The 56,635-nt window shown below is 65.5% G+C and carries 54 protein-coding genes and 1 pseudogene (1 of these 55 only partly in view); 22 read left to right on the top strand and 33 right to left on the bottom strand.

The window, feature by feature from the left end; all coding sequences use genetic code 11:
* From HCU76_RS25610 to HCU76_RS25560, 11 genes are all read left to right on the top strand, one after another.
* Positions 1-1,499, top strand: the end of a protein-coding gene (locus tag HCU76_RS25610) for a type VI secretion system Vgr family protein (RefSeq protein ID WP_218510984.1). The gene continues 1,792 nt to the left of window position 1, outside the view; only the last 1,499 of its 3,291 coding nucleotides appear in the window; its start codon lies beyond the left edge, outside the window; its stop codon occupies positions 1,497-1,499.
* A gap of 7 nt (positions 1,500-1,506) precedes the next feature.
* Positions 1,507-3,321: a phosphatidylserine/phosphatidylglycerophosphate/cardiolipin synthase family protein gene (locus HCU76_RS25605; protein ID WP_218511014.1), complete on the top strand. Its 1,815-nt coding sequence runs from the start codon at positions 1,507-1,509 to the stop codon at positions 3,319-3,321.
* 87 nt (positions 3,322-3,408) lie between these two features.
* The gene (locus HCU76_RS25600; RefSeq protein WP_218510983.1) at positions 3,409-4,239 is read left to right on the top strand and encodes a sel1 repeat family protein; all 831 of its coding nucleotides are present in this window, start codon (positions 3,409-3,411) and stop codon (positions 4,237-4,239) included.
* A gap of 166 nt (positions 4,240-4,405) precedes the next feature.
* On the top strand, positions 4,406-5,344 hold the full coding sequence (locus HCU76_RS25595) for an alpha/beta hydrolase (protein ID WP_218510982.1): 939 nt from the start codon (positions 4,406-4,408) through the stop codon (positions 5,342-5,344).
* 164 nt (positions 5,345-5,508) lie between these two features.
* Positions 5,509-6,327, top strand: a complete 819-nt coding sequence (locus HCU76_RS25590; protein ID WP_256354437.1) for a helix-turn-helix domain-containing protein — start codon at positions 5,509-5,511, stop codon at positions 6,325-6,327.
* A 19-nt stretch (positions 6,328-6,346) separates the two neighbouring features.
* Entirely contained in the window at positions 6,347-7,222 is an 876-nt protein-coding gene (locus HCU76_RS25585; protein WP_213953281.1) for a branched-chain amino acid ABC transporter permease, read from the top strand.
* Positions 7,222-8,298, top strand: a complete 1,077-nt coding sequence (locus HCU76_RS25580; RefSeq protein WP_213952753.1) for a branched-chain amino acid ABC transporter permease — start codon at positions 7,222-7,224, stop codon at positions 8,296-8,298. The genes HCU76_RS25585 and HCU76_RS25580 overlap by 1 nt, the downstream gene beginning before the upstream one ends.
* Positions 8,295-9,107, top strand: a complete 813-nt coding sequence (locus HCU76_RS25575; RefSeq protein ID WP_213952754.1) for an ABC transporter ATP-binding protein — start codon at positions 8,295-8,297, stop codon at positions 9,105-9,107. The genes HCU76_RS25580 and HCU76_RS25575 overlap by 4 nt, the downstream gene beginning before the upstream one ends.
* Positions 9,108-9,759: 652 nt before the next feature.
* Entirely contained in the window at positions 9,760-10,539 is a 780-nt protein-coding gene (locus HCU76_RS25570; RefSeq protein WP_218510981.1) for an ABC transporter ATP-binding protein, read from the top strand.
* A 4-nt stretch (positions 10,540-10,543) separates the two neighbouring features.
* Entirely contained in the window at positions 10,544-12,400 is a 1,857-nt protein-coding gene (locus HCU76_RS25565) for a long-chain fatty acid--CoA ligase (RefSeq protein ID WP_218510980.1), read from the top strand.
* 73 nt (positions 12,401-12,473) lie between these two features.
* Complete coding sequence (locus HCU76_RS25560; RefSeq protein ID WP_213952757.1) at positions 12,474-13,640, top strand: ABC transporter substrate-binding protein; 1,167 nt, start codon at positions 12,474-12,476, stop codon at positions 13,638-13,640.
* Between the two features lie 223 nt (positions 13,641-13,863).
* Here the strand turns inward: HCU76_RS25560 and HCU76_RS25555 are convergent, their stop codons facing one another.
* The 8 genes from HCU76_RS25555 to HCU76_RS25520 all read right to left on the bottom strand — a co-directional run bounded on the left by HCU76_RS25555 (position 13,864) and on the right by HCU76_RS25520 (position 22,605).
* Positions 13,864-15,315, bottom strand: coding sequence for an NAD-dependent succinate-semialdehyde dehydrogenase (locus HCU76_RS25555; protein WP_213952758.1), 1,452 nt, complete (start codon positions 15,313-15,315; stop codon positions 13,864-13,866).
* Positions 15,316-15,405: 90 nt separating this feature from the next.
* On the bottom strand, positions 15,406-16,056 hold the full coding sequence (locus tag HCU76_RS25550; protein ID WP_213952759.1) for a TetR/AcrR family transcriptional regulator: 651 nt from the start codon (positions 16,054-16,056) through the stop codon (positions 15,406-15,408).
* 106 nt (positions 16,057-16,162) lie between these two features.
* Complete coding sequence (locus HCU76_RS25545; protein WP_218510979.1) at positions 16,163-17,104, bottom strand: ABC transporter permease; 942 nt, start codon at positions 17,102-17,104, stop codon at positions 16,163-16,165.
* Positions 17,105-17,113: 9 nt separating this feature from the next.
* Positions 17,114-18,616: a sugar ABC transporter ATP-binding protein gene (locus tag HCU76_RS25540; RefSeq protein WP_218510978.1), complete on the bottom strand. Its 1,503-nt coding sequence runs from the start codon at positions 18,614-18,616 to the stop codon at positions 17,114-17,116.
* Positions 18,617-18,623: 7 nt separating this feature from the next.
* Positions 18,624-19,664, bottom strand: a complete 1,041-nt coding sequence (locus HCU76_RS25535) for an ABC transporter permease (RefSeq protein ID WP_371319900.1) — start codon at positions 19,662-19,664, stop codon at positions 18,624-18,626.
* Complete coding sequence (locus HCU76_RS25530) at positions 19,661-20,773, bottom strand: sugar ABC transporter substrate-binding protein (RefSeq protein WP_218510977.1); 1,113 nt, start codon at positions 20,771-20,773, stop codon at positions 19,661-19,663. Before HCU76_RS25530 ends, HCU76_RS25535 begins: the two co-directional genes overlap by 4 nt.
* A 358-nt stretch (positions 20,774-21,131) precedes the next feature.
* On the bottom strand, positions 21,132-21,866 hold the full coding sequence (locus HCU76_RS25525; RefSeq protein WP_213952763.1) for an NlpC/P60 family protein: 735 nt from the start codon (positions 21,864-21,866) through the stop codon (positions 21,132-21,134).
* 67 nt (positions 21,867-21,933) lie between these two features.
* Positions 21,934-22,605, bottom strand: coding sequence for a hypothetical protein (locus HCU76_RS25520; RefSeq protein WP_213952764.1), 672 nt, complete (start codon positions 22,603-22,605; stop codon positions 21,934-21,936).
* 152 nt (positions 22,606-22,757) lie between these two features.
* Between HCU76_RS25520 and HCU76_RS25515 the strand changes: the two genes are divergently transcribed.
* Complete coding sequence (locus tag HCU76_RS25515) at positions 22,758-22,931, top strand: hypothetical protein (protein ID WP_213952765.1); 174 nt, start codon at positions 22,758-22,760, stop codon at positions 22,929-22,931.
* A 15-nt stretch (positions 22,932-22,946) separates the two neighbouring features.
* Here HCU76_RS25515 and HCU76_RS25510 read toward each other — a convergent pair whose 3' ends face one another.
* The 7 genes from HCU76_RS25510 to HCU76_RS25480 form a co-directional block, all read right to left on the bottom strand.
* Complete coding sequence (locus HCU76_RS25510; RefSeq protein WP_213952766.1) at positions 22,947-24,149, bottom strand: ammonium transporter; 1,203 nt, start codon at positions 24,147-24,149, stop codon at positions 22,947-22,949.
* A 396-nt stretch (positions 24,150-24,545) separates the two neighbouring features.
* The gene (locus tag HCU76_RS25505) at positions 24,546-26,207 is read right to left on the bottom strand and encodes a GMC family oxidoreductase (RefSeq protein WP_213952767.1); all 1,662 of its coding nucleotides are present in this window, start codon (positions 26,205-26,207) and stop codon (positions 24,546-24,548) included.
* On the bottom strand, positions 26,197-27,720 hold the full coding sequence (locus HCU76_RS25500; protein WP_256354434.1) for an aldehyde dehydrogenase family protein: 1,524 nt from the start codon (positions 27,718-27,720) through the stop codon (positions 26,197-26,199). The genes HCU76_RS25505 and HCU76_RS25500 overlap by 11 nt, the downstream gene beginning before the upstream one ends.
* 21 nt (positions 27,721-27,741) lie before the next feature.
* Positions 27,742-28,497: an enoyl-CoA hydratase/isomerase family protein gene (locus tag HCU76_RS25495; RefSeq protein WP_213952768.1), complete on the bottom strand. Its 756-nt coding sequence runs from the start codon at positions 28,495-28,497 to the stop codon at positions 27,742-27,744.
* A 13-nt stretch (positions 28,498-28,510) separates the two neighbouring features.
* Positions 28,511-29,674, bottom strand: a complete 1,164-nt coding sequence (locus tag HCU76_RS25490) for a dihydrodipicolinate synthase family protein (RefSeq protein WP_218510976.1) — start codon at positions 29,672-29,674, stop codon at positions 28,511-28,513.
* 34 nt (positions 29,675-29,708) lie between these two features.
* A complete protein-coding gene (locus tag HCU76_RS25485) occupies positions 29,709-30,476 on the bottom strand; it encodes a 3-ketoacyl-ACP reductase (protein WP_218510975.1) in 768 nt (255 codons plus the stop codon).
* A 4-nt stretch (positions 30,477-30,480) separates the two neighbouring features.
* Entirely contained in the window at positions 30,481-31,614 is a 1,134-nt protein-coding gene (locus HCU76_RS25480; RefSeq protein WP_218510974.1) for an acyl-CoA dehydrogenase family protein, read from the bottom strand.
* Positions 31,615-31,722: 108 nt separating this feature from the next.
* Between HCU76_RS25480 and HCU76_RS25475 the strand changes: the two genes are divergently transcribed.
* Entirely contained in the window at positions 31,723-33,261 is a 1,539-nt protein-coding gene (locus tag HCU76_RS25475) for an acyl CoA:acetate/3-ketoacid CoA transferase (RefSeq protein ID WP_218510973.1), read from the top strand.
* A gap of 46 nt (positions 33,262-33,307) precedes the next feature.
* On the opposite strand, the gene HCU76_RS37280 is transcribed toward HCU76_RS25475, so the two are convergent.
* From HCU76_RS37280 to HCU76_RS25440, 7 genes and pseudogenes are all read right to left on the bottom strand, one after another.
* Positions 33,308-33,649 carry a 4a-hydroxytetrahydrobiopterin dehydratase gene (locus HCU76_RS37280; protein ID WP_218510972.1) on the bottom strand — a complete coding sequence of 114 codons (342 nt, stop codon included), beginning with the start codon at positions 33,647-33,649 and terminating at the stop codon, positions 33,308-33,310.
* A gap of 16 nt (positions 33,650-33,665) precedes the next feature.
* Positions 33,666-34,094, bottom strand: a pseudogene (locus HCU76_RS37275) (toll/interleukin-1 receptor domain-containing protein); the annotation flags it as partial.
* A gap of 27 nt (positions 34,095-34,121) precedes the next feature.
* Positions 34,122-34,991, bottom strand: coding sequence for a toll/interleukin-1 receptor domain-containing protein (locus tag HCU76_RS25460; RefSeq protein WP_218510971.1), 870 nt, complete (start codon positions 34,989-34,991; stop codon positions 34,122-34,124).
* Positions 34,992-35,265: 274 nt separating this feature from the next.
* Positions 35,266-36,777 (bottom strand): tripartite tricarboxylate transporter permease, encoded by a 1,512-nt coding sequence (locus HCU76_RS25455; protein ID WP_218510970.1) that lies wholly within the window; start codon positions 36,775-36,777, stop codon positions 35,266-35,268.
* 13 nt (positions 36,778-36,790) lie between these two features.
* Positions 36,791-37,279 (bottom strand): tripartite tricarboxylate transporter TctB family protein, encoded by a 489-nt coding sequence (locus tag HCU76_RS25450; protein WP_213952775.1) that lies wholly within the window; start codon positions 37,277-37,279, stop codon positions 36,791-36,793.
* A 136-nt stretch (positions 37,280-37,415) separates the two neighbouring features.
* Positions 37,416-37,817 carry a phage holin family protein gene (locus HCU76_RS25445; protein ID WP_213952776.1) on the bottom strand — a complete coding sequence of 134 codons (402 nt, stop codon included), beginning with the start codon at positions 37,815-37,817 and terminating at the stop codon, positions 37,416-37,418.
* Between the two features lie 38 nt (positions 37,818-37,855).
* Positions 37,856-38,911, bottom strand: a complete 1,056-nt coding sequence (locus HCU76_RS25440; RefSeq protein ID WP_218510969.1) for a sugar phosphate isomerase/epimerase — start codon at positions 38,909-38,911, stop codon at positions 37,856-37,858.
* A 136-nt stretch (positions 38,912-39,047) separates the two neighbouring features.
* Here HCU76_RS25440 and HCU76_RS25435 point away from each other — a divergent pair, with 136 nt between their 5' ends.
* The 4 genes from HCU76_RS25435 (at position 39,048) to HCU76_RS25420 (ending at position 41,351) form a co-directional block, all read left to right on the top strand.
* Positions 39,048-39,548 (top strand): VOC family protein, encoded by a 501-nt coding sequence (locus tag HCU76_RS25435; RefSeq protein WP_218510968.1) that lies wholly within the window; start codon positions 39,048-39,050, stop codon positions 39,546-39,548.
* Between the two features lie 69 nt (positions 39,549-39,617).
* Positions 39,618-40,586, top strand: coding sequence for a S1C family serine protease (locus tag HCU76_RS25430; protein WP_213952779.1), 969 nt, complete (start codon positions 39,618-39,620; stop codon positions 40,584-40,586).
* A 262-nt stretch (positions 40,587-40,848) separates the two neighbouring features.
* A complete protein-coding gene (locus tag HCU76_RS25425) occupies positions 40,849-41,100 on the top strand; it encodes a type II toxin-antitoxin system Phd/YefM family antitoxin (protein WP_213952780.1) in 252 nt (83 codons plus the stop codon).
* A complete protein-coding gene (locus HCU76_RS25420; RefSeq protein WP_213952781.1) occupies positions 41,097-41,351 on the top strand; it encodes a Txe/YoeB family addiction module toxin in 255 nt (84 codons plus the stop codon). The genes HCU76_RS25425 and HCU76_RS25420 overlap by 4 nt, the downstream gene beginning before the upstream one ends.
* Positions 41,352-41,860: 509 nt before the next feature.
* Here the strand turns inward: HCU76_RS25420 and HCU76_RS25415 are convergent.
* Both HCU76_RS25415 and HCU76_RS25410 read right to left on the bottom strand, forming a co-directional pair.
* Positions 41,861-43,018, bottom strand: a complete 1,158-nt coding sequence (locus tag HCU76_RS25415; RefSeq protein ID WP_218510967.1) for an acyl-CoA dehydrogenase family protein — start codon at positions 43,016-43,018, stop codon at positions 41,861-41,863.
* A 72-nt stretch (positions 43,019-43,090) separates the two neighbouring features.
* Positions 43,091-43,891 (bottom strand): CPBP family intramembrane glutamic endopeptidase, encoded by an 801-nt coding sequence (locus HCU76_RS25410; RefSeq protein ID WP_218510966.1) that lies wholly within the window; start codon positions 43,889-43,891, stop codon positions 43,091-43,093.
* 128 nt (positions 43,892-44,019) lie between these two features.
* Between HCU76_RS25410 and HCU76_RS25405 the strand changes: the two genes are divergently transcribed.
* Positions 44,020-45,540 carry a CYTH and CHAD domain-containing protein gene (locus HCU76_RS25405; protein WP_218510965.1) on the top strand — a complete coding sequence of 507 codons (1,521 nt, stop codon included), beginning with the start codon at positions 44,020-44,022 and terminating at the stop codon, positions 45,538-45,540.
* A 124-nt stretch (positions 45,541-45,664) separates the two neighbouring features.
* On the opposite strand, the gene gntK is transcribed toward HCU76_RS25405, so the two are convergent.
* Positions 45,665-47,200: a gluconokinase gene (gntK, locus tag HCU76_RS25400; RefSeq protein ID WP_213952785.1), complete on the bottom strand. Its 1,536-nt coding sequence runs from the start codon at positions 47,198-47,200 to the stop codon at positions 45,665-45,667.
* 74 nt (positions 47,201-47,274) lie between these two features.
* Entirely contained in the window at positions 47,275-48,627 is a 1,353-nt protein-coding gene (locus tag HCU76_RS25395; RefSeq protein ID WP_213952786.1) for a GntP family permease, read from the bottom strand.
* 303 nt (positions 48,628-48,930) lie between these two features.
* On the opposite strand from HCU76_RS25395, the gene HCU76_RS25390 reads away from it, so the two are divergent.
* Positions 48,931-49,140 carry a hypothetical protein gene (locus HCU76_RS25390; protein WP_256354431.1) on the top strand — a complete coding sequence of 70 codons (210 nt, stop codon included), beginning with the start codon at positions 48,931-48,933 and terminating at the stop codon, positions 49,138-49,140.
* 205 nt (positions 49,141-49,345) lie between these two features.
* Here the strand turns inward: HCU76_RS25390 and HCU76_RS25385 are convergent, their stop codons facing one another.
* On the bottom strand, positions 49,346-50,053 hold the full coding sequence (locus HCU76_RS25385) for a glutathione S-transferase N-terminal domain-containing protein (protein WP_218510964.1): 708 nt from the start codon (positions 50,051-50,053) through the stop codon (positions 49,346-49,348).
* Between the two features lie 126 nt (positions 50,054-50,179).
* Here HCU76_RS25385 and HCU76_RS25380 point away from each other — a divergent pair, with 126 nt between their 5' ends.
* Positions 50,180-50,554: a hypothetical protein gene (locus HCU76_RS25380; protein WP_218510963.1), complete on the top strand. Its 375-nt coding sequence runs from the start codon at positions 50,180-50,182 to the stop codon at positions 50,552-50,554.
* 4 nt (positions 50,555-50,558) lie between these two features.
* A complete protein-coding gene (locus tag HCU76_RS25375; RefSeq protein WP_218510962.1) occupies positions 50,559-51,218 on the top strand; it encodes a plastocyanin in 660 nt (219 codons plus the stop codon).
* Positions 51,219-51,405: 187 nt separating this feature from the next.
* On the opposite strand, the gene HCU76_RS25370 is transcribed toward HCU76_RS25375, so the two are convergent.
* From HCU76_RS25370 to HCU76_RS25345, 6 genes are all read right to left on the bottom strand, one after another.
* Positions 51,406-51,753 carry a type II toxin-antitoxin system ChpB family toxin gene (locus HCU76_RS25370; protein WP_218510961.1) on the bottom strand — a complete coding sequence of 116 codons (348 nt, stop codon included), beginning with the start codon at positions 51,751-51,753 and terminating at the stop codon, positions 51,406-51,408.
* Entirely contained in the window at positions 51,747-51,998 is a 252-nt protein-coding gene (locus tag HCU76_RS25365; protein WP_213952792.1) for an AbrB/MazE/SpoVT family DNA-binding domain-containing protein, read from the bottom strand. Before HCU76_RS25365 ends, HCU76_RS25370 begins: the two co-directional genes overlap by 7 nt.
* Positions 51,999-52,122: 124 nt before the next feature.
* Positions 52,123-52,836 carry an aspartate/glutamate racemase family protein gene (locus tag HCU76_RS25360; protein WP_218510960.1) on the bottom strand — a complete coding sequence of 238 codons (714 nt, stop codon included), beginning with the start codon at positions 52,834-52,836 and terminating at the stop codon, positions 52,123-52,125.
* 19 nt (positions 52,837-52,855) lie between these two features.
* Complete coding sequence (locus HCU76_RS25355; protein ID WP_256354441.1) at positions 52,856-53,623, bottom strand: ABC transporter permease; 768 nt, start codon at positions 53,621-53,623, stop codon at positions 52,856-52,858.
* Positions 53,624-53,660: 37 nt separating this feature from the next.
* A complete protein-coding gene (locus tag HCU76_RS25350; protein ID WP_213952795.1) occupies positions 53,661-54,605 on the bottom strand; it encodes an ATP-binding cassette domain-containing protein in 945 nt (314 codons plus the stop codon).
* 33 nt (positions 54,606-54,638) lie between these two features.
* Entirely contained in the window at positions 54,639-55,535 is an 897-nt protein-coding gene (locus HCU76_RS25345; protein ID WP_213952796.1) for a LysR family transcriptional regulator, read from the bottom strand.
* On the opposite strand from HCU76_RS25345, the gene HCU76_RS25340 reads away from it, so the two are divergent.
* On the top strand, positions 55,516-56,598 hold the full coding sequence (locus tag HCU76_RS25340) for a pyridoxamine 5'-phosphate oxidase family protein (RefSeq protein ID WP_256354430.1): 1,083 nt from the start codon (positions 55,516-55,518) through the stop codon (positions 56,596-56,598). The genes HCU76_RS25345 and HCU76_RS25340 overlap by 20 nt on opposite strands.
* The last annotated feature ends 37 nt before the right edge of the window (positions 56,599-56,635 follow it).

The following is a 56,635-nucleotide window of genomic DNA, read 5'->3' as shown; positions in this document are numbered from 1 at the left end:
CCAGCGCCCAGGCCAACCTCGCCAATGGCGAATCCAGCGGCAACGCCCCCGCGTGGCACGGCGCCAGCGCCGACCCCAGGGGCCACCGCAACGCTGCGGCCTTGACCGGCTTCAAGACCAAGGAGTTCGGTGGTGCGGGCTACAGCCAACTCGTCTTCGACGACTCGGACAGCCAGTTGCGAATCCAGCTTCATGCCAGCACCGGGCATAGCCAGTTGAACCTGGGCCACCTGATCCACCAGAAGGACAACTACCGCGGCAGCTTCCGGGGGCAGGGGCTGGAACTCAGGACCGATGCGTACGCATCACTGCGAGGCGGCAAGGGCGTCCTCCTGAGCACGTACCACGGGCAGGGCGGTAGCAGGCTCGAACCCACGGGCGACTTCGCTGCGGGCATGGCGTTGATGAAGCAGGTGCAACAGTTGGGACAAGCCTTGAGCGGCGCAGCAAAGACGCATCTCACGGTTCAGATGGCGGGCCATGTCGGCGCGACCAAGCCGAACGAATCGATCCTGGACAAGGACAAGGCGCCCTACGCAGCGATGCAGCACGCAGTCAGCGGCATGGTGGACGGGCGCGATCTGCAAGACGCCTACTCGGACGCCGCAGACAAGGCCATCGCAGCCGGCAAGGACAAGGTCCCGCACGCCACCGATGCGGTGATCGCCATGGCGGCCAAGGGCGGACTCGCGATGGTGGCTGGCCAGCATGTGCAGGTAGTGGCCGGAGAGACCGCCACGCTTGCCACCGCAGGCGACCTGAACTTCGCATTGGCGGACGCGCTGCGCATCCACAGCGGCCAGGCCATCGGCGTCCTCGCGGGTGCGCAGAAGGCTGATGCGGAAGCGGGCCTGAGCGTCATCGCCAGCAAGGACGACCTGGACTTCCAGGCGCAGCACGACGAACTGAAGATCCAGGCCAAGGACAAGCTGAAGATCGCCAGCACAAGCAAGACCGTCGAGCTTGCGGCCAAGAAGAAGATCAAGGTCGCCACAGCCCAAGGCGCCTCCATCGTAGTGGAGAACGGGGACATCACGTTCCAGTGTCCGGGGACGATCACTTACTACACGATGCAGAGGACGTTGGCAGGGCCAACGCGAGGGAACTTCAAGCTGCCCGAGTTCCCGGACTCGACCACCAGCCCCCTCAAGTCAAGGGCCATGTTCAGCCTTGGAGCCATGCCCGGCCTCATGCAGAACTACGGTGGGGAGCCGTATACCCTCTACGCCGATGGTGCGGTCCTTCAGAAAGGCGTGACCGAGGATGACGGCTCCGTGATGTGGGACCACAAAGAGAGCACCCAGCAATACAAGGTGGAACTTGTCACCGGGCAAGTTTTCGAGGTTGATGCGCTTGAGACGTTCGGCTCCGATGCCGCGCGAAAGTTGGCCAATCAAGGCTACCGCGGCTTTGAGCACGAAGCGGGTGACAAGGCTGACTACGGAGCCGAAGGCGACGAATTTCGCAAACGCGCGTGGCGTGGCAAGAACCAAGATTGAAATTTCGATGACCACATTCACACCTCCCGTCGAAAAGACGGCCATTGCGCTGGACGTTAAGCGTGACGTGAATCTGACTCAGCCATGGTTCACTCAAAAAAGCAAGTACCCGCCGCGTGCCGCAAACTTCGTCGAGCCGCTTACTAATGGCGAACAGGCATTCGGCGCAGTGCATGCCGCAGTCTCTGGAGCAACCAAGAGCATCGACATCATCACGTGGGGCTTCGACCCGAGCATGCGCTTACGTCGCCCTGATGGTCTGCGCTACGGAGAACTGCTTCTGCAAAAAGCCAAGGCCGGCCTCCAAGTCCGAGTGCTTGTCTGGAGCGGTGCTTTTCCAGGGACCGAACCCACAGCAGGAGACGGCTTGTTCGGGAGCGGTGGAGGGGCAGCGGGTTTGGGTTCGGGCGTTGGAGCGACCTCCGCCGGCAATGCCAGTGGAGACCGCGACAAAGAAAACAAGTACGGAATCCTGACCAGCAGCGGGGCCATGCTGAAAAATGACCCTGAAGCCATGGCATTCAATCGCCGCTGGTTTGCAGAGAAGAACGGAAACATGTCCTTTCGAAGGCGTGGTTTCGACAGTTCGGACAGTTCGCACATCTGGAATCGGGAGATCGCGAAACACGGCCGGAGCACGATGACAACTGCGCTGGCAACAACCGCTTCGCATCATCAAAAGATGCTGCTCGTGGATTACGAGTTGCCTGATGCAGCGGTTGGCTTCGTCATGGGCCACAACTCGATGAATGACTACTGGGATTCCGACAGCCACGACTACGACAGCGCCCTGCGACTTGGCTTCGGGCCTTGGCAAGATCTTTCGTCCCGCGTTTTCGGCCCAGTGCTGTTCGACTTGAACGAAAACTTCTCGACTGCGTGGACTAAGGCGCAGCCCTGGTTTTGGGGTGATATGCCTATTCCCGAATCAAGAAAAACGCTGAAACCTAGTGCGTTCGAAGCGTCGGCGGCCAAGCGTGGCAAACCACAAATGGCACAAATTTGCCGAACTCAGCCGCAGGAGGGGGATCAGTCCATCCTGGATGTCTACAAGATTGCGCTGAGCAATGCGCGCAGCTACGTGTATTTTGAGAACCAGTACTTTCGCAATCTCGAATTGGCGATGCATCTTCGCGAAGTGCGCAGGAAGCTCAAGGCAGGCGGTTGGAAGCGCGACTTCTACATTTTTGTGGTCACAAACGTTCCGGAGCTGACTGGACGCGTGAGCACCTACGACATGCTCAATGCGCTGGGGAAATCCAATCATTTGCCGAGGATCGAGAAACAGGAGGAAGGCAGAAAATCCGAGTCTGAGGACAGTCGTGCATTGCGAAAGAGGGATCTTGAGGGCGTGAATATTCATGTATGCACCCTGTGCGCGAGTGGGTTCAAGCAAGATTTACCGCAAGCACTTCCCGTGGGTGGCGCAAGCTCGACGGGCTTTCCCAACATCAGCATTTATCAACCGCCGGCTGTTGCCGACTACAAGAACATCTACGTGCACTCTAAATTGCTGTTAGTCGACGACGTGTTCTTCACAGTCGGATCGGCCAACGTGAATGTGCGCAGCATGGAGTCGGACTCGGAACTCAATATTGCGGTGCCTGCGCCTGACATAGCTAGGGAATGGCGTCAGCGATTGTGGGAGATACATACAAAGCGCAAGCCAGGAAATGATTTGAAAGAGGAGTTTCGCGCGTGGCAGACGATCACTGCAAGGAATGGCGAGGCAAAAGCCAATGGAAGCGCACTGTCGTCGGCGCTTATCGAGTTCTATGATGACTCTCCTTCTGGATTCTTTGCCAACCGGCGCCCGGATTGACCTGTGGATTCGCACCGTTGCGTCGCCGTTTTATTGTCTGTTGCAGCCGTTCTCTTCGGTTGCGACACCCGCTCCGGGAGCAAGCCTATGACCACTCTCAGCATCGACTGGAAAGCGCTCACATTCCAATGCGCCCATGAAAAGGACACTTGGCCAAAAGTCGCGGGCGAGCCTGATGCCGAAGTCTGGTTCCAGCGAGGCAGCGGCCTGCATCGAGCGGGCACGGCCAAAGACGATGAGGCGCTCCTGAAAGAGGCCTTTGCACTGACAAAGAGAGCCGCCGAGCACGGGCATGTGCTCGCCATGAATAACCTTGTGGTGATGTATCTCGATGGCGATGGCGTGAAGCCCAGCGACGCGAATGCGGTCGAGTGGGCCGAGAAGCTGATAGCGATGAACATTGGCATGGGGTACTACCACATGGGCACGTTCCTGCAACAAGGCATCGGTGTGACAGAAGACCGCAAAGCAGCGCTTTCGTATTTCCGAAGGGCGGCGGACTTAGGGAACGCACAGGGGCAGCTTTCTGCGGGCGAGACCATACGAAAGGCTGTCGCACAGCTCGGTCCCGATGAGAAGGAGCGAGGCTTCGCCGTTGCTCGCGCCATGTTCCAGTGCGCGCTCGATCAAGGACTTGGCGAAGCAGGCTACGCGCTCGCAAGGCAATACGTGGGCTATGAAAGCAAGCCCAAGGAGGCGTTGATGGCCTATCAGGCAGCTGCAAAGCTTGGTCATGTTCAGAGCCTATTTGATCTATGGGTATTGTTCAGAGACGGTGAGTATGGGTTTGAGAAGGACGTCATTCGCAGCGGGTGCTATGAGCGACTTTGGCGAGAGCGTGAAGACGACAGGACGAAGAAATTCCCAGACATCGACCGCATCTGCCCCTTGCCTCCAAAGCGCATGCCGCGCAACTGACCCGCCTCAGGTGGCGCCAGCGCACGGACGGCAAGCTCGACTACTGACGCGGACCCATGCGGTCAACAGAGCCCCGCGTATCGAGCGGACATCCGGGTGCCTGCTGATACCGCCATCCCGTCATTCGTTCGAAACTGGTCCCTTCCTCAGCCTTTCAAGGGACCCCATGCTCCACCCCCAAGCCCGCGGCCTGCTCGACTTCATCGCATCGCGCAACGTGCCGCCGACGCACACGTTGCCCGCCGTCGAAGCCCGCGCCTTCTACCGCGACCGCCGCGCCGTCACGCAGCCCGAGCCCTCCGCCGTCGCCGAAGTGCGCGAGCTCAGCGCTCCCGGCCCCGCAGGCGCAATCCCGCTACGCCTCTACCGCCCGATGGGCAGCCAGCCCGGCGAGGTGTTGCCCGTGCTCGTCTACTACCACGGCGGCGGCTGGGTCATCGGCGACCTCGACACGCATGACGTGCTGTGCCGCGAGCTGTGCAACGGCTCCGGCTGCGCGGTGGTCGCGGTGGACTACCGGCTTGCGCCCGAGCACCGCTTCCCCGCGGCCGTCGACGACTCGTGGGCGGCCACGCGCTGGATCCGCCAGGAGGCGGCCTCGCTCGGCATCGATGCCAACCGCCTGGCCGTCGGCGGCGACAGCGCAGGCGGCAACCTCGCTGCCGTGATGTCGATCATGGCGCGCGATGCCGGCGATCTGCCGATCGCATTCCAGCTTCTGATCTACCCCGGCACCGACATGCGCCGCGGCCATGCCTCGCACACCACCAACGGCAAGGGCTACCTGCTCGAGGCCGACACCATCACCTACTTCCACGACCACTACATCACCGACGTGGCGCAGGACCTCGACTGGCGCGCGTCGCCGCTGCTGCACAAGGACTTGTCGAAGCTGCCACCCGCGCTCGTGATCACCGCCGGCTTCGATCCGCTGCGCGACGAAGGCCTTGAATATGCCGACACGCTGGCCGCCGCCGGCAACCGCGCGACCTACGTCTGCTTCGAGCGCCAGATCCACGGCTTCATCACGATGGGCAAGGTGCTCGACGAAGCGAATGCGGCCGTCGGCCTTTGCGCGGCCGAACTGCGGCGCGCATTGCGGTGAACCCCAACTAGGGAAAGTCCCGGCGCAAATGGGCCTCTCGCGTCGATTTGCGCCGCTACGATGCCCCGATCGCGAAACGGATGGCGCAGCGAGAGCAGCAACTGCAATCATTACAACAAAAGCGGCAGCCAACCGATTCCACACACACAGGAGGCAACAAGGGCATGCAGGACTCAACCGGCAGCGCACGACCTGTGAAGAGGGGCGAGCGACTCATGTGGATCACGACGCAGCGCGTTTTCTATGCAGGCCTGCTCGGCGCCGCGGGCGAGCGGACGCTTGGCGGGCACGGCGTGTATGTGACGCCGGCCGGCGCGCCACCCAACCGCATCCGCATCGGCGGCGGCGCGTGGCAAAGCGGTGAGTTGCTGGTGGTGCCGGCGCAGGTGCCGCACCAGGTGCAGAGCGAGAGTCCGCTCATCCTCAACCTGCTCATCGAAGCCGACTCCGTGGACGCCGGTGCATTGCCTTCGTTCATGCACCACTGCGGCCCGGTCGACGACGCGCCGGCCTTCGTGCAGCGTGTGCGCGACGGCCATGCCCGGCTGCTTGCGGCGTCGGGCCGCGAATGCTTCAACAGCTTCGACTTCGACACCTTGTTCTTCGGCGCGGCGCTGAAGCCGCGCACCTTCGACGCGCGCATTCGCGAGGTCGTCGACCGCATCAATATCGACCCGGCCGGCACCGCGTCGGCCGAGTCCTGTGCAGCCCTGGTGCATCTTTCCTTCTCGCGCTTCCTGCACCTGTTCAAGCAGGAGATCGGCGTGCCCTTCCGCGCCTTCCGCGCCTGGAAGCGCGCGCGCAGCCTGCTGCGCTACGTGCGCGAGCCGTCCACGCTGACCGACATCGCCCTCGACGCGGGCTATCCCGATTCCACACATTTCAGCCATTCGATCCGGCAGGTGTACGGCCTGCGTCCGAGCGACATTCTTGCCGGCTCGCGCCGCCTTGCGTTGCACGACGCAGGGCGGGTGGTGTTGTGAATTCGGGAGGCCTTTCTTGCTGCAAGTCTTACAGCTGCTGATTTCCGGCATTGCGCAGGGCTGCATCTACGGCCTGATCGCGCTTGGCTTCGTGCTGATCTACAAGGCCACCGAGACGGTGAGCTTTGCGCAGGGCGAACTGATGATGCTCGGCGCCTTCGCGGCCTTCGTCGGCATCTCGATGATGGGCATGCCGTTCTGGATGGCGGCTCTACTGGCGATCGTCGCGATGGCCGCTTTCGGCGTGCTGCTGGAGTTGCTCGTGATCCGCCCGATCCTCGGCCAGCCTCAGTTCTCGATCGTGATGCTGACCATCGGCATCGCCTATGTCGCGCGCGGCGTCATCACGATGCTGCCGGGCATCGGCACCGAGACCAATACGCTGCCCGTGCCTTACAAGGACCAGATCTGGAAGCTCGGCGCGCTGGTGCTCAACGTCGAGCAGATGGTGATCATCGTGGCGACGGCGGTGTTGTGCGGGCTGCTGTTCGCGATGTTCCGCTACAGCAAGCTCGGCATCGCGATGCAGGCCTCCTCGCAGAACCAGCTCGCGGCTTACTACATGGGCATTCCGGTGAAGCGTCTCAACGGGCTGGTGTGGGGGCTGGCGGCGGCGGTGGCGGCGATCGCGGGCATGCTGCTCGCACCCATCACTTTCGTGCACGCGAACATGGGCTTCATCGGGCTCAAGGCCTTTCCGGCGGCGGTGGTGGGCGGCTTCGGCAGCCTGCCCGGCGCGATCGTCGGCGGGCTGGTGATCGGCGTGGTGGAGTCGTTCTCGGGCTTCTACCTGCCGGACGGCTTCAAGGACACGGCGCCGTACATCGTGGTGCTGCTGATGCTGATGTTCAAGCCCAACGGATTGTTCGGCGAGAAGCTGCGCAAGAAGGTCTGATGCGATTCCTCTTCAAGACTTCCTACGCGCAGGACATTGCGTTGGCCAAGCACGGCGGCCATACGTTCTGGTATGGACTGCTGTGCGTCGCGTTGCTGGTGGCTCCCTGGGTGGTGCCCGAGTACTGGATGGCGCAGCTCACCTTCGTGTTGATCTACGGCATCGTCGGTCTGGGGCTGATGCTGCTCGCGGGCTTCACCGGACAGTTCTCGATCGGCCATGCCGCCTTCCTCGGCACGGGCGCGTACACGCAGGCGGTGCTGAGCAACATGGGCGTGCCCGTTCCGATCGCGCTGCTGGGGGCCGCAGCGCTGTCGGCTGCGGTGGGCGTGGTGGTGGCGATGCCGGCGCTGCGCGTGAAGGGCATCTATCTCGGCATCGCGACCTTGTCCTTCGGCTTCATCGTCGAGGAAGTGTTCGCGCGGTGGGAGAGCGTGACGGGCGGCAACTCGGGCTTGCATGTAAAGACGGCGACCCTGTTCGGCCTGGATCTGGGCGCTGGCAATGGCTTCTATTACCTGTGCCTGGTGATCGCGGTGCTGGCCACGCTGGGCATCCTGAACCTGCTGCGCTCGCCGACGGGGCGGGCCTTCGTGGCGATCCGCGACTCCGAGATCTCGGCGCAGAGCATGGGCATTCACCTGGCGCGGTACAAGACGATGTCCTTCGCCATCTCAGCCGCGCTCGCCGGCGTGGGCGGCGGGTTGTATGCGCACAAGCTGAGCTTCATCTCGCCGGACCAGTTCAACATCATCCAGTCGATCGACTTGTTGCTGATGGTGGTGATCGGCGGGCTGGGATCGGTGCACGGCGCCTTCCTCGGCGCGATCTTCCTGATCGCGATGCCGCAGTTGATCTCGATGGGCAAGGATTACCTGCCGGCGGTGGTGGGGCAGGCGCCGGGCTTGCAAGGGCTGGTCTACGGGCTGGTGCTGATCGCATTCGTGATGTTCGAGCCGCTGGGCCTGTACGGCCGCTGGCTGAAGGTGCGGACCTGGCTGCAGCTCTTCCCTTTCTATAGGCGCGGGCTGTTCAAGCGGCAGAAATCCTTCACCAAGTCGGACCGCCTCAGATGAGCAGCGACATCCTTCTCTCCGCCAGGGACCTGAGCGTGCGCTTCGGCGGCGTGCTCGCAGTCAACAAGGTGAGCTTCGACGTGCGGCGCGGCGAGGTGTTCACCTTGATCGGCCCGAATGGCGCGGGCAAGACGACGGTGTTCAACCTGATCAGCCGCATCTACACGCCGACCTCCGGCGAGATCACCTGGCATGGCGAGGGCACGCCGCTCGCGTTGACGCAGCAGGCGCCGCATGCGATTGCCGCGCTGGGCATTGCGCGCACTTTCCAGAACATCGAGTTGTTCGAGTACGCGACGGTGTTGCAGAACCTGCTGATCGGCCGGCACACGCATCGCCAGACGGGCTTCTGGAATGAAGTGTTCTTCACGCCGGCCACGCGCCGCGCGGAAGTCGCGGCGCGCGAGAAGGCGGAGCAGGTGATCGACCTGCTCGACCTGCAGCACCATCGGGACTCGATGGTGGCGGGCTTGCCGTATGGCGTGCGCAAGGTGGTGGAGCTGGCGCGTGCGTTGTGCACGGAACCGAAGTTGCTGTTGCTCGATGAGCCATCCTCGGGGTTGAACGTCGAGGAGACGGCCGACATGGCGTTCTGGATCCAGGACATCCAGCAGGAGCTGGGCGTGTCGGTGCTGATGGTGGAGCACGACATGTCGCTGGTGTCCAAGGTGTCCGATCGCGTGCTGGCGATGAACCAGGGCGAGGAGATCGCGACGGGGACGCCGCGCGAGGTTCAGTCGGATGCGAAAGTGGTCGAGGCGTATCTGGGGACGGTGGATGACGTGAGCAGTTTGCGGAGGGTGGCGTGAGCGGTTTGTTGTCCTTGTCGTCGCGGAGAGCGCCCGGCATGCGATGCGCGCCGGTCGCCTTCACTGTGCCGGTCGCTTCGCGACTTCCCTGCGCTGCTCGCCTTTCGCGGGGTCTGGCTCAAACTCGCTTCGCTCAGACAATCGCCAGCCCTCATCCGCGAAAGGCTGCGCTGCTCGGCGGCACAGAGGCGGCGCCCGTCGCGCATCGCATGCCGGGCTTGGGGGTGATCGATCTTCACGTCCCTTGGGGAGGCGGCGGCCCTCACCCCAGCCCTCTCCCAGAGGGAGAGGGAGCAAGACCGGCCGAGGGCGAAGAATCAGCAGAGGTCGTGATACCGGCGCCGCGTGTCCACGTCGGCGGGTGGCATGCGGTGCGGGGTGGGCGAGCCCTTCTGCGCCGCCGAGCAGCGGAGCGTTTGGCGGATCAGGGCCACATGCTGTTTGAGCGAAGCGAGTTCATGTGGACCCCGCCAAACGTGAGCAGCGCAGGGGAGTCGCGAAGCGACCGGCGCAGTAGGGTCGCACGCGCCGTGCCGCATGCCGCCCGACGACGCACCCCGAACCTGACCTCGACTGCAAGTGCAAGTGCAATCGCGCGCGCCATGGCTACTGCATTCGCGATTGCATTCGCAACAGCGCAAGAAGGACATGCATGAGCGAAGACCAGCCCGTCCTCCAGTTGCTCAACGTCGAAAGCGCTTATGGCCCCATCAAGGCCATCCGTGGCGTCAGTCTCAAGGTGCGCCCCGGTGAAATCGCAACCGTCCTCGGCTCCAACGGCGCCGGCAAGACCACCATCCTCAAGACCATCTCCGGCATCATCGACCCGCGCAAGGGCAGCATCGAGTTCAAGGGCCAGAACATCACCGCGAAAGACCCGGCCTTCATCGTCCAGCAGGGCCTGAGCCACGTGCCCGAGGGGCGCGAAGTGTTCCCGCTGCTGTCGGTCAAGGACAACCTGCTCATGGGCGCCTACACCCGCAAGGACCGCGACGGCGTGGGGCGCGACATGGAGACGGTGTTCAACTACTTCCCGATCCTGCGCGAGCGCGCCACGCAGGACGCCGGCCTGCTCTCCGGTGGCCAGCAGCAGATGCTCGCCATCTCGCGCGCCATCATGGCCGCGCCCGCCTTGATCCTGCTCGACGAACCGAGCCTCGGCCTGTCGCCCAAGCTCACCAAGGAAATCTTCGAGATCGTCGTGCGCATCAACCGCGAGCGCGGCACCACCATCTTGCTGGTCGAGCAGAACGCCAACATGGCGCTCAATGCATCCGACTACGGCTACGTGCTGGAAAACGGCCGCATCGTCATGGAAGACACTTGCGAGCGATTGCGCGAGAAGGACGACATCAAGGAGTTCTATCTCGGCCTCAAGGACGACGGCGTGCGCGGCGAGCGGCGCTGGAAGAAAAAGAAGACCTGGAGATAAGCGCATGCAAGGACTCTGGGACACCGCCGCCATCCAGCCGAAGTTCGACATCGTCGTGCCCGGCGACACCATTCCCGCGGTGTTCTGGAATGCGGTGCGGCAGCGCGGCGACACCGTGTGGATGCGGCAGAAGCAACTGGGCATCTGGCGCAGCTGGAGCTGGAACCAGACCGCCGTGGCGGTCAAGGAGATCGCGGGCGGGCTCATGGCCATCGGCTTCGGCGCGGGCCAGTGCGCGTCGATCCTTTCCAACACCGTCATCGAGTGGGTGCTGTGCGACCTGGCCGTGCTGAGCTGCGGCGGCGTCGCCAACGGCATCTATCCGACCGATGCCGCGTCGCAGGTGCACTACCTCTGCGAAGACTCAAGCACCACCGTGCTCTTCGTCGAGGACGACGAGCAGCTCGACAAGGCGCTCGAAGTGCGCGCCGGCCTGCCGTTGCTGCGCAAGATCATCGTGGCCGACATGGAAGGCCTGCGCGACCTTCATGACCCCGACGTCATGAGCCTCGACGCCTTGCGTGCGCTGGGCCGCGAGTACCTGCAGGCGCACCCCAGCGCAGTCGAGTCGGCGGTGGCCGCGTGCCGGCCCGAGGACCTCGCCATCCTGGTCTACACCTCCGGCACCACCGGCAAGCCGAAGGGCGCGATGCACAGCCATGGCGGACTCGTCTTCACCGCGCGCGGCTACAACACGCTGATCGCGCAGGACGAGCGCGACGAGCGCATGTGCTTCCTGCCGCTGTGCCACATCGCCGAGCGCATGGGCGGCGAGTACTTCGCGATGTACACCGGCTCGATCCTCAACTTCGTCGAGAACCCCGAGACCGTGCCCGAGAACGTGCGCGAGATCGCGCCGACCGTGTTCACCGCGGTTCCGCGCGTGTGGGAGAAGTTCTACTCCGGCGTGATGATCGCGCTGAAGGAAGCGAGCCCGCTCCAGCAGGCCGCGTACAAGTGGAGCATCGGCATCGGCGAGGCCATCGCGGCCAAGGTGCTGGCCGGCGAGGAGGTCAGCGGCGCGCTCAAGCTCAAGTTCCGCATCGCGCGTGTGCTGGCGCTCGACAATGCGCGCAAGCTGATCGGCATCCACCGGGCGCGCTTCCTTGTGACCGGCGCCGCGCCGATCTCGCCGGAACTGGTCAAGTGGTATCTCGCACTCGGCGTGCCGATGCTGGAGGTCTGGGGCATGACGGAGTCCTGCGGCGCATCGACGGCGGTGCCGGCCACGCGCATCAAGCCCGGGTCGATCGGCCCGGCAACGGTCTACAACGAAGTGCGCATCGATCCCCGCAACGGCGAGATCCTGGTGCGCGGGCAGAACGTGTTCATGGGCTACCTCAACCAGCCCGAGAAAACGGCCGAGACCATCGATGCCGAAGGCTGGCTGCACACCGGCGACGTGGGCACGATGGACCAGGACGGCTACTTCCGCATCACCGACCGGATGAAGGACATCATCATCACGGCCGGCGGCAAGAACGTGACGCCGAGCGAGCTGGAGAACGAACTCAAGTTCAGTCCCTACGTCACCGATGCAGTGGTGATCGGCGACAAGCGGCCCTACCTCACCGTGATCATCATGATCGACCAGGAGAACGTCGAGAAGTTCGCGCAGGACAACGACGTGCCCTTCAGCAACTACCAGAGCCTGACGCGCGCCAAGGAAGTGCTGGACCTGATCCAGTCGGAGCTGGAGCGCGTCAACACCAAGTTCGCGCGCGTGGAGCAGATCAAGAAGTTCTTCCTGCTGGAGACGCAGCTCAGCGCGGAAGACGAAGAACTCACGCCGACGATGAAGCTCAAGCGCAAGCTGGTGCAGACCAAGTACGCCGAGCGCATCGAAGCCATGTATTCATGACTCGCCCAGGCGCCGCTGCATCGGCAGCGGCCCTGGCGAGTGATCGCAGTTTTATTGACCAGAGGAGTTCGTGATGAAGACTTTGACAGCAATCGCTCTCGCCGCTTCGCTCGCGCTGGGCGCGGGTTCGGCGCTGGCGCAATCGCAGGGCGTGAGCAAGGACGAGATCCTGATCGGCACGATCCAGGACTTGTCGGGCCCGCTGGCAGCCTTCGGCAAGCAGTCGCGCAACGGCATGCAACTGCGCGTGGACGAGATCAACGAGCAGGGCGGCGTGAACGGGCGCAAGCTCAAGCTGCTGGTCGAGGACTCGGGCTACGACCCGAAGAAGGCCGTCCTCGCGGCGCAGAAGCTGGTCAACCAGGAGAAGATCTTCATCATGGCCGGCCACATCGGCACGGCGCAGAACATGGCGGCGATGCCGGTGCAGTTCGAGAAGAACGTGATCAACTTCATGCCGATCACGGCGGCGCGCGAGATGTACGAGCCCTTCCACAAACTCAAGTATTCATTCGCGGCGACCTATTACGACCAGATCCGCATGGCTTTACCGAAGCTGGTCAAGGACAAGGGCGCGAAGAAGGTCTGCACGATCTACCAGGACGATGAGTTCGGGCTGGAGGTGCAGCGCGGCGCCGAGGCCGGCTTGAAGACGATGGGCATGGAAGTGGCCGAGAAGACCTCGTTCAAGCGCGGCGCCACCGACTTCAGTTCACAGGTCGCCAAGCTGAAGGCGTCCAACTGCGAAGTGGTGGTGCTCGGCACCATCATCCGCGAGACCATCGGCACCGTGGGCGAGTCGCGCAAGACTGGCTTCAGTCCGGTCTTCCTGGGTTCGAGCGCCGCGTATACCGACCTGATCCACAAGCTGGGCGGCAAGCCGATGGATGGCATCTACGCGACGATGACGGTGCAGAACCCCTACACCGACGAGCAGTCGCAACCGCTGCGCTTCTGGGCCAACAAGTACAAGACCAAGTTCAACGAAGACCCGACCGTGTTCAGCGCCTACGGCTACGAGATCATCGACGCCTTCATCCAGGCGGCGCAGAAGACCGGCACCAACCTGTCGACCGACAGCTTCATCAAGACGATGGACTCCACGACCTTCATGCCCGACATGTTCGGCTCGCCGAAGATGACCTATTCGCCGACCAAGCGCCTGGGCAACGACCAGTCGCGGCTGTCGCAGATCGTGGATGGGAAGTGGAAGGTGGTGTCGGACTACGTCGCGCCGTAGTCGTCCCCTCTCTCCTCCAGCGGGAGGGCCTTGTTCCCTCTCCCTCTGGGAGAGGGTTAGGGTGAGGGCAAGTGCCTTTGCAAATTCACAGCCTCATCCATCGCCCGCTGCCCTCACCCCAACCCTCTCCCCGGGGGGAGAGGGAGTGAAGACCCTGTCCCGGCCTCTCCCCGGGGGAGAGGGAGTGAAGACGCCCCGCCTTACTTGGGAGAGGGAAGCAGGATCAAGCCGCCATGATGGAGACGGCCTTCGTCGTGACGTAGCCCTCCATCGCCTCCGGCCCGCCTTCCGAGCCATACCCAGAATCCTTCATGCCGCCAAACGGCATCTCAGGCGTAGGCGCCGCGGGCTGGTTGATCCACAGCATCCCCACTTCGACCTGCTGCGCCAGGATGTGCGCGTTCTTGATCGATTGCGTGAATGCGTAGCCGGCCAGGCCGAAGGGCAGGCGGTTGGCTTCGGCAATGGCTTCCTCGAGCGTGTCGAAGCCGCGGATCGCGGCGATCGGGCCGAAGGGCTCGTTGTTGAACACGTCGGCTTCCAGTGACACCTCGTCAAGCACGGTCGGCGCGAAGAAGTTGCCGTCGGTGCCCACGCGCTCTCCGCCGGTCAGCACCTTGGCGCCGGTCTTGCGGGCGTCGGCGAGGATCTTGTCCATCGCGCCGATGCGGCGTGCATTGGCCAGCGGGCCCAGCGTCGTGTCTTCGAGCAGGCCGTCGCCGAGCTTGAGCTTCTCGGTCTGCGTGGCGAGCGCCTTGGCGAATTCGGCGCGGATGCTGTTGTGCACCAGGAAGCGCGTTGGCGAGATGCAGACCTGGCCCGCGTTGCGGAACTTGGCGCCGCCGGCTGCCTTCACGGCCAGCATGATGTCCGCGTCGGCGGCCACGATCACGGGCGCATGGCCGCCGAGCTCCATCGTCGCGCGCTTCATGTGCAAGCCGGCCAATGAAGCCAACTGCTTGCCGACCGGCGTCGAACCGGTGAAGGTCACCTTGCGGATGATCGGATGCGGGATCAGGTAGCTGGAGATCTCGGCCGGATCGCCGTAGACCAGGCCGACCACGCCGGGCGGGATGCCCGCATCGACGAAGCACTGCATCAGGGCGGCGGGGGAGGCGGGCGTTTCTTCCGGCGCCTTGCACAGGAACGAGCAGCCGCTGGCCAGCGCGGCGCCGATCTTGCGCACGATCTGGTTGATGGGGAAATTCCACGGCGTGAAGGCCGCGACCGGGCCGAGCGGCTCCTTCAGCACCAGTTGCTGCGCGTTGAGGTTGCGCGAGGGCACGATGCGGCCATAGAGGCGGCGGCCTTCGTCGGCGAACCATTCGATGATGTCGGCGCCGGCGGTGGCTTCGCCGCGGGCCTCGACGTACGGCTTGCCCTGTTCCTGGGTCAGGATGCGGCCGATGTCGCCGGCGCGCTGGCGCAGCAGGCCGGCGGCCTTGCGCATGATGATGGCGCGCTCGTTGGCGGGCGTGCGGCGCCACTTCTCGAAGCCGCTTTGCGCGGCGGCCAAGGCGCGGTCGAGGTCGGCGATGCCGGCGTGCGCAACCGTGCCGATGACTTTGCCGGTGGCCGGATTGACGACATTGATGGTCTTGCCGCTGGCGGCGTCGACCCATTCATTGGCGATCAGGAGGCGGGTGTCGGGGTAGCTGGTGGTCGTGGATGTCATGCGTAGTCCTCAAATGAGGCAGCGATGATAGGACGCGCCGAGCGCACCGCCGTGACGGCACGTTTCAAGCCCGCACCCCGTGCGTGGGGTCTACACCTTGTCGGGGTTGACGAGCACCAGCCGCAGGATCGTGTCCATGTTGAACTTGAAGCGCGCGGCGAGCGCGTCGCGGCCGGTGAAGTTGAAGCCGAACAGCACCTGGCCGGTGTGCCGGTTGTTGAGGTAGTAGAAGGCGACGGCGGCGATGGTGATGCACAACTGCGCGGCGTCGATGTCACGGCGGAACACGCCCTCGACCGCGCCGCGCTTGAGGATCGCGTCGACGCTGTCGACGTACGCCTTCTGCAGCTTGCGCAGCTGCTTGTTGCCGGCGATGTGCCGCGCCTCGTGCAGGTTGGCACTGTTGACCAGCGTGATGAACTCGGGGTTGTCCAGGTAGTACTGCCAGGTGAACTCGACCAGCTTCTTCAGCGCCTCCACCGGCGGCGTGTTCTCCAGCCCCAGGCCCTGCTCGCTGCCGCGGATGCCCACGTAGGCTTCTTCCAGCACGGCCTCGAACAGTTGCTCCTTGCCACCGAAGTAGTGGTAGATCATCCGCTTGTTGGCGCCCGACATCTCCGCGATCACGTCGACCCGCGCGCCGCCCAGGCCGAGTTTCGCGAACTCGACCTTTGCAGCCGCGAGGATGTCGGCCTTGGTGGCCGCCGGGTCGCGTGCGCGGAACGGCATCTTTTCGCCCATGGATGGTCGCCTTGTCGTGTCGCTGTGGAAATGGGTGCCGATGTTAGGCCAACGCCAGACAAGTCGCTCGTGCTTTGCGGGACTCGTCGGGCGTCGCCCGGGCGCGCTACTTGACGGTGGCCAGCTTGCTGCGGTCGATGGTCAGGGCGATGGCGACGGTGAGCACGATGCCGAACACGATCTGCTGCGCCGTGGCCGGCACCTCCAGGTACACCATGCCGGTGCGGATCACGGCCACGATCATCGCGCCGATGAGCGTGTTGAGGACGCCGCCGACACCGCCGGTGAGCGGCGTGCCGCCGATCAGCACCGCGACGATGGCCGGCAGCAGGAAGCCCTCCGCCAGGTTGGGCGCGCCGCCTGCCAGCTTGACCGAGAACAGCAGGCCCGCGAAGGCCGCGATGAGCCCCGACAGCGTGTAGACCGCGATCTTGTAGCGATCGACGTTCAGGCCCGACGCGGCTGCCGCGGGCTCGCCGGCGCCGATCGCCTTGAGCGCGCGGCCGAAGGTGGTGCGGCGCTCGACGAACAGCATCACCGCCAGCAACGCGCCGGCGATCAGCACCTCGTGCGGGACGCCGGCCGTGCTCTCCGTCACCCAGCCGAAAGCCTGCTCGCGCATCCCCGCATCCATGAAGATCGCGCGTTGCCCCGAGGCGAATTGCCCCACCGACAGCGCGATGCCGCCGATGGCCAGCGTGGCGATGAACGAAGGCACCTTCAGCCGTGTCGATGCATAGCCCGACACGAAGCCCAGCAGCGCGCCCACGCCGATCACGCCGATGGCCGACCAAACGCCGAGCCAGGGCAGGGACAGCGTGGCCAGCACGGTCGTCATGTTGGCCACCGACTGGGCCGAAAGGTCGATGCCGCCGATGAAGATCACCAGCGTGATGCCCAGCGCCATCACGAACAGCGTCGACACGTCGGCCGTCATCTGCAGCAGGTTCGACGGCAGCAGGAAGCCGGGGTTGATGGCGCTGACGGCCAGCGTGAGCCCCAGCAGCGTCAGCCAGGGCAGGTGGGGGCGGAGTTTTTCGAAGTTCATGGCGGCTCTTCAGGTCATGTGGTGGACGAGATCGAACAGGGAAGGCTTGCTGCCGGGCACGCAGTCGAACCACTGCTGCACCTGGCCGTCGCGCAGCACCGCGATCGTGTGGGAGAGGCCGATCGCCTCCTCCAGCGTGTCGGCCATCAGCAGCACGCCGCAGCCGTCGTCGCACATCTCCCGGATCACGTCATAGATGTGTTCCTTGGCGCCGATGTCGACGCCGCGCGTGGGGTGATCGAGCAGGATCACGTCCGAGCCGCTGCTGCGCCACTTGGCGATGACCACCTTCTGCTGGTTGCCGCCGGAGAGCTTGCCCGCGCTGGCATCGACCGATGGCGTCTTGATCTCCAGCCGCTTGACCCATTGCTGCGCGGTGGCGCGCTCGGCCTTGTGCCGGAGCACACCGCCACGGCTGTACTTGCGCATCTGCGAAAGCGTCATGTTCTCGAACACCGACATGCCGCCCACGATGCCTTCGATCTTGCGTTCCCGCGGGATGTAGCCGATGCCGTGCTTCACCGCGTTGGCCGCGCTGAAGCGGCGCACCGCCTTGCCCTTGATGCGCAGCGCGCCGCTGTGTGGCTTCTCCAGGCCGAACACGGTGCGCATGATCTCCTCGCCGCCGGAGCCTTCGACGCCGACCAGGCTCAGCACCTCGCCCCGGCGCAGCTTGAAGGAGATGTCCTGGTACTTGCCGGGGTGCGTCAGGCCCTCGGCCTCGACCAGCACGTCGTCCGTGCAGGGCCGCTGCTTTTCCTCGCGGTAGTAGGCGGTGCTGATCTCGCGGCCAACCATCTTCTGCTGGATGCTCGTCGCCACCGCGGTCTTGCCGTCGACAACGTCGACCACCGCGCCGTCCTTCATGACGTAGATGCGGTCGGAGATGTCGATGACCTCGTCCATGCGGTGCGAGACGAAGATGAAGGAAGCCCGCGCGCGCAGCCGCCGGATCAGGCGGAACAACAACTGCACCTCATCCTTGGACAGCACCGACGTCGGCTCGTCCAGCAGGATCACCAGGTCGCCCTCGACGCGCTCCTCCAGCGCCATCACCTTGGCCAGCTCGACCAGTTGCCGCTGCGCGAAGGACAGGGCCGACAGCGGCATGCGCGGGTCGATGTCCAGCTCGACCTTTGCCAGTTGATGGCGCGCCGCGACGGCCATCTTCTTCCAGTCGACGATGCCCCATCGCACGAACTGCCGCTCGAAGCCGAGGAAGATGTTCTCCATGACCGAGAGGTTCGGGATCAGCGACTGTTCCTGGAACACCATGCCGATGCCTTGCAGCATCGCCTCGCGCGGGCTGGCGAACGCAGTTGCGCGGCCGTTGATGAGGACCTCGCCGCCGTCGTGCTGGTAGGCCCCATAAAGCACCTTCATCAGCGTCGACTTGCCGGCCCCGTTCTCGCCGACGAGCCCGACGATCTCGCCGTGCTCGATCTTGAAGTCGATGCCCTTGAGCGCATGCACGCCGGGGAAGCGCTTCTCCACTTTCTTGAATTCAAGCATGGCGTTCTCACTTCACCAGGGATTGGTTCTTGCGGTTGACGGCCAGCGCGACCGAGAGGATGACGAGCGCGCCGAGCACGCCGTCCTGCAGGTAGTTGGGCAGGCCGACCACGACCATGCCGTTGTTGATGACGCTGTCGATCAGCACGCCCACGACCGCGTTCCAAACCCCGCCCGAGCCGCCCATCAGCGAGGTGCCGCCGATGACCACCGCCGTGATGGACGCGAACATGAAGTTCGAGCCCGTCAGCGATTCCGCCATGCCGCCGCGCGCCACCGCGAAGATCGCCGCCAGCGCATAGAACACGCCCCCCAGCATGAAGCCCAATATGCGCACACGCTTGACGTTCAACCCGCTCGCATGCGCGAGGTCCTCGCCGCCGCCCACCGCGTAGAAGTGGCGCCCGAGGATCGTCTTGCGCTGGATGAACCAGGCCACGAACACCAGCGCGATCGCGACGAACACCATCAGCGGAAAGCCGCCGATGCGCAGGTAGATCAGCGCGCGAAACACGTCGTCGTCCACGCGCAGGATGTCGCCGCCCGTCAGCACCACCGATAGGCCCATGCCGACGAAGCCGATCGCCAGGCTCGACATGAACGAGGGGATGCTGAGCTTCACATGGACCAGCCCGTTGACCAGCCCGATCGATGCGCCGACAGCCAGCGCCACCGGAATCGCCAGCCAGCCCCATCCGGCCATCTCGCTGCCGAGGAACCTGAACGTGAGCGCGAACAGCACGGCAGCCGTGGAGATGGTGCCTTCCATCGACAGGTCGATGGAGCCCATCACGATGATGAAGGTCACGCCGACCGCGACCATCAAGGCCGGTGCCGCCGAGATCGCGATGCGCGCGAAGTTGGCGAGCGTCATGAACTTCGGGTTGGCCGCCGCGAAGCCCAGCATCAGCGCGCCGAGCACGAGGGCGGGTGCCCATTGCAGCCAGGACGCGGCGCGTGCCGCTTTCACCGAACGCGCGGGCGAGCTTGCCGGCGCGACATCCTTGGCGGCTGCGCGTGGCAGCCCCGAAGCCATGTGCGTGGTCACGCCCGGGCCCCGTACTTGATCTGGCCGCCTGAGGTGCCCCAGAAGTCGGTCCACTCGTACTTCGGCGTGCTGCTGATGTACTTCTTCTTGAAGTCGGCCGCATCCTTCTGCGTGACGACGATGGAGGGGCCGTAGAACTCGCGGTGCCCCTTCGGCTCGGCCGAGGGCTTGAACTTGCCGATGGCCGCGTAGTACGCCAGCGCCGCCGTGATGCCGCCGCACCAATGCGGATTGGTGAAGACGGTAGCGAGCAGGTCGCCCTTGACGATCAGGTCGATCGCTTCCGGGCTGCCGTCGTAGCCGACCACGGGCAGCTTGCGTCCGTCGGCCTTGAGCGCTTCGAGCACGCCGTAGGCCATCGAGTCGTTGGCGCAGAACACGCCACCGATCTTGTTGCCGAAGCGCGTGAGAAAGCCTTCCATCACCTGGTTGGCCTTCTGCGTGGACCAGTCGCCCGGCTGGTAGTCGAGCAACTGGATGCCGGGGAAGTCCTTCAGCGCCTTCTTCATGCCGTTGAGGCGCTCGACAGCCGGGTTGTTGGCAGCAATGCCACCCACGCCGACGATGGCGCCCTTGCCGCCCATGGCGGTGAACAGGGCGCGCGCGGTCTGCTCGGCCGGGCCTTCGTCGGACCAGGTCATGTGCGAGACCCAGGCATCGCCGAAGTCCCAGGGGTGCAGGTCGTCGGGCTTGTTCCAGATCGTCGACACGAAGCCGCCGGCCTTTTTCACGGCTTCGACGATGGGGCGGCAGTTGGGTGCGTCGTTCGCGTCGCAGGCGATCGCGGCCTTGCCGCCGGTCTTCGACAGGAAGGCCTGGATGTCGGACAGTGATTTCTGCGAGCTGCCGTTGTTGAGCAGGTGGACCATGTCGGACTTCTTCATGCCGACGCTCTCGACGAAGGATTCGCCGCCCGAGGCGATGGCGTGCCAGTACGGGTTGTTGCGGTCGCGGTAGCTCCAGGCGACGGCCGGCTTGCCTTGCTGCTGGGCGAAGGCCGCGAGCGGGTTGCTGGCGGCTGTGACGCCGACGAGACCGTAGGCGCTGGCCAACAGGAAGTCGCGTCGCCGCGTGGTTTGCTGGTCGATGTAGTTCTTGATGAAGGCCATGGGTTTGTCTCCTTGAGGTTGGGCTGCCGGTTGCCAATGAAGTAACTAACTGGATGGTTATTGTTGTCCTGTGGAAAGGGTTCGTCCATAGGGTTTAGCCTAGTAACCTATTGGTTATTTGAGGGCGTGGGCGCTTTTGAAGCCCGAGGCGGAACGCAGTCGATGCGCCGTGAAGACGAGCGTTCGCCTAGCCACGTGGGGGACGCGGCCGGGGAATTGCGCGGACCATCTGGCTGGCGATCACGCGGTTCAGGAGGGGTGCCGGACGCAGCCGGCAGCCATCCGTCAGCCTCAGGCGTCAACCGTCAACCGTCAACCGTCGGCCGTCGGCCGTCGGCCGTCGGCCGACAGCCGTCAGCTACGGCCGGAAGTGCGGAATGAATCGACCGAGCACCGCATGCTCATCGTCGGGCGCGATGAAGCGGGACGCGGCGAGGGTGCTCCAGGCAAAGCCCGCCACTTCGCCATGCGATCCGGTGTAGAGCCTGAACACCCCGCGCCCAAGGCCATCGTGGTCATGCCCGTCGGCGCCCCGCTTGTGGCGCGTGTCGGTCGGGCCGTGGCCGGACTCCGAACTGTCGATGACATCGACCGCCCATTGGTCGGTGCCGATCACGAACGGCTTCGTCCCGCTCATCTTCGTCGGCGCGTTCACGACCATCATGATGTGGCCCGTGTTGTCGTGTCGGGTGAGGTACTTGACCGCGATCACATCGCCAGGTTGCAGGTCGCTGACGGCGGCGAGGGCAACGAAGCCGCGGCCCTCGAGGACCGCGTCGTGGTAGCGCTCGGCGGTGGGGCGCCGGCTGCCGAACCAGCGCTTGAAGTCATCGGCCGAGTAGCCATCGACATGCATCAGCAGATGGTCGATGAAGCCCGAGCAATCGGTGTGCGACGCCACGACGCCGGTCCACGACACGCTGCCCTGCCCGTGCGCGTAGTCGGTGTTGGAGAGATCGAGCTGCTGGACCAGATCCACGGCCGCGATGACGCGCTGCGTGGCGCCTGTGTCGCTCGCCGCCTGCGTCGACAAGCCGAGCGTGGCGAGCACGATGCACAGCGCAGCGACCGGCGCGATCCTGTTCATGTTCATCGACGCACTCCTTCCGGCATAAGCAACGACTGGACCTAGCGACAACGACCGCTGAACCCGGGCCAGGTCACAGATACGGGTTCTTCAAGTTTGGATCCTTCTTCTTCGGTGCATCGAGGGAATCCATCGTGTGAAACGTGCCCACGATACTTTCGGCGACCTTGAATTGCCCCTTCGTGGCCGCCAGAAGCTCCTTGTATCCGGTGTCGTCTCCACCGTTCAACTGGAAGTACGGGCCGATCAGCACTTCCATTTGATGGACGATGATCGATTCAAGGTCGCGCGGCGGAGCGCGGCGGGTCACGATGCAATAGCCCATGATCTGGGTGAACCGCACATTCGATGTGGCAATTTCCTTCATGTACTGCCGATTGACGCCGCAGCGAGCGGCGAATTCGTCCACGTTCAGGTAGCGCAGATTGCTGGTGTCCACGAGGTACATGTAGACATGAATCGCCGTCGGTGGAAAGAAACACGCGACCTTCGCATTCCACGTCAAGCTCACGGAGAGGTCGGGATCCGCATCTCCGGTGCCTCCCTTTCTCGCAGAGGGGTTCCCGCGCAGCACGGGGCCGACGAGCGAAAAGATGCGGTTCTGGAGGTCCGCGGGCAAGGCCGCGACGCGTTGAGCCAATTCCGGCTTCTTCCATCCCACCCGCGGCAGGATGCCGCCGAGCGTTCGCAACTCATCCGGTGTTGCCTTCGAGCCATGGAACGCAATGTTGTTCGATTTGCTCATGTTGCAGATACCTCTGCGGCAGGTACGAATGCGCGAGCATAGACAGCCGTGGCCGCATCGACAAGGACCGTGACGCAGGCCCTCAAACCAGCGCGCCGCGGCGAAATCGCCGTGGTCCTAAGATTGCCACCCCGCATCCTCCGGAGGCGACCATGCCCGACGACAACGCGAAGTTCGACAAGGAAGCGATTTCCCTGATCGAGTCTCTCAAGGGGCGGCGCAAGCCTGCCAAGCGAGCACCGAGGACAGGGTCGACGGCCCCCAAGGGCGATAAGGCGGCCGTCAAGACGCCGGTGGTCGTCCGGCGGGCGGCAGGTCGTTTCTAGGCCGAGCAGATTGCGTCACCAGTTGACTTCGCGCTCCGGCGTGGCGCTCACGTGGTGGATCGACAGGTCTGCGCCGTCGTATTCCTCTTCCTGCGACAGCCGCAAGCCCGTCGTGCGCTTCAGCGTGCCGTAGACGGCCAGGCCCGCCACGAAGGCCCAGGCGACGCCGATCGCCACGCCGATGAGCTGCGCGACAAGGCTGACGCCGCCGATCCCACCCAGCGCCCGCTGGCCAAAAATGCCGGCGGCGACACCGCCCCAGGTGCCGCACAGGCCGTGCAGGGGCCAGACGCCCAGCACGTCGTCGATCTTCCACTTGTTCTGCGTCAGTGTGAACATGTAGACGAAGATCGCGCCCGCCACACCTCCGACCACGAGGGCACCGATGGGGTGCATCAGGTCGGAGCCCGCGCACACTGCGACCAGCCCGGCCAGCGGCCCGTTGTAGACGAAGCCCGGGTCGTTCTTGCCGAGCGCCAGCGCCGCCAGTGTGCCGCCCACCATCGCCATCAGCGAGTTGACCGCCACCAGCCCGGAGATCTTGTCGATGCTCTGCGCACTCATGACATTGAAGCCGAACCAGCCCACGCACAGCACCCACGCGCCAAGCGCCAGGAAGGGGATGTTCGAGGGCGGATGCGCGCTGAGCGATCCATCGCCGCGGTAGCGGTTGCGGCGCGCGCCGAGCAGCAGGACCGCCGGCAGTGCCAGCCATCCGCCCACCGCATGCACGACCACCGAGCCCGCAAAGTCGTGGAACGGGTGCCCGGTCGCCGATTCGATCCAGGCCTGGATGCCCAGCGCCTTGTTCCAGGCAATGCCTTCGTACAAGGGGTACACCAAGCCGACGATGACCGCCGTCGCGATGAGTTGCGGCCAGAACTTCGCACGTTCCGCAATGCCGCCCGAAATGATCGCGGGGATGGCGGCGGCGAAGGTCAGCAGGAAGAAGAACTTCACCAGCTCGTAGCCGTTCTGTTGAGCCAGCTCATCGGCGCCGACGAAGAAATGCGCGCCGTAGGCGACCCCGTAGCCGACCAGGAAGTAGACCACCGTCGACACCGAGAAGTCGACCAGGATCTTGACCAGTGCATTGACCTGGTTCTTCTTGCGGACAGTGCCGAGTTCCAGGAAGGCGAACCCCGCGTGCATCGCCAGGACCATGATCGCGCCGAGAAGAATGAACAGCGCGTCTGCGCCCCGATGTAGTGCATCCATTAAAGGCGTGCTCCCAATACTGCTTATGTTGGTGCATTGCCGGCCTTTGCCGGCGCATGGATCAACGCGAAAGCAATATTGGTGCCGGATTGGCCTACTGGTGGTGCAGGCGCTGCAAGTTGGTGCGCATCATTCAGGGCGGGCACCTGGAGCCGACTCGCCGCGGGGGCAGGCCCCGCGCTGCCAGGAACTCAGCCTGGTGCGCCGAAAGCCATCGCGAGGGTGTGGGTGTCTTCGTATGCCTTGACCGAAGTCGGCGTAGATCTGCTGCAGGTTCGCGGCACGTGGATGCGGCGGGGTCGAATCCTGTCTGCGGCTGCACTCCAGCTTCACGCTGCCGGGTGAAGAAGACTGACACTGCTTGCATGGAGTTCGGCGCTGACGCCGTGGCAGGACTCAATTCACCGTCGCCGCTTCACGCGAAACCATCACCACCGGCTGCGCGCGAACCGCGGCCACCCGACGAGCCGCTGACCCACCACCGCGAATCAGTTCCGCCGCCTTCTCCCCGATCACGATCGACGGCGCGTTGGTGTTGGAGCTGACCAGCCGCGGCATCACCGAGCTGTCGCAGATACGCAAGCCTTCGATGCCCCTGACTCGCAACTCCGGGTCGACCACGGAGGCCGCATCACCGCCCATGCGGCAGGTTCCTACCGGATGGTAGGAGGTGCGGCCGAACTGGCGCGCATAGGTCTCGAGGTCGGCCGTGGTCGACACGCGATCGCCGGGAAAGTGCTCCTTGCGGATGTACTTTGCGAGCGCCGATTGCCGGAAGATCTCGCGGCTGATGCGCACGCCTTCCGCGGAGGTCTTCACGTCGCGCTCGTCGCCGAGGAAGTTCGGATCGACGACAGGCATGGCGCGCGGATCGGCGCTGCCGAGCGAGACCGAGCCACGCGCATGCGGACGCACTGCGTAGGAGTTCAGCGTCACGCCCGAGCCGGATTCGATCTTCGGCACGCCCGCCTCCACGCCCGCGCCGACCAGGAAGTGGAACTGCAGGTCGGGCGTGGGCTCGTTCCGGTCGGCGTACCAGAAGGCGCCGCCTTCGACGATGTTGGACGCCACCGGCCCCCTCCTGAACAGCGCGTACTGCAAGCCGGCCCAGGCCATCCAGTGCGGCTTGGCGTACTTGTCGAAGCTGTGCGGGCCGTTGAGTTCGTAGACGATGTCGATGCCGAAGTGATCGTGCAGGTTCTGGCCCATTTCGGGCCGGTCTGCCATTACGTCGATGCCGAGCGCGCGCAGCTGGTCGGCCGGACCGATGCCCGACAGCAGCATCAGCTTGGGCGAGCCGATGGCGCCCGCCGTCACCAGCACTTCGCGGGCGGCTCGCACGATGGTCGGCCGGCCAGCCTCGACCACTTCGACACCCACCGCGCGGCTCTGCTCGATTACGACGCGATTGATCAATGCGCCGGTCTTCACCGAGAGGTTGCGCCGCCCGAGCGCAGGCCGCAGGTAGCCCACCGCCGCGGAACAGCGCTTGCCGTTTCGCGTCGTGGTCTGGTAGGCGCCGGTGCCTTCCTGCGTCGCGCCGTTGAAGTCCGGGTTGTAGGGCATGCCCATCTGCTGGCAGGCCTGCACGAAAGCCTGCGTCATCCGATGCGGCGCGCCGTTGGACACACCCAGCGGTCCGCCGATGCCGTGCAGCGGGCCTGAGAGCGTGTCGTTGTCCTCGGAGCGCCGGAACAGCGGCAGCAGATCCGCGAAGGACCAGCCGGCGCAGCCGAACTCATCGGCCCACGCGTCGTAGTCCTGCGCGCAACCGCGCGTGAACACCTCCGCATTGATCGAGCCGCCGCCGCCCAGCACGCGCGCTTGCGCATAAGGGATCTCGCGGTTCATCGCATGGCGTTGCGGCGCGGTCTTCAGGCCCCAGGTCATGGGGCCGGCGGTCATCTTGTAGAAGCCGACCGGCATGTGGATCCAGGGGCTGCTGTCGCGCGGGCCGGCTTCCAGCAGCAGCACCTTGACGTCGGCGTCTTCCGAGAGTCGTGCGGCCAGCGCGCAGCCTGCGGAACCACCGCCAACCACGATGTAGTCATAGTCCATCGCCCGCTCCAATCCAGTGAGTGCGCGGCTGCAGGTTGATGTGCGCCGTCTTGACCTCGGTGTATTCCTCGATGCCGGCCAGTCCTGCATCCCGGCCCAGGCCAGATTGCTTCATGCCGCCCATCGGCGCTTCGGGGCCATTGTCCAACGTGGTGTTGATCCACACACGGCCCGCCTGCACTTCGCGCATCGTGCGCAGGGCCAGGGTGACATCCTGCGTCCAGATCGAGGCCGACAGGCCGAACTCGGTGTCGTTCGCGATGCGGATCGCGTCTTCGTAGCTGTCGAAGGGGATCACGGCCAACACCGGGCCGAAAATCTCGTCGCGCAGCAGCGGCATCTCCGGCGTGACGTTGGTGAGCAGCGTGGGCTGCACGAACCAGCCCTTGTCGCAGCCGGTACGCCCGCCGCCGTGCACCACGGTCGCGCCGAGCGCAACGCCGCCTTCGACGTATGACAGCACCTTGCGCATGTGGGCCTCGTCGAACAGCGCGCCGACCTGCGTGGCCGGGTCGAGCGGATCGCCGACCACGATGCGGCTCAACTTGGCCGCGAGCTTCTGGGTGAACGCCGCGGCGATCGAGCGATGCGCCACCAGCCGGCTCGCACCGACGCAGCACTGGCCGGCGTTGAAGGACATCGCAAAAGCCACGCCATCGGCCGCATCGTCGAGGTTGGCGTCCGCGAACACGATGTGCGGGTTCTTGCCGCCCAGTTCCAGCCCGAGCTTCTTGATGTTGCCGACCGATGCCTGGATGGCCTTGCGGCCCGTAGCGGTCGAGCCGGTGACCGACACCATGTCGACCCGGTCGCTGTCGAGGATGACCTGGCCCACGTCCGCGCCGTGCCCGCTCACCAGGTTGACCACGCCATCGGGCAAGCCTGCCTGCTGCAGCAGTTCACCGAGGCGAAGCGTCGTGCCGCTGGTGGCTTCCGAAGGCTTGACGACGGCCGTGCATCCGGCGGCCAGCAGGAAGGGCAGGCGCTCGGCGAGGATGAAGAACGGAAAGTTCCACGGCGTGATGACGCCGATCACGCCCAGCGGCTGCCGCAGCACCAGTGCCAGCAGCCGGTCGCCGAGGTTGTTGAGCGTCTCGCCCGCCATGCTGCGCGAGGCGCCGGCCGCGAAGCGCCACACATCCGCCGCGCCACGGATCTCGCCCTTGGCCTGCGTGATGGGCTTGCCGGTTTCCAGGCATTCGATGAGGCCCAGTTCGTCGACGTTCTGCTCGATCAGGTCCGCGACCTTGAACAGCACCTTGGCGCGTTCCGCCGCAGGCATGCGCGGCCACGGGCCGGTGTCGAAGGCGGTGCGGGCGGCGCGGATGGCGTCCTTCGCGTCCTGCGCGGTGCCGGCGGGCCATTGCGCGACTGGGGTGCCATGGCCGGGGCTGTTGCGCGTCATGAGTTGGTCGCCATGGCCATCGGTCCAGTGGCCGTCGATGAACATCCTGAAGCGCCTTGGCGTGGCTGGCAGCGTGGGGCGGTGGTGGTGCATGTTGTCGTGGTGCATGAGTCTGTCTCCTCCTGTTGTTCAAAAGATGGCGGTGGTCTTCGCCTTGAATGCCGCGATGCCGATGGCGGCGTCGGCACTGGCCTTCACGGCGCGTGCCGCCTCGGCGTAGAACGCAGCCGGTGCGTTCTCGCCCACGATCGCTGCCTTGGACCAGCGTGCCGCCGTGGGCGACACGCGGGCCAGCGTGTCGACGAAGCCGGCAAGCCCCGCTTCGAAAGCGGTTGCGGGCCACACCGCATTCAGTGCGCCCCACTGCTGTGCGGTGGCTGCATCGAGTTCGCGGCAGGTCAGCACCGCTTCGAGCGCCCGGCCGCGGCCGACGATGCGTGCGAGACGTTCGCCGCCTTCCCAGCCCGGCATCGCGCCGATGCCCACCTCGGGAAAGCGCAGGCGGGCGGCGGCCGAGGCCACGCGCAGGTCGGTGGCCAGCGCCAGTTCCAGTCCGCCGCCGAAGCAGATGCCTTCGATGGCCGAGACCGTGGGGCAGCGCAGGCGTTCGAGGCGTCGGAAGACGCGGTTGCCATGGGCGATCCATTCGTCGGCGAATTGGGCCGGCGTCATCGGTGCCCACTGCGCGATGTCGGCACCGGACGAGAAGGTGCCGCCGGCCGTGCCGCGCAGCACCACGACGCGCACGCCGGCGTCCTGCTCGACCTGGTCGATGTGGCGGTCGAGTTGGCCCAGCATGTTCAGGTCCAGCGCATTGGCCTTGCCGGGGTTCGACAGCCGCAGCGTCAGCACCGCGCCTTCGCGCGACGAAAGGATTTCTCCCATGGCATTGGCTCCTTCAGCCCTGAACGCCGTAGAACGCGAGGAACTGCCGCATCCGCGACGCGGCGAGGTCGGGGTCGCGCAGAAGGCCGGCCTGGTCGGCCATGCGGAAGATGTCGACGAAGTAGGGCAGCGGGCGCATCGCCTGGTGGCCGGCCAGCATCACGAAGTGCGACTGGTGGCCGTTCAGGTACGCGAGGAAGACGACGCCGGTCTTGTAGAACTGCGTCGGCGCGCCGAAGATGCGGCGCGACAGTGGCACCGTCGGTTCGAGGGTGTCGAGGAAGCGTTGCTTGTCGCCCTGCGCGAGCGCGACGAGCGCATGCGATGCGGCCGGCGCGATCGCGTCGAAGATGCCGAGCAGCGCATGCGAATAGCCCGCCTCGTCGCCGGCGATGAGTTCGGGGTAGTTGAAGTCGTCGCCGGTGTACATCTTCACGCTGGCGGGCAGCATGCGGCGCATGTCGATTTCGCGCTGCTTGTCGAGCAGGGAGATCTTGATGCCGTCCACCTTGGCGGTCGATTCGGCGATCACCTGCAGCGCGACATCGCGCGCGGCGGTGAGGTCGTCGGTGCCCCAGTAGCCAGCGAGCGAGGGGTCGAACATGCTGCCGAGCCAGTGCAGCACCACCGGATGCTCGGCACGCGCCAGCACGGTGCGGTACACCTTGAGGTAGTCGTCGGGCGTCTTCGCGACGCGGGCCAGCGCACGGCTCGCCATGAGGATCAGCCGGCCGCCGGATTGCTGTATCGCATCGACCTGCTCCAGGTAGGCCGCTGTCACGTCGTCGAGCGTGCGCACGGTGGCCGGGTCGAGGTGGTCGGTGCCGCAGCCGTTGTAGACCGGTACGCCGGTGCCGCTCAGGGCCTTCTGCGTCTCGCGGATCAGCGTGAGCGAGTCGGCCCATGAGAGGCCCATGCCGCGCTGCGCGGTGTCCATCGCTTCGGCAATGCCGAGGCCCAGTTCGGCCAGGTAGCGGCGGTACTGCAGCGTGGCCTCCCAATCGATCTTGCCGCCGTTCGACGGCGCCACGTCGGCGAACGGGTCAGCCACCACATGGGCCGCGGAAAACACCACGCGGTTGAAGGCGCAGGCCGGCGCTTGCGCGGTCCGGGGCGTGCCTTGCAGGCGGTAGGGCGTGAGGCGGCCATCGGTGCCGGGGAGCTTGAGTTCGGCCATGTTGTCGTGTCTCCTTGAATGTGTCTTATCGGATTCAGAAGCGCTGGATGAGCAGGCCGCCGTCCACGCGCACCTCTTGCGCGACCGTGTAGGGGAGCAGCCCGGCGGCCATCGTGCGGATCACGCGGGCCACGTCTTCCGGCATGCCCCAGCGCGGCTCGATGGTCATGCCGTTGGCGATGAGGGCGTCGTACTTCGGCTTCGACGGCGCGGTCATCTCGGTGAGGATCAGGCCAGGCTGAACTTCGAACACGCCGATGCCCAGCGGCGCCAGGCGCATCGCGAACAGCCGCGAGGCCATGTGCAGCGCGATCTTCGACATGCAGTACTCGCCGCGCTCCACCGTCGCGGCGGCCGCGTTCGACGAGGTGACGAACACCATGCTGCGGTAGATGTCGTCCTTGCGTTGCTGCGCGACCATGTGCCGGGCCACGGCCTGCGACAGGAAGAAGGTGCCGCGCGTGTTGGTGTCGAAGCAGCGGTCGTAGCTTTCTTCGCTCACGTCGAGGAGGTCGCCGCGCTGCATGACGGACACGCCCGCGTTGTTGACCATGCAATGGATCTCGCCGAATTCGGCGACCACCGCATCGACGAAAGGCTGGTGGCTGGCGCGGTCGGCGATGTCGATCTCGTAGACCTGGCAATGGCGGCCGGTGGCGAGGATGTCGGCCTTGAGCTGCTCGAGCTTCTCGCCGTCCTTCCAGGCCAGCGCCGCGATGTCGAAACCTTCGGCGGCGAGGGCGAGTGCGGTGGCGCGTCCGATGCCGCGCGATGCGCCGCTCACGATGGCTGTTTTCTTCATGATGTCAGGCCTTGAGCAGGTTGCGCGCGATGATCACGCGCTGGATCTGGTTGGTGCCCTCGTAGATCTGCGTGATCTTGGCGTCGCGGTACAGGCGCTCCACTTCGTAGCCGCGGATGTAGCCGCTGCCGCCGAAGATCTGGATCGCATTGGAGCTGTGCGTCACGGCCGCATCGCCGGCGAAGCACTTGGCCATCGACGATGCGGCGGTGGCGTCCTCGCCGGCATCGATCTTCGAAGCGGCCGAGCGCACCAGCAGGCGCGCCGCCTCGGTGTCCTTGGCCATGTCGGCCAGCATGAACTGGATGCCCTGGAACTCGGAGATCGGCGCGCCGAACTGCCTGCGCATCCTGGCCTGTTCGACCGATGCGTCGAGCCCCGCCTGCAGGATGCCCACGGCCAGCGAGGCGATGCCGATGCGACCCTTCTCCAGCACGCTCATCATCATGTGGAAGCCGCGGCCTTCAGTGCCCAGCATGGCGTCCGCCGGCAGCACGACATCGTTGAAGGCAAGCTCGCCGACTTGCGACGAGCGCTGCCCCAGCTTGTGTTCCTTGGGCCCGCGCGAGACGCCGGCCGAATGGCAGTCGACGATGAAGATGCTCATGCCGCGCTTGCCGGCGGCCGGGTCGGTGCGGGCCAACACGAAGGCCACGTCGGCCACCGGCGCGTTGTGGATCCACAGCTTGGCGCCGTTGAGCACCCAGCCGTCGCCCTGGCGCACCGCGGTGGTCTTCACGCCCGACACATCGGAGCCCGCGCCCGCCTCGGTGATGCAGTAGGCGCCACGCTTCTGCGCGCGGATCAGTGGTTCGATCCACTGCGCCTTCTGCGCGTCGGTGCCGTGCGTGCAGAGCAGGGTGGTCAGCAGTTCCACCAAGCCGCACTGGTCGGCGATGGAGCCGTAGCCGCGGCTCAGTTCCTCCATCACGATGCTGTAGGCCAGGCAATCCAGGCCGGCGCCGCCGTAGGTGTCGGGCACCGTGATGCCGAACAGGCCGCTCTCGCCCATCGCGGTGTAGATGTCGCCGGCGAAGGCTTCCTCCCGGTCCAGCCGCTCCGCTTGCGGGCGAATGACCTCGTTGGCGAAGCGCCTTGCCATGTCGGCGACTTGTGTGTGTTCCATCGTCAATTTCATGCTTGTCTCCTGTGATTCAGGGTCAACCCTGATGTATGTAACTGGTTAGTTATTACAATCATGGCAGACGTTTGGCCCGTCGGTCAAGCGCAATCACAAGGAAGTGCAATGAAAAAAGTACGAATCGTTGGCGCGGACCAGATGGTGAGCGAAGTTTTCGACGGCGCGACCGTGGTGCTCAGCGGCTCCGGCGGTGGCTTGCAGGAGGCGGATCACATCGCGCAGGCGATCGAGAAGCGCTTTCTTGCCACGGGGCATCCGTGCAACCTCACGCTGATCCATGGCCTGGGCATTGGCGACGGCGTGCAAACGGGTATCACCCGTTTCGCCCACAAGGGCATGGTCAAGCGCGTGATCGGCGGCCACTGGACCTGGTCGCCCGCCATGCAGGACCTGGCCCGCAACAACGAGATCGAGGCCTACACGCTGCCGGCCGGACCGATCCAGACGCTGTTGCGCGAGACGGGCGCGGGGCGCCACGGGTTGGTCACGCACATCGGCCTTCATACCTTCGCGGACCCCCGTCACGGCGGCGGGCGCTGCAACGAGAAGGCGACCGACGACCTGGTCGAGCTGATCCAGCTCGGCGGCAAGGAACTGCTCTGGTACAAGCCGATCCAGGTCGACTTCGCGCTGATCCGCGGCACGGCTTGCGACCCGCAAGGCAACCTCACGTCGCGAGAGGAGCCGTCGGAGATGGACGTCTTCGCCGCAGCGATGGCGGCGCACAACTGCGGCGGCAAGGTGCTGGCGCAGGTGCGCGACGTGCTCGACGAATCCATCTCGCCAGCGCGCGACGTCAGCGTGCCCGGCGTGCTGGTCGACATGGTCTGCCAGTTCGCCGCGCAGACCCAGACCACGGGGGCCGACTACGACCTCAGCATGAGCGGCCTGCAACGTGCACCTGCCACCTGCGCCGCCATGCCCTTGCCGAAGGGCGTGCGCTACCTCATCGCTCGGCGTGCCACGAAGGAACTGCGCGCCGACGCCTGCGTCAACTTCGGCTTCGGGCTGCCAGACGGTGTGCCGGCGGTGGCGCAAGCCGAGGGCAGGGAGATCGGATGGACCACCATCGAGCAAGGCCCGCACAACGGCGAACTGCTCGGCGGCCACCTGTTCGGCGCGACCCGCTATCCGAGCGCCATCGTCAAGTCGACCGAGCAGTTCGACTTCTTCAGCGGCGGTGGCGTCGACATCGCCTTCCTCGGCATGGGCGAACTCGATGCGGAGGGCAACGTCAACGTGTCATGGCTGGGCGACAACATCGTCGGCCCGGGCGGCTTCGTCGACATCACGCAGCGCGCGAAGAAGGTGGTGTTCTGCGGCACCTTCGAGGCGAAGGGGCTGGTGGTGGAGCACGAGGGCGAGGAGGTGTACATCCGCCGGCATGGCGACGTGTCGAAGCTGGTGAAGAAGGTGCGGCACATCACCTTCAGCGGCGCACGTGCGCGGGCCGAGGGGCAGGAAGTGTTGTACGTGACGGAGCGGGCCGTGTTCCAGCTCACGCCGCATGGGCTGCGGCTGATCGAAGTGCCGCCTGGCGTGGACGTGCAGGCGGATGTGCTGGACCGAATGCCGTTCGAGGTGGAGGTGGGCATCGCCCTTTCGCCATGCACGGAAGGGGCGTCAACAATGATGGAAGCCTGACGAAACGTGGCGAGCGTATCGGTCATGGGGCCTGCTCCGCGATCCTTCAAGACCTTTTGAGCCTCGAAGCCGGATACGTGGCCCGTAGCAAGTCGAGGTGTGCAGCGACTTCCAGGTCCAGCGCGGATGGCTTGTGTCCGACGTCCCAGGTGCTGAGCCAGACGGACACGGTTCGCCAGATGTTTGGCCATCGAGGATGGTGCTGAAGCTCGGCGATCTTCGGAACGGCCGCCCCCATAAACGCCACTGCATCTTCGAATGAGGCGAACTCGTACGACTTGCAGATCTCGGTGCGCTGACGTCCCGCGCCACCAGCGAGATCGGAGACGCGGGAATCCCAGCCTGGGAGGCCTTGCAGTGCGTCGTCCCAACTTACCCATCTGCGCAAGCAAGTCCGAGAGGTCCTTCTCCCAGTGCTCGTCGCGCAGCTCGCATTCTTGGGAGCGAGAAAGATCTCGTATCCCCTTCGGGAGTGCTCCGCGCTCGGGCCTGGATGTGCGAGAAAGCAGCACCGGCAAGATCCGCACCTCTGACGCCAGTGCGTGGCGAATCTCCTGGAACACCCAGTCATGCGGGTTGTCTATTCGTCGGCGGAAATCCTTGTCTTGTGCGGAAAGCCATCGGGGGCCGATGACCGGAATCAACAGCGTTGCGGCCTTGAGAGCCCGGTCGATTTCGTCAGCCCAGTCGTCGGACATTCGGATGGACTCCGTGTCGATGAAGACGCTTTGGGCGCCAAAGGTTCGCGCGAGTGTGTTCGCGAGCCACCTCGATGCAGCCGAACTGTCGGTGCGTCTGTAGCTGACGAAGGCGAGTGGCTGGTTGGCTTGCATGTGTCTCTCCTTGCAGGTCTGTTCGATCTACGCAATCTTCTGAAGCGCGTGAAGAACACCCCCGACAGCATCGGCCCAAATGCTCGATCCACAAAAGATTGCGTTCGATTTCTTCAGTTCAAAGTCGGTCCAATTATTGAGACAGCCGCCCGCCACAAAGGGAATGACGCTAATCCCGTTGTCGCGTGCAAAGCGCACTTCCTTCTTGACGTTGACCGACTCGTGCGTCGAGCCGCCGACCACGAGGACCAGGATCCTGCTGCGGCCAATTGCGCGCTGCAGCGTTGGCTCCCATTCTTCGCCAGGCCTCAGCGCCTCTTGGTCACGGAACACATTGACGCCGCTCGACTGCAGTGAACTGGAAAGACGAGCGGCCACCCTGGTGTCAGTATCAGTCCGCTGGTAGCTGACGAAGACACTCCATCGATCGGCGTCCGCCGAAAAACGCTCCAGCAGCCTGACGTCCGCGGCGTCCAATCCGCGCGGGGTCTGAATGCTCTGTCCGATGACCTTCAGCCGATCGTCCTGATGATCGATGGGCAGGTACGGCTCGAAGCGCAGCGCGAGCAGCAGGAGCCTAGCGTCGTTGGCAGCGAACAAGGTCGAGTCGTCCGGCTCGGCGACGACCCCATGCTTTCCAAAGATCCTGGAATTTAGGAACGTGAAGCGGCGGCAATTGTCCAGCCGGAAAGACAGCGAATACATGCGTTGACCGCTATGCCCCCGGCGAGAGACGACGATCCAGAGCGTCCCGCTATCGCCCACGAGATCCTGGAGATCGTGGCGTCTCGATGTCAATGCGAAGTATTTCCCGTCTAGCCATGCAGCCTGGTTGGACTCCCAACGAGCGATAGCCAGGGCATGGCCAGTTGATGGGGGACGACGGTTGCGAGTCATTGGAATCCTTCATCGCCCGGCTGGAGTGCGGCATCCATTTCAAAGTCATCCGAGGGCGGAGCACGCCGCGAACCAGCCGGAATCAGGTTGCAGGTTATCCAGCCTTTACGCCGGGTGAATCATCACTTTTTGGGAATACCAACGCCGTCCCGGATGGGGTCTCAAATTGCAGCGCCCTCTCGTCTTCTCGGTTGACCGCAAACGCGGCCATGAAAAAGCCGCCCTCAGGCGGCTCCTCTCATGGCGCCGCGAATCCCGCGGCCCCAACACTCACTCACTCCTCCACAAACGCCTCTTCCCGCTTCGCCTTGATCGAAGGCAGCAGCACGATCCCCAGCAACAGCAGCGCCGCCAGCAGCAAGCCTGCCGACAACGGCCGCGTCACGAACACCGTCCACGTCCCGCGCGACAGCAGTAGCGCGCGGCGCAGGTTCTCTTCCATCATCGGCCCGAGGATGAAGCCCAGCAGCAGCGGCGCCGGCTCGGTCTTGAGCTTCAGGAACAAATAGCCGATGAAGCCGAAGGCCGCCACCATCCAGATGTCGAAGGTGTTGTTGTTGGTCGAGTACACGCCGATCGCGCAGAACAGCACGATCGCCGGGAACAGGAACTTGTAGGGCACGGTCAGCAGCTTGATCCACATGCCGATCAGCGGCAGGTTCAGGACGATCAGCATCGCGTTGCCGATCCACATCGAGGCGATCAGGCCCCAGAACAGCTCGGGGTTGCTGGTCATCACCTGCGGGCCCGGCTGGATGTTGTGGATGGTCATCGCACCCACCATCAGCGCCATCACGGCGTTGGGCGGGATGCCCAGCGTCAGCAGCGGAATGAACGAAGTCTGCGCGCCGGCGTTGTTGGCCGACTCCGGCGATGCAACGCCGCGGATGTTGCCCTTGCCGAAGGGCACTTCGCCCGGGCGCATCTTGATCTTCTTCTCCAGCGCATAGGCCGCGAAAGCCGCCAGCAACGCACCGCCGCCAGGCAGGATGCCCAGCGCCGAGCCCAGCGCCGTGCCGCGCAGCACGGCCGGCGTCATGCGCTTGAAGTCTTCGCCGGTGGGCCACAGGCCCTTCACGTTGGCGGTGAACACCTCGCGCTCGTCGTCGGGCTGCGAAAGGTTGCCGATGATTTCGCCATAGCCGAACACGCCCATCGCGATCACCACGAAGCCGATGCCGTCGGTGAGTTCAGGGATGTCGAAGCTGAAGCGCGCCACGCCCGAGTTCACGTCGGTGCCGACGATGCCGAGCAAGAGGCCCAGCACGATCATGGCCACCGCCTTGATCAGCGAGCCCGAGGCCAGCACCACGGCGCCGATCAGGCCCAGGCACATCAGCGAGAAGTACTCGGCCGGCCCAAACTTGAAGGCCAGTTCCGTCAGCGGCGGCGCGAACGCGGCCAGGATCAGCGTGCCCACGCAACCCGCGAAGAACGAGCCCAGGCCGGCGGCAGCCAGCGCAGGCCCCGCGCGCCCCTGTCGCGCCATCTGGTAGCCGTCGATACACGTCACCACCGATGACGATTCCCCCGGCAGGTTGACCAGGATGGCGGTGGTGGAGCCGCCGTATTGCGCCCCGTAGTAGATGCCGGCCAGCATGATCAGCGCCGACACGGGCGGCAGCGCATAGGTGGCGGGCAGCAGCATCGCGATGGTCGCGACCGGCCCGATGCCCGGCAGCACGCCGATCAGCGTGCCCAGGATGCAACCGACCAGGCAATACAGCAGGTTGGTGAAGGTGAAGGCGACACCGAAACCAATCGAGAGGTTATGAACGAGTTCCATGCTGCAGGTCTCCTCAGCCCGTGATGAACGTGGGCCAGACCTGGATCTGGAGTTTCAGCGCCCAGATGAAGGCGATGTAGCTGCCGACGGCGAGGATGGTGGAGAGCACCAGCACGTCGCGCAGCTTGAAGTGTTCGCCGGCCAGGCTGGAGATGATCGTCAGCGCGTAGATCGCGATGATCATGCCCATGGCCGGCACGCCGATGCTGGGCAGGCCGCCGAGCAGCACGCCGAACGCCAGGTTGGCCAGGATCACGAAGAACAGCGGCTTCCAGGCCCACTTGCCGATCGGCTCGCCGTCCGCGGTCTCGACGATCAGCCCCTCGGCCATGATGATCACACCGAGGATCGCCAGGATGATGCCGAGCATCAGCGGGAAGTAACCCGGCCCCATGCGGGCGCCGTCTCCGATGTTGTAGGTGGTGGCGCCGATGGCGAAGGCGCCCCCGACGGCGGCGAACATGACTCCCGAGAAGAAGTCGGTCTGACTCTTGATGCGCATGCGGATGTGTCCCCAGTTAGTCAGGGAAGCATCGGCTCCTTATCCTGACCAATGGCTGACCATGCCTCTACGCACTAACGCGTAGCGCTATTTTTGCGCTATCAAAACGATAGCGAATTTCGTGTCACAAACCTGACTACAGCCACTGTCCGCTGCTGGGCATCCGGATCTGCGTGTCCGGCGTGCCGCCCACGAAGAAGCCGCCGATCACGATGCTGAGCACCGAGATGAAGACGCTCGCGAACAGCGCTGTCCAGAAGCCCGAGACGCGAAAGCCGCGCACCAGCGCCGCCACCAGCAGGATCATCAGCGCGTTGATGACCAGCAGGAACAGCCCGAAAGTCAGCAGCGTGAGCGGCAGCGTCAGGACGATCAGGAGCGGCTTCACGATGGCGTTGGCCAGGCCCAGCAGCAAGGCGGAGCCGATCAGCGCGCCGGTGCTGTCGAACTTGAGCCCGCGGAACAGCAGGCTGGCAATCCAGAGGGAGACGGCCGTGATGGCCCAGTGAAGGAGGAAGGGGGTGAGGTTGGCAAGCATGTTGCCGTCACTCTAAGTCATGCGACGGCGACAGGGTGTCAGTCCACGCCCAGCATCTTCTTGTTGGCCGCCGTGTCGATGCCGCCCGCCGCGAAGTCGTCGAAGGCCCGGTCGGCCACGCGGATGATGTGATCGGCGATGAAGGTCGCGCCTTCGCGCGCGCCGTCCTCCGGGTGCTTGATGCAGCACTCCCACTCCAGCACCGCCCAGCCGGGGAAGTCGTACTGCGCCATCTTCGAGAAGATCGCCGCGAAATCGACCTGCCCGTCGCCCAGCGACCGGAAGCGCCCCGCACGGTTGATCCACGACTGGAAGCCGCCGTACACGCCCTGCTTGCCGGTCGGGTTGAACTCGGCATCCTTCACGTGGAAGATCTTGATGCGCTCGTGGTAGTGGTCGATGTAGTCGAGGTAGTTGAGCTGCTGCAGCACGAAGTGGCTCGGGTCGTAGAGCAGGCAGGCGCGCTTGTGGCCGCCGACGCGCTCCAGGAACATCTCGTAGGTCACGCCGTCATGCAGGTCTTCGCCGGGATGGATCTCGTAGCAGACGTCGACACCGGCGTTGTCGAAGGCATCGAGGATCGGCAGCCAGCGCTTCGCGAGTTCGTCGAAGGCAGCCTCGATGAGCCCCGGCGGACGCGGCGGCCAGGAGTACAGGTACGGCCAGGCCAGCGCGCCGGAAAAGGTCGCGTGCGCGGTGAGCCCGAGATTGGCCGAAGCCTTCGCTGCAAAGTGCAATTGTTCGACCGCCCATTGCTGCCGTTTGGCCGGATCGTTGCGGACTTCGGCCGCGGCGAACCCGTCGAAGCCAGCGTCGTAGGCGGGATGCACCGCGACGAGCTGGCCCTGCAGGTGCGTCGAGAGCTCGGTGATTTCCAGCCCGTGCGAGGCGAGCGTGCCCTTCACCTCGTCGCAATAGGTCTTGCTCTCGGCCGCCTTCTTCAGGTCGAACAGGCGCGCGTCCCAGCTCGGGATCTGCACGCCCTTGTAGCCGAGGCCGGCGGCCCAGCCGGCAATGGCGTCGAGCGAGTTGAACGGCGCGGCGTCGCCGGCGAACTGGGCCAGGAAGATGGCAGGCCCCTTGATGGTCTTCATGTGCTGTGTCTCCGTGGGTGGGCGTCGATGATGCGGGGGCGGAAATCCGAAGTCAACGATTGGCCTGACCAGTTGACGCGCGCTGGCCGCACTCCTAACCTCGTCGCCACCTTTGCGACCGCAGGAGACACACGCCATGTTGTTCGGTCAACTCTTCCACACAGCCATCAAGACGGCCCACCTGGAGGCCACGGTGCGCTTCTACACCGAGGTGCTCGGCATGGTGGTCGCCGACCGGCCGCCCATCGGCTTCCCCGGTGCATGGCTCAAGCCCGCGCAGCCGGGTGCGGAGGCCATATTCCATTTCTATGCGGGCGATGCCGCGAAGGAGTCCGACGGCTCGGTGCAGACGGGCACTGCCGCCATCGACCATGTGTCGGTGGTGTGCCAGGGCTACAGCGCCTTCAAGGCCAGGTTCGAGCGCTATGGCCTGGCCTACCGAGAGAACCTCGTGCCCGCCACGCCGCTGTGGCAGCTCTTCATCTACGACCCGAACGGGGTGCAGCTCGAACTCACCTTCCATTCGGCGGCCGAGCATGAAGATGTGCCGGTGATTCCGCAGGAGCGCCGCTACGGCGCGCGCGAGCGGTGGTTCCAGCCGGCGCTCTACCGGCAGTTCGAGGCGGCGATGGCCTGAAGGGGCGCAAGCGTCGGGTCTTGCGTTTGCCGGAACGGTCGCCAATTGGGGAACTTACGGGAACGCAACATGGGCGCACGACCAGACTTCACCGAAGACGACAACCTTCTCGATGCCTACTCCGAGACGGTTGCCTCCACTGTCGAGCAGGTGCAGGACGCGGTCGTCTACATCGCCGCGCACAAGAGCGGTGGCCGCGGCCGGCAAAGTGGCGCCGGCTCCGGCTTCCTGTTCACGCCCGACGGCTACCTGCTGACCAACAGCCATGTGGTGCACGGCGCGTCCTCGCTCGAGGTGGTGCGGCCGGACGGCACGCGCAGCGACGCGCAACTCGTGGGCGAAGACCCGGAGACCGATCTCGCCGTGCTGCGCATCGGCGCCAGTCGCTCGCTGTCGCACGTCGAGCTCGGCGACTCGTCGCGGCTGCGTGTCGGGCAGATCGCCATCGCGATCGGCAATCCGCTCGGTTTCAACCACACGGTGACCAGCGGCATCGTCTCCGCGCTGGGACGGTCGCTGCGATCGAACGCCGGACGCATGATCGACAACGTGATCCAGACCGATGCGGCCCTCAATCCGGGCAACTCGGGCGGTCCGTTGCTCGACACGCGCGGTCGCGTGATCGGCGTCAATACGGCCATCATTCCCGGCGCGCAGGCGATCTGCTTCGCAGTGGCGGTGAACTCCGCCAAGTGGGTCGTGGGCCAGTTGTTCGCGCATGGCCGGGTGCGGCGCGCGTACATCGGGCTGTCGGGCTCGACCGTGCCGATGTCACGCCGCGTCGCGCGCTTTCTCGAAGTCGAGCAGGATGCCGGCGTGCGCGTGTCCGAGGTACAGGCCGGCTCGCCGGCCGCCATCGCGGGCCTCAAGGCGGATGACCTCATCGTCGGCATCGATGGCGCGCCCGCGCGCACCGTGGACGACCTGCAGCGCCTGCTCGACGAGTCGCGCATCGGCAAGCTCTGCGTGCTGCGCATCCTTCGCGGCGCGCAGCCGCTCTACCTGAGCGTGACGCCGTTGGAGTCGCGGCGCGCGTGAGCCGGGCCGGGTCTGGTGCCATTGCGAAACCGGGCCGCTGGCAGTGAAGACGGCAACCGCGCAAAACAATGCGGGCCATGAGGGAGAAAAGCCTGCGGAAGCCGCCCGCTCGTTGGCGACGTTGGCCGCGTTATTCACCAAGCGTCATTTCTCTGCGATCGGCTGCTCGATGGCCCCGTCCATGTGGGACTGAAACGATGCCTGCTGATGGACAGCAGACATAGGCATACGTACAATAACACGTACATACAGGAGTTTTCCAATGGATGCCATCACCTACTCGGCTGCACGCGCCAACCTGGCCAGCACCATGGATCGAGTTTGCAATGATCATGAAGCGCTGATCATCACGCGCAACGGCGAACAGGCTGTGGTGATGCTTTCGCTTGAAGATTTCCAGGCCATGGAAGAAACGGCATACCTGCTGCGCAATCCGGCCAACGCCAAGCGCCTGATTTCCGCATTGACCCAGTTGGGCGCAGGCAAAGGCGTTGAGCGGGAACTGACCGAGTGAAGTTGATTTTTGCTGAAGAAGCCTGGGACGATTACCGCTACTGGCAGAAGCAAGATCGAAAGATGATCGAGCGCATCAACAAGCTGATTCAGGAAATCCAGCGAGATCCGTTTGGCGGCATTGGCAAACCCGAGGCCCTCAAACATGCGCTCGCCGGATTCTGGTCTCGCCGGATCACGGACGAACATCGCATTGTCTATAAGGTCGAAGGCGATGCCCTTCTGATCGCACAACTCCGGTATCACTACTAAGCACGCTCAACGTTGAAGTTAAGGCGTGGACCGAGACTCGCCGGGGGACATCGGCTCGAAGATCAACTGGTGCGCCAGAGGGCGTCTGGCAACACGACGGTGACGCATCAAGTTCCAGGTCCACACCGTTTTCGGCTGCACCGCCTCGTTGCAGCGCAGCAAGCAGCGCACCCGGCCCCAGCGGCTTTCATCCCAGCATCAGCCACCGCCGGCAATGCCCGCAGCCCCCGAGCGCGGCTTCGGCACGCGGGAGGACACGGATGCCTGGCTGATCCAGAACCTCAAGCTGGCGAACGTGAGTTTCGAAACGGGCAGCACCAAGGCCTTCTTGTCGCACCTCGCGGTGGAACACGACGTGGCGGTCTCGATACATAACCGGGGCGTTCGGCGCAGTTGCGCGTCCAGTTTGCGCGAACCAAGCGAGCAGATTGCAACGACACGCCCCACGTTCTCACATGGGGGGCGAGGCATGCTCAGCCCGCTCGCCCTACTCCGGGCAGAACCACTCGCTACCGAACCGGCCGCTTCGCAATCCCCATCGTCTTCGCCAGGATGCCCAACATCACCTCGTCCGCCCCGCCGCCGATCGACCCCAGCCGCCCGTCGCGATAAAGCCGCGACACCCGGTTCTCCCACGTGAACCCCATCCCGCCCCAGAACTGCAGGCAGGTGTCGGCCACCTGGCGCGTGAGGCGCCCGCACTTGAGCTTGGCCATGGACGCCAGTTCGGTCACGTCCTGGCCCTGAACGTGCAGGTCGCAAGCGCGATAGGTGAGGGCGCGCAGGGCCTCCACCTCGGTCTTCAGCTCCGCCAGCTTGAACTGCACCCATTGCTGGTCGGCCAGCGAGCCGCCGAACATCTTGCGCTGCTGCGCCCATTCGATGGTGTCCCGTATGCAATCCTCCATCGGTTCAAGGGAGCTGGCGGCGCACCACAGCCGCTCCTCCTGGAACTGCTGCATCTGGTAGACGAAGCCCTGGCCCTCCTCGCCGATGCGATAGCGCTGCGGCACGCGCACGTCGTCGAAGTAGATGAGACCGGTGTCGCTCGAATGCATGCCGATCTTGCGGATCTTCTTGGCGCGCTCGATGCCCGGCAGGTTCATCGGCACCATCACCAGCGACTTGTTGCGGTGCGCCGAGCCATCGCTGGTGTTGACCAGCATGCACATCCAGTCGGCCTGGAAGCTGTTGGTGATCCACATCTTCTGGCCGGTGATGAGGTAGTCGTCGCCGTCCTTGCGTGCATGGGTCTTGAGACCGGCCACGTCGCTGCCGGCGCCGGGCTCGCTCACGCCGATGCAGCCGACCATGTCGCCCGCAATGGCCGGCGCGAGGAATTCACGGCGCAGCTCGTCGCTGCCAAAGCGCGCCAGCGCCGGCGTGCACATGTCCGTCTGCACGCCGATGGCCATCGGCACCGCGCCGCAGCTGATGTGGCCCAGCGCCTCGGCCAGCGCCATCGCATACGAGTAGTCGAGCCCGCCGCCGCCGAATTCCTCTGGCTTGTTCAGACCGAGCAGGCCCAGCTCGCCCATACGCTTGAACACCTGGTGCGCGGGGAAGGCCTCGGCCTCTTCCCATTCGTCGACGTGCGGGTTGATCTCGTCGTCGATGAATCGACGCATGGTCTTCTGGATCTCGAGGTGCTCGTGGGTGTACTGCATGGTGAGGGCCACTCTAGGGGCGTGGACGCGCGCAAGCTTGCGATAACTGGCTGGGTGGCCAGGCGCTCCTGGTCAGCGTGGCCGCGGCGACAGCATGCGCCGCAGCGCCATCGTGCCGCATCCGGCGGCCGCCAGCGAGACCAGCCAGACCACGGCGACAGCGGCCGCCGACATGTGGGCGGACTGGCTGTCCACCAGGCGCCCCATCGCGACCAGGCCGCTGTTGTAGGCTGCATGCAGCGCGATGCAGGGGATGAGCGAGCGCGTGCGCTCGTAGAGCCAGCCGAGCACCACCCCCATCGCGATGCCCACCACGAACTGGTAGATGTTCAGGTGCGCCGCGCCGAAGAGAACGGCGGAGCCCAGGATCGCATGCCAGCGCGAATACTGCCGCAGGAAGCCGCGCAACACGATGCCGCGGAACAGCATCTCCTCCAGCACCGGCGCCAGGATGCATGCCGCGATGAGCGATGCGATGCCGCTGTCGCCCATGCGCTGGAACAGCGTTTCTTCCCAAGCCGACATGGGCGCGATGCGCACCAGCAGCGCCAGCGCGGTCGAGATCGTGAGCATCAGCGCCGGCACCAGCAGCAGGACCGGCGGCACCACCAGCGCCAGCGTGGCCCGGCGCGATGCCGACGAATGATGGAACAGGCTGCGATAGCTGATGTTCTGGAAGGGCATCACCACCACGAACACGCAGCCGTTGGCGAGCACCAGCGTGAGGGCGCTGATCTGCTCGGGGGTGAGCCGGGTGAGGCTGCGCATGTCGCGCAGGGCCGCACCGACGAACAGCTCGCACAGAAGCAGCGCGACATACAGCAGCACGGCCTGGAATGCCGTGGGAAACGCTTCTCCCTCAGGTGACTGCATGTTGGATGGGGTCTGGAGCCTGGACGCCACGGCATGTTAGCGTGGGCTGCGCCAGCAATTCGTGACGGTCCCGTGCACAAGCGCCGCCGGTCGTGCAAACATTCGAAGGCCCCATCCGAAGAGCGATCATGGAAATCGAATTCAAGTTCCAGGTGCCTGCGCGGCATCTCAAGGCGGTCGAGCAGGAGGTGCGCGCCGCCAAGGCCGTGCGCCAGCACATGCAGGCGCATTACTTCGACACGAAGGACGGCGCGCTCGCGTCGCGCGGCATGGCCTTGCGCTTGCGCAAGGAAGGGCAGCGCTGGGTGCAGACGGCCAAGGCGCTCGGCGACGGGCCGCTGCACCGGCTCGAACACAACGTCGACCTGGGCGGCAGCGGCGGGGCCCGGCCGGAGCCCGACGCGCAACGCCACGCGGGCACGCCGGTCGGCGACTTGCTCGACAAGCTGCTGGACCATGGGGCGATTGCACTGGTCGAGACCTTCGGCACCGACATCTGGCGCCTGGCGCGCCACGAACGCGAAGGCGACACGACCATCGAGCTGGCGCTGGACACCGGCAAGGTCATGACCCCGCCCGGCGATGGCCACGAGGGGCGGGCGTCGCAGGTCTGCGAGCTGGAACTGGAACTGGTCGACGGCCGCGTCCAGGACCTGGTCGCGCTCGCGCTGCGCTGGTCGCAACGGCACGGGCTCTGGTTCAGCACGGTCACCAAGGCTGAGCGCGGGCAGCGGCTGATGGCCGATGAAGAGGGCGAGCGGGCGCTCAAGTCGTCGCCGCCCGTCTTCGGCGCGACAGACGCGATATCCGGCGAGTCGGTGCAACGCGCGGTGCTGGCCGCCTGCCTCGCCCACATGCTCCCCAACGCCAGTGCCATCGCCGCGGGCAGCGAGGACGCCGAGGTGATCCACCAGTTGCGCATCGGCATCCGGCGAACCCGCACCGCGCTGCGCGAACTCGACGCGCTGGCGCCGGGGCGCTTCGATGCGGCCTGGGAAGCGCCACTCGTCGAGGTGTTCCGCGTGCTCGGCGCGCAGCGCGATCGTGCGCTGTTGCTGTCGGACATGCAGCCCCGCCTTGATGCGGCCGGCGCGCCGGCCATCGACATGAAGCCTGCCGGCGACGGCGCGCAGGCGGCCCCGTCCGCAGGCGAGGTCGTGCGAGCGCCGGCGTTCCAGCGCGTGCTGGTGTCGTTGATCGGGTTCACGGCCTCGCCTGCGGAAGAGGACGCGCCGGCCGTGGTCGATGCCGCCGCGACACGGCAGGTCCTGCAAGCGCGGCTGGGCAGGCTTCACAAGCAGGTCGTGCGAGACGGCAAGCGCTTCGAGCAACTCCCGGCCGACGAACAGCACCGCACCCGCAAGCGCCTCAAGCGGCTGCGCTACCTGGCTGAGTTCGTGGCGCCGCTGTTCGACAAGGCGGAGGTCAAGCGCTACGTTGGTAGCCTGGTGCCGGCACAGGACGCGCTCGGCGAATTCAACGACGAGGTCGTCGCCATGGCGGCGTACCGCGAAGCCGCCGCGACCGATCCGCATGCCTGGTTTGCCGTGGGTTGGCTGGCGGCGCAACAGCCAGCGGGCGCACGCGCCTGCCGCAAGGCGCTGCGCCAACTTGCCAAGGCACGACGGTTCTGGCGCAAGGGGGACTGATGCGACTTCGCAATCAATCGCATAACTGCCTTGGATCGCCTTGCCGTGCTACAGCACTGTCTGCGGCGCTCCGCCTTGTTCTGCGCTTGATTGCAAAGTCGCGTGAAGCGGGAACGGGCGCGGGTCACTCACCCTGCTGGAACGCCGCAATCGCCCGGTACTCCGCCGCCAGTTTCTCCGGCACGGCCGCATAGATCGGCAGCAGCCGCTGGTACACCGCCACGTTGCGCGGATTCGGCGTGTGGCGGTGCGTCGCGCCGACCATGCCGGCCACCACCTCGATCGAATCGACCTCGCCCAGTGCATACAGGCCGAGCACGGCGGCGCCCAGGCACGAGCTCTCGAAGCTCTCGGGCACCACCACCGTGCGGTCGAACACGTCGGCCATCATCTGGCGCCACAGGCCCGAGCGCGCGAAGCCGCCGGTGGCCTTGATCGTGGTGCTCGGGCCGATGATCGACTCGACGGCCGGCAGGATGCTGTGCAGGTTGAAGATCACGCCCTCCAGCGCCGCGCGGATCATGTGCTCCTTGCGGTGGTGCATGCCCAGGCCGAAGAACGAGCCGCGCAGGTTGGCGTTCCAGTATGGCGCGCGCTCGCCTGCGAGGAAGGGGTGGAACAGCAGTCCTTCGGCTCCGGCCGGCACGCGCTCCGCAATCCGCGTGAGCACCTCGTAGGTGTCGATGCCCAGGCGCTTGGCAGTTTCCGCCTCGGACGCCGCGAACTCGTCGCGCACCCAGCGCAGGATGATGCCGCCGTTGTTCACCGGCCCGCCGACCACCCAGTGCCGCTGCGTCAGCGCATAGCAGAAGGTGCGTCCGGAAGGATCGGTCATCGGCTTGTCGACCACCGTGCGCATCGCGCCGCTGGTGCCGATGGTGACGGCCACCTCGCCCGGCGAGATCGCATTCACGCCGAGGTTTGACAGCACGCCATCGTTGGCACCGAGCACGAAGGGCGTGTCCACCGCCAGGCCCAATCGGGTGGCGACCGCCGGGGCCAGTCCCGCGACATGCTCGGTCGTCGGAACGGGCTGCGGCAGCTGCTCCGGCTTCACGCCGGCCAGCGCCAGCGCCTCGGCATCCCAGTCCAGCGTCGACAGGTTGAACAGCCCGGTCGCCGAGGCGATCGAATGGTCGACCAGCCAGCGCCCGAACAGCCGGAAGAACACGTACTCCTTGATGCCGACGAAGCGCTCCGCCTTGCCGAACAACGCCGCGCGGTCATGGCGCAGCCACACCAGCTTGGCCAGCGGCGACATCGGATGGATCGGCGTGCCGGTGCGCCGATAGATCGCGTCGCCGTTCCATTCGGTCTTGATGCGCTCGGCCCAGCGCACAGCGCGGTTGTCGGCCCAGGTGATGCTGTGGGTCAGCGGGGCGCCCGCGCCGTCCACCAGGATCAGGCTGTGCATCGCCGCGCTGAAGGAGACGCAGATCACATCTTCCGGCGCCGCGCCGCACTGCTCGACGCAGGAAGCGATCACCGCGAGCACGGCCTGGTAGATCTGCTCCGGGTCCTGTTCCGCCGCGGCCGGCTCGGGCCGCAGCAGCGGGTAGTCGACCGCGTGATGGGACAGCACCTTGCCCGCGATGCTGAATGCGACGGCCTTCGTGCTGGTGGTGCCGATGTCGACGCCGATGGCGATGCGGGTGGTCATGCGGGTCTCACAGTCTCAGTCCTTGCGCCGCACGGCGCAGCGCCGGTCGTCACTCTATCCGCATCCAGCGGTCGTCAAACCACCATGTTCAGCAACAGGATGAAGACCAGCGCGACGACGGACACCAGCGTCTCCATCACGGTCCACGTCTTGAAGGTCTCCGGCACGCTCATGTTGAAGTATTCCTTGACCAGCCAGAAGCCCGCATCGTTGACGTGAGAGAGGATCACCGAGCCGGCCCCGGTCGCCAGCACCAGCAACTCGCGGTTCACGCCCGGCACCAGCGTGGCGAGCGGTGCGACGATGCCGGCGCCGGTGATGGTCGCGACCGTGGCCGAGCCCGTCGCCACGCGGATCACACCGGCCACCAGCCAGGCGAGCAGGATCGGCGAAAGATGCGCCTGCAGCGCCATCTTGCCGATCGCGTCGCCCACGCCGCTGGCGATCAGCATCTGCTTGAAGCCGCCTCCCGCGCCGATGATGAGGATGATCGCCGCCGTCGGCGCCAGGCTCTCGTCGACCAGCTTCAGGATCTGCTTTGCATCGAAGCCGCGCCTGAAGCCGAAGGTGTAGATCGACAGCAGCAATGCCGCCAGCAGCGCGGTAATGGGGTTGCCGATGAAGTCCATCCACTGGCGCACGATGTTCTTCTCGTCGAGCAGGATGTCCGACAGTGCTTTCAGCATCATCAGCCCGACCGGCAGCAGCACGGTGAGCAGGGTGATGCCGAAGCCCGGCAGGTCGCGCGTCTCGGGCTCCTCGCCCAGTTGCGCCATCAATTTTTCCGACGGGTTGCCCGGCACGTACTTCGCAATGAAGCTGCCGAAGATCGGGCCCGCGATGATCGCGGTCGGCAGGCCGATCAGCAGGCCGTAGAAGATGGTCTTGCCGATGTCGGCGCCGAACACGCCGATGGCGATCATCGGGCCCGGATGCGGCGGCACCAGGCCATGCACCACCGACAGGCCCGCCAGCAGCGGAATGCCGACCTTGATGATCGACACACCCGTGCGCCGCGCCACGATGAACACCAGCGGGATCAGCAGCACGAAGCCGATCTCGAAGAACAGGGGAATGCCCACGATGAAGGCCGCGAACATCATGGCCCAGTGCACGCGCTCCTTGCCGAAGGCGTCGACCAGCGTGCGCGCGATGCGGTCGGCGCCGCCCGAGGCCGCCATCATCTTGCCGAGCATCGTGCCCAGGCCGAGCACGATGCCGACGAAGCCCAGCACGCCGCCAAAGCCGTCCTGGAAGGACTTCATCAGCAGGCTGACCGGCATGCCCGAGGTCAGGCCGAGGAAGCCGGCCGCCAGCGTCAGCGCGATGAACGGATGGAAGCGCCAGCGCGTGATCAGCAGGATCAGGAGCACGATGGCCACGAGCGCGTCGGCCATCAGGAAAATGTCTTTGTCGATGCCGAACATGGTGTCTCCGTCTGCGGCGTGACGCCGTCGGTTTTGGGGTCTGGATGATGCGCCTGAAGGGCGTTGGCGACCCGTAATGGGAAACGAATTTTAGCGAAAGCTAAGGGTTAACCCTAGGAACGCCCCGCCGATGGCCACGACTTCCATGAGCGCGCGAAGCGCCCCAGCGCAGCGCCAAGCTCCCAGCGCCCGCAGCCCCCGGCGCCCCCAGCGGCGCTGGCGTCGCGGACTACAGTCGCAGCCATGAGTGTCCAAGCCCTCCGAAGCACCTTCGGCCCCAACTGCCACTGGTGCAAGCTGCCCATGGATTTCGACGCGCCGCACGGCCGGCCCGAATCCGCCACCATCGAGCACCTGAACGACGCGACGCTTGGCAGCGTCCGCAAGCAGCAGCATCGCCGGCTCGCGCATGCGGCCTGCAACCAGGCGCGCAACGCGTTCCGGCTGCAGGCGGAGCGTGGGTTCGCGCAGTGGATCGAGGACCGGGTGCGGGCTGCGCGGGCGGGGCTTTGACGATGCGGAATATCGGTCGCCCCCAAACGACGACGCGAGGGCGGACGCCAGGCCGCGTTCTTGGCGCGCGGCATGCGTTCGCTCGCCGATGCGCGGAAGTCGGGCCGGTACTACGAGGCCGAAGACGTCATTGCACGCTTGCAGGCCAGGCTTGCTGCGGCAAGGGCGCGCCGCGGCGGGTGAGGCGCGATTTGCCGCGTTTTATTCACTGAGGCCGCGCAGGAATCGTCAGCCCCCTGGCCACGGCCGGCCGCGCCACGAACGCCTCCAGCACCCGCGCCACGTTCGTGTACTCCTTGAAGCCCACCAACTCTCCCGCCTCATAGAAGCCGATCAGGTTGCGGATCCATGGGAAGCTCGCGATGTCGGCGATCGTGTACTCGTCGCCCATGATCCATTGCCGGCCGGCGAGGTGCTTGTCGAGCACGCCCAGCAGGCGCTTGGCCTCGGCCACGTAGCGGTCGCGCGGGCGCTTGTCTTCATAGTCCTTGCCGGCGAACTTGCTGAAGAAACCGACCTGGCCGAACATCGGCCCGATGCCGCCCATCTGGAACATCAGCCACTGCAGCGTCTCGTAGCGGCCCGCGTCGTCCCTGGGCATGAACTGGCCGGTCTTGCTCGCCAGGTAGACCAGGATGGCGCCGGACTCGAACAGCGCCAGCGGCTTGCCGCCCGGGCCGTGGGGGTCGAGGATCGCCGGGATCTTGTTGTTCGGGCTGATCGACAGGAACTCCGGCGTCAGCTGGTCGTGCTTGCCGAAGTCGACCAGGTGCACCTCGTAGGGCAGCCCGGTCTCCTCCAGCATGATCGAGACCTTCACGCCGTTGGGCGTGGGCAGGGAATACAACTGGAGCCGGTCGGGGTGCGTGGCGGGCCACTTCCGGGTGATGGGGAAATTGGATAGGTCGGTCATGCGCCGATTCTGGCTGCGACGCGCGATCGTTGCTGGCAACCCGAAATCTCGGGTCGACCCTCTCGCGCAAATGTATCAAAATGTGTAATCTGGGGCCATCATTCACACGCCATGACGAGGAAGTTCATGAAACTGGTTGCCTGCCTTGCCCTGAGTCTTGCCGTTCTCGCCGGTTGCGCGACGGCGCCGAACAAGCTGCCGGTCAAGGCCGCGGGCGGCATGCTGGTCGATGCCAAGGGCCTGACGCTCTACACCTTCGACAAGGACGTGGCGAACTCGGGCAAGTCGGTCTGCAACGGCGATTGCGCACGGAAATGGCCGCCACTCATTGCCGCCGACGGCGCCAGCCCCGGCGGCGAGTACACCCTCGTCACCCGGGACGACGGCAAGAAGCAGTGGGCCTTCCGCGGCAAGCCGCTCTACACCTGGCCCGAGGACCAGGAGCCCGGCGACAAGTACGGCGACAACTACCTGAAGGTCTGGCACATCATCCCCGGCTGATCCCATGAAGACCAGGACACGCGGCCTCGTCGCCGCGGCATTGCTCGCGCTTGCCGGTTGCGCGGCAGCCAACACCTCGCTGCAGGTCAGCGTACTCGACAAGGAAGGCAAGCCCGTCAGCAACGCGGTCGTGGTGGTGGTCAGCGCAGGCCGTTCCACCACGCCCGCCGGCCTGCCGAAGGACGTGGTCATCAGCCAGCTGAACATGCGCTTCGTCCCGGCCGTGAGTGTCGTGGCGGTGGGCGCGAAGGCGCACTTCGTCAACAACGATCCGTGGGAGCACCACGTGCGCGCCTCGGCCGCCGGCATCGCGCAGTTCAACGACGACGCCGCGGGCGGCTTCGAACTGCGCATCGACGGCAAGGCGGATGGCAAGGCCGCGAAGTCCGCCGACGCGGTGTTCGACAAGCCCGGCGCGGTGCTGCTCGGCTGCCACCTGCACAACTCGATGCGCGGCTACGTCTACGTGAGCGATTCGCCCTGGGCCTCGCTGACCAACGCTGAGGGCGTGGCCACGCTCAACGTGCCGGAAGGCGCGGCCATCATCAAGGTCTGGCATGCGGACCAGCTCATCGACATCGCGCCGCAGCAGGCCACGCTGACCGCGGCGCCTGCGACGGCGACGATGCAGTTGAGCGTGGTCCCGCGGGGGCGGCGGCTTTAGCTTGGCGAGTGCTGCGTGGTTGGCGTTCGCCATCCCCACGGCGCTCATTGTCTTCATGCTCGTGCTTGCACTCGTCCTGAAGTAAACGCCATGCGCTCAACCTCGCATTGGAGCGGACTGCCGGAGGCTGCTCGCCTTCGGTCGCCAGTTGCGTCGAGAACGAGCTGCTGAAACCACCGGATTCGAGCTATTCGAACAGCGCCATCAAACGTCCCAAGGCGTCGTCCACGACTTCCTGTGGAACGCGCTCGACCTTGCGCGCCCCACGGGCTGCAAGGTCGAGCATGCGGATCTTGTTGATCAGTGCGACGCCTTGCGTCTTGCAGCCAGTCCCCATGAGGGACGCCGCAAAGCCTGCGTAGCGCGAATAGTCGCCTCCTTGCGTGATGGGTGCCACCAGCACATCTCCAAGGCGGTTGAACTCCTTCGTCGTCAAGACCAACGCAAAGCGCTGACCGCGGGTTTCATGTCCGACGATGGGGTTCAGGCTCACGCTCACGACATCGCCTCGATCGAAGCCGGCCGCTTTCACCATACCTCGTTGCCCGCTGGGTTGGACGCGTCCCACAGCGCCATGTCCGCCGGCGGCGCAGCTTTTGCATCGCATTGACTCAGCAACTCGGCCAACGTGAAACGGCGCTTGGGAGACAGCACGATGCTCCCCTCCGCAGTCGTTTCCAGGCTCATCGTCTGGCCCGACTTCAGGCCCAAGTCGCGTAGCACGGCAGGCGGCATGACCGCCACCGTGCTGTTTCCATATTTCCTCAGCACCACTTCCATCGCGTCACCTCCTTTTGTTTAACACCGTTGAACATTGTATGGACTTCAAGCCTCCTCGTAAAGCATTGCCAAACATTCATCCGGTCGCGATGCCTCGTAGCCAGAACCCGGCCGAACTCGACGTTCAGGACGTCCCGACCGCCCTGCGCAAGGCCGCCCGCGCCAGCAGGCGCGTGGAGTCGAGCGTGGGCAGATCCGCGTTGCTGTCGTCGATCACCAGCGGAATCTCCGTGCAGCCCAGCACGACAGCGTCGCAGCCCTCGTCTTCCTTCAAGCGCTGGATCACGCGCTGGTAGCGCGCCACCGAGCCCGGCTTGAAGATGCCGCGCACCAGCTCGTCCATGATGATGTGGTTGCTGTCGTCGCGCTCGGCGGCGGTCGGGCGCACGTACTGCAGCCCGCGCGACTTGAGCTTTTCCGGATAGACATCGCTGTCGACCAGCCAGCGCGTGCCGAGCAGGCCGAGCCGCCGGAAGCCGCGCTGTTGCGCTTCGGCCGCCACCACTTCCGCGATGTGCAGCCACGGCAGCGGCGAGGCCGGCGCGACGAGCGGTAGCGCCTGGTGGATGGTGTTGTCGGGGCAGACCAGGAAGTCGGCGCCGGCCCGCGCAAGCTTGTGGGCCGAGGCCAGCATCAGGCCGGCGATGCCCTGCATGTCGCCGCGTTCCAGGCAGCGCACGTAGTCGGCGAGCGAGGCCGTGTGCATCGACACCTCGGGGTGCGCATGCGGGCCGAGCAGCAGGGCACCTTCGACGCAGATGGTCTTGTAGCAAAGGGCGGCGCCTTCGGCCGAGCAGCCGACGATGCCGATGTGCAGTGGCGTGGTGGCAGAGATCATCCCGGCATTCCCTTCGTCGTCAGGCGCGAAAGCGCTTGCGCGTGAATGCGAGCGCCATCCAGAACGAGGCCACCGCATACACGACCAGCACCAACACATGTTGCACCCACCCGGCCGGCCATTGGTCCATGAACAGCGGCCGCACCAGCAGCACCGCATTGGTCAGCGGCAGCCAGGCGGCCACCGCGCGCACCACGCCCGGCAGTTGCTCCAGCGGAAAGAACACGCCGCTCAGGAACATCATCGGCGTGAGGAACAGCGTGAAGTAGTAGGTGAAGAAGTCGTAGCCCTTGGCCAGCGCATTGAAGATCAGCGCCATCGACGAGAAGGTGATGCCCGCACCGGCCAGCACCGCCCAGGCCAGCAGCAGCTTCGGGCTGTGGCTGATGCCCAGGCCCAGCATCACGAAGAGGATGGCCGTCACGGTGAAGATCGACTTGAATGCGGCCCAGAGCATCTCGGCCATCACGATGTCGTCCAGGCCGACCGGCGCGTTCATGATGCCGTCCCAGGTCTTCTGCACGTGCATGCGCGAGAAGGCGGAATAGAGCGCCTCGAAGGAGGCCGCGTTCATCGCGCTCATGCAGATAGAGCCGCTGGCCAGGAACAGGATGTAGGGCACCTTGGCGCCGCCGACGTTGACCTCGCCCACCAGCATGCCCATGCCGTAGCCGAAGGCCACCAGCCAGATCAGGGGCTCGGCGATGTTGCCGATCAGGCTCGGCACCGCGAGCTTGCGCCACACCAGCAGGTTGCGCAGGAACACGGGCCACCAGCGCATCGACATGGCCGGCGCGCGCCAGATGGATTCGGGTTCGACAAGGCTAGGCGTCTTCACGGATCTGCCTTCCGGTGAGCTTGAGGAAGAGGTCCTCGAGGTTGGCAGGGCGGTGGAAGGTGCGCAAGCCATGGTGCGAAGCCAGCGCCTGCAGCAGGCCGCGCGCGTCCTGCGTGTAGAAGAAAACCGTCTCGCCGCTGACCTCCACCCGCGCCGCCAGCGCCTTCAGTTCGGGCCGCGCTGCCAGCGACAGCGCGCCGTTGCCGTAGACCTCGACGACATCCGGCTCCAGGTGCTCGGCGATCAGGTCGCGCGGCTTGCCTTCGGCAATCTTGCGGCCGTGGTCGAGCACGATCAGGCGCGAGCACAGGCGCTCCGCCTCGTCCATGAAGTGGGTGGTCAGCAGGATCGACTTGCCCTGCTGCAGCAGCACCTGCAGCCGCTCCCACATCAGGTGCCGCGCCTGCGGGTCCAGGCCGGTGGTGGGCTCGTCGAGCAGCAGCAGCCTGGGGTCGTTCACCAGCGCGCGGGCCAGCGAGAGCCGGCGCCGCATGCCGCCAGACAGCTCGCCGGGCTTGGCATCGGCCTTGTGCGACAGGGCTGCGAACTCCAGCAGCTTCGGCACGCGCGGCAGGATCTGCGCCTTGGCGTATCCGAAGTAGCGGCCATAGACCACGAGGTTCTCGGCACAGCTGAAATCGGGGTCCAGCGTGTCGAACTGCGTCACCACGCCGATCTGCGCCTTGATGGCCAGCGCGTCGCGCGGCATCTGCAATGGCTCGGTGCCGCCATTGCGATAGGTGATCTCGCCGGTGTCGGCCGCCGTCAGGCCGAGGCACATGCGGATCGTCGTGGTCTTGCCCGCGCCGTTCGGCCCGATCACTCCCAGGCATTCGCCAGGCGCGATGTCGAAGGACAGGTCGCTGACCACGGTGGTGTCGCCGTAGCGCTTGCTGAGCTGCGACACATGGAAGAGGGCGGGGGATGTCACCGGCGCATTGTCATGCGTGCCAGCCGCCCCCGGTCATAGCGCGAACCCGCTGAACTCCTGCTTCATCCAGTCGACGAAGGCACGCGTGCGCACAGGCATCAGTCGCGCGTGCGGGTAGATCACGCTCACCGGCCGCGGCGGTGCCTCGAAGTCCTGCAGCACGACCTGCAGGCGGCCCTGTGCGAGCTGCGGCATCACCTGGTACGACAGGAACATGCCGAAGCCCATGCCCGCGGCGCAGGCCTCGACGGCCGGTGCGATGTGGTTGAACGCGAGGCGGCCGTCGGTCTGCACGCGGATCGGCTTGCCGCCGCCCGGGTCGCGAAAGCGCCAGTCGCCGACCGTGCTGCCGTGGATGCGCACGCATTCGGCTTCCTGCAAGTCCCGGGGATGGGCGGGCACGCCGTGTTGCCGAAGGTACGCGGGGCTCGCAACCACGACGGTCCGGAGGGTGCCCAGCGTCTGGGCCACCAGCGACGAATCCTCCAGCGGGCTGATGCGGATGCCCGCGTCGATGCCTTCCTCCAGCAGGTCCACCTTGCGGTCGTGCAGCAGCACGCTGCATCGCATCTTCGGATAGCGCTGCAGGAAGCGCGTGACGGCCGGCGAGACGTACATGTGGCCGAACAGCACGGGCGCGGTGATGGTGAGCTGGCCCGCCGGCTCGCCCGCTTCGCGCGTGAGCACCCGGTCGGCCGCGTCGGCGGCGGCCAGCACCTCGCGTGCGCTCTGAAGGTAGCGTCGGCCTTCCTCGGTCAGCGCATTGCGGCGAGTGGTGCGGTGGAACAGGCGCACACCCAGGTGCGCCTCGAGCGCGGCCAGCGAACGCACCACCGCCGGCAGCGAACTGTCGAGCGCACGTGCCGCGCCGGTGAGGCTGCCCTGGTCGGCAATCTGCACGAAGGTCTGCATGGCCTTGAGGCGATCCATGACTGCATTAAACCGGAAAGTGAAGGAGTGCACTGCGCCCAGAGGGATTCATCCGAAGGGCGAAAGAAAGAAGAATGAGCCCATCTTCTTCTTCTGCGGGGCGATGAACATCATGAACACTGCCGTCTTCGAATCCGACGCGCCATTCCACGAGGGCGAGAAGGCGCTGCAGGCGCATGCCGGTTCGCGCGACAAGCTGGAGGAGGTCGGCTCGCGCGTGATCCGCGAAGCGATGCCGGACCAGCACCGCAGCTTCTTCGCGCAACTCCCGTTCCTGCTGATCGGCCTGGTGGACCCTGAGGGGCAACCGTGGGCGTCGGTGCTGGCCGCGCCGCCTGGCTTCGTGCGCTCTCCCGACGACCGACACCTGGACATTGCGGCGCTGCCGCTTGCGGGCGATGCGGGCGGCGCATCGCTGGCGGAGGGCGCATCGATCGGCCTGCTCGGCATCCAGCCGCACACACGTCGGCGCAACCGGGCCAATGGCATCGTCGATCGCGTCCGGGGCGCTGGCTTCTCGGTGCGCATCACCCAAAGTTTCGGCAACTGCCCCAAGTACATCTGGCCGCGGGAGCCTTCGTTCGCTGCGCGCGCCGGCGCAACGATCCCGCCGGAACACGCGGACCGGCTGGACGCCGACGCCATGCGATTCATCGCGCAAGCCGACACCTTCTTCATTGCCAGCGCGCATCCGCAAGCGCGCTCACCCGGTGCCGCAAGGGCGCATGGCGTGGACGTGTCGCATCGCGGAGGCCCGCGAGGTTTCGTGCATGTCGTCGACGAGCGCACGCTGGTCGTGCCCGACTATCTTGGCAACTACTTCTTCAACACGCTCGGCAACCTGCTGCTGGCGCCGCGCGCCGGGCTGCTGTTCATCGACTACGACAACGGGGACCTCCTGCAAGTCGCTGCCGGCGTCAGGATCGTGGTGGATGAGAGGGAAGTCTCTGCATATCCGGGCGCCCAGCGCCTGCTCGTGATGGACGTCATGAAGATGCATCGGCTGCCGTTAGCACTTTCGTTGCGATGGGGTCAACCCGCATCGTTGCCACTGCACCCCTGAGGTAGATTCCCGGGCGATCCAGAAGCCAATGCCCCGG

This window comes from Variovorax sp. dw_308, assembly GCF_019207085.1.
Lineage (GTDB): Bacteria > Pseudomonadota > Gammaproteobacteria > Burkholderiales > Burkholderiaceae_C > Variovorax.
This window is presented reverse-complemented; position numbering and strand designations above follow the sequence as displayed.

Coding starts and splice junctions, on each gene's coding strand:
- HCU76_RS25575 (WP_213952754.1), top strand. CDS start 8,295: ATGAGCAGCGACATCCTTCTCTCCGCCAGGGACCTGAGCGTGCGCTTC.
- HCU76_RS25510 (WP_213952766.1), bottom strand. CDS start 24,149: ATGGATGCACTACATCGGGGCGCAGACGCGCTGTTCATTCTTCTCGGC.
- HCU76_RS25365 (WP_213952792.1), bottom strand. CDS start 51,998: ATGGAAGTGGTGCTGAGGAAATATGGAAACAGCACGGTGGCGGTCATG.
- HCU76_RS25590 (WP_256354437.1), top strand. CDS start 5,509: ATGCAGGACTCAACCGGCAGCGCACGACCTGTGAAGAGGGGCGAGCGA.
- HCU76_RS25545 (WP_218510979.1), bottom strand. CDS start 17,104: ATGAACTTCGAAAAACTCCGCCCCCACCTGCCCTGGCTGACGCTGCTG.
- HCU76_RS25340 (WP_256354430.1), top strand. CDS start 55,516: ATGGCCTTGAGGCGATCCATGACTGCATTAAACCGGAAAGTGAAGGAG.
- HCU76_RS25595 (WP_218510982.1), top strand. CDS start 4,406: ATGCTCCACCCCCAAGCCCGCGGCCTGCTCGACTTCATCGCATCGCGC.
- HCU76_RS25370 (WP_218510961.1), bottom strand. CDS start 51,753: ATGGTGAAAGCGGCCGGCTTCGATCGAGGCGATGTCGTGAGCGTGAGC.
- HCU76_RS25355 (WP_256354441.1), bottom strand. CDS start 53,623: ATGTCGATGCGCTGGTGGCCCGTGTTCCTGCGCAACCTGCTGGTGTGG.
- HCU76_RS25565 (WP_218510980.1), top strand. CDS start 10,544: ATGCAAGGACTCTGGGACACCGCCGCCATCCAGCCGAAGTTCGACATC.
- HCU76_RS25485 (WP_218510975.1), bottom strand. CDS start 30,476: ATGAAGAAAACAGCCATCGTGAGCGGCGCATCGCGCGGCATCGGACGC.
- gntK (WP_213952785.1), bottom strand. CDS start 47,200: ATGACCACCCGCATCGCCATCGGCGTCGACATCGGCACCACCAGCACG.
- HCU76_RS25520 (WP_213952764.1), bottom strand. CDS start 22,605: ATGAGCAAATCGAACAACATTGCGTTCCATGGCTCGAAGGCAACACCG.
- HCU76_RS25505 (WP_213952767.1), bottom strand. CDS start 26,207: ATGGACTATGACTACATCGTGGTTGGCGGTGGTTCCGCAGGCTGCGCG.
- HCU76_RS25605 (WP_218511014.1), top strand. CDS start 1,507: ATGACCACATTCACACCTCCCGTCGAAAAGACGGCCATTGCGCTGGAC.
- HCU76_RS25515 (WP_213952765.1), top strand. CDS start 22,758: ATGCCCGACGACAACGCGAAGTTCGACAAGGAAGCGATTTCCCTGATC.
- HCU76_RS25555 (WP_213952758.1), bottom strand. CDS start 15,315: ATGACATCCACGACCACCAGCTACCCCGACACCCGCCTCCTGATCGCC.
- HCU76_RS25360 (WP_218510960.1), bottom strand. CDS start 52,836: ATGATCTCTGCCACCACGCCACTGCACATCGGCATCGTCGGCTGCTCG.
- HCU76_RS25560 (WP_213952757.1), top strand. CDS start 12,474: ATGAAGACTTTGACAGCAATCGCTCTCGCCGCTTCGCTCGCGCTGGGC.
- HCU76_RS25580 (WP_213952753.1), top strand. CDS start 7,222: ATGCGATTCCTCTTCAAGACTTCCTACGCGCAGGACATTGCGTTGGCC.
- HCU76_RS25450 (WP_213952775.1), bottom strand. CDS start 37,279: ATGCGCATCAAGAGTCAGACCGACTTCTTCTCGGGAGTCATGTTCGCC.
- HCU76_RS25445 (WP_213952776.1), bottom strand. CDS start 37,817: ATGCTTGCCAACCTCACCCCCTTCCTCCTTCACTGGGCCATCACGGCC.
- HCU76_RS25430 (WP_213952779.1), top strand. CDS start 39,618: ATGGGCGCACGACCAGACTTCACCGAAGACGACAACCTTCTCGATGCC.
- HCU76_RS25530 (WP_218510977.1), bottom strand. CDS start 20,773: ATGGCCTTCATCAAGAACTACATCGACCAGCAAACCACGCGGCGACGC.
- HCU76_RS25500 (WP_256354434.1), bottom strand. CDS start 27,720: ATGCACCACGACAACATGCACCACCACCGCCCCACGCTGCCAGCCACG.
- HCU76_RS25425 (WP_213952780.1), top strand. CDS start 40,849: ATGGATGCCATCACCTACTCGGCTGCACGCGCCAACCTGGCCAGCACC.
- HCU76_RS25385 (WP_218510964.1), bottom strand. CDS start 50,053: ATGACCGACCTATCCAATTTCCCCATCACCCGGAAGTGGCCCGCCACG.
- HCU76_RS25480 (WP_218510974.1), bottom strand. CDS start 31,614: ATGAAATTGACGATGGAACACACACAAGTCGCCGACATGGCAAGGCGC.
- HCU76_RS25455 (WP_218510970.1), bottom strand. CDS start 36,777: ATGGAACTCGTTCATAACCTCTCGATTGGTTTCGGTGTCGCCTTCACC.
- HCU76_RS25550 (WP_213952759.1), bottom strand. CDS start 16,056: ATGGGCGAAAAGATGCCGTTCCGCGCACGCGACCCGGCGGCCACCAAG.
- HCU76_RS25540 (WP_218510978.1), bottom strand. CDS start 18,616: ATGCTTGAATTCAAGAAAGTGGAGAAGCGCTTCCCCGGCGTGCATGCG.
- HCU76_RS25410 (WP_218510966.1), bottom strand. CDS start 43,891: ATGCAGTCACCTGAGGGAGAAGCGTTTCCCACGGCATTCCAGGCCGTG.
- HCU76_RS25375 (WP_218510962.1), top strand. CDS start 50,559: ATGAAGACCAGGACACGCGGCCTCGTCGCCGCGGCATTGCTCGCGCTT.
- HCU76_RS25380 (WP_218510963.1), top strand. CDS start 50,180: ATGAAACTGGTTGCCTGCCTTGCCCTGAGTCTTGCCGTTCTCGCCGGT.
- HCU76_RS25475 (WP_218510973.1), top strand. CDS start 31,723: ATGAAAAAAGTACGAATCGTTGGCGCGGACCAGATGGTGAGCGAAGTT.
- HCU76_RS25435 (WP_218510968.1), top strand. CDS start 39,048: ATGTTGTTCGGTCAACTCTTCCACACAGCCATCAAGACGGCCCACCTG.
- HCU76_RS25525 (WP_213952763.1), bottom strand. CDS start 21,866: ATGAACATGAACAGGATCGCGCCGGTCGCTGCGCTGTGCATCGTGCTC.
- HCU76_RS25415 (WP_218510967.1), bottom strand. CDS start 43,018: ATGCAGTACACCCACGAGCACCTCGAGATCCAGAAGACCATGCGTCGA.
- HCU76_RS25440 (WP_218510969.1), bottom strand. CDS start 38,911: ATGAAGACCATCAAGGGGCCTGCCATCTTCCTGGCCCAGTTCGCCGGC.
- HCU76_RS25345 (WP_213952796.1), bottom strand. CDS start 55,535: ATGGATCGCCTCAAGGCCATGCAGACCTTCGTGCAGATTGCCGACCAG.
- HCU76_RS25405 (WP_218510965.1), top strand. CDS start 44,020: ATGGAAATCGAATTCAAGTTCCAGGTGCCTGCGCGGCATCTCAAGGCG.
- HCU76_RS25490 (WP_218510976.1), bottom strand. CDS start 29,674: ATGGCCGAACTCAAGCTCCCCGGCACCGATGGCCGCCTCACGCCCTAC.
- HCU76_RS25460 (WP_218510971.1), bottom strand. CDS start 34,991: ATGACTCGCAACCGTCGTCCCCCATCAACTGGCCATGCCCTGGCTATC.
- HCU76_RS25570 (WP_218510981.1), top strand. CDS start 9,760: ATGAGCGAAGACCAGCCCGTCCTCCAGTTGCTCAACGTCGAAAGCGCT.
- HCU76_RS25600 (WP_218510983.1), top strand. CDS start 3,409: ATGACCACTCTCAGCATCGACTGGAAAGCGCTCACATTCCAATGCGCC.
- HCU76_RS25495 (WP_213952768.1), bottom strand. CDS start 28,497: ATGGGAGAAATCCTTTCGTCGCGCGAAGGCGCGGTGCTGACGCTGCGG.
- HCU76_RS25390 (WP_256354431.1), top strand. CDS start 48,931: ATGGATTTCGACGCGCCGCACGGCCGGCCCGAATCCGCCACCATCGAG.
- HCU76_RS25395 (WP_213952786.1), bottom strand. CDS start 48,627: ATGTTCGGCATCGACAAAGACATTTTCCTGATGGCCGACGCGCTCGTG.